Here is a 54,877-nt window from a genome sequence, read left to right as displayed (position 1 = left end):
TGCCGGTGGGCCGCGTGGTCGCGGACGCCCTGGGCATTCCGCTGGATATCGTGGTGGCCCGCAAGATGGGCGCTCCGGGCAATCCCGAGCTGGCCATCGGTGCGGTGGCCAGCGACGGCAGCGTATGGAGGAACCAGGGGCTGATCCAGCAGCTTGGCGTGGATGACGCCTACCTGGAGGAGGCCCGGCAGCGGGAGGCGGCCAACGCCCGGGAGAAGTTCGACCGCTACCGCGGGGACCACCCCGACCCAGAGCTGGCGGGCAAGACAGTACTGATCGTGGACGACGGCGTGGCTACCGGGGCCACCACCGTGGCCTGCATCCGTCTGGCCTACAGCCAGGGCGCCCGGCGCGTGGTGCTGGCCATCCCGGTGGCGCCTCCGGAGAGCATTCGGCGTCTGGAGCGGGAGGTGGACGTGGTGATCGCGGCGGAGACGCCGGAGTGGTTCATGGCCGTGGGGCAGTTCTACTCCGAATTCGGCCAAGTGTCGGACGAGGAGGCGATGCAGTATCTGACCCCCGGCAAGCGCTAGCCCGGGGGTCCCGGAATTCCGGTATCAGGCGGCCGGGTATACCCGCTCGCTCCACCAATCCCCCGTGGAATCGCAGATCTGGCATTCCACGGAAGGTTGGCGGGTATGCTTGACCAGCCGGCTTACCGCCTGGAATAGCCAATGGGTGTAGGCGGGATTGTTGTCCAGATAGCCCACCCCCAGATGGATTCGCCGTCCCTCGGTAACCACTTCGCTGGGGCGCTGCGAGCGGTCCAGGCGTCGGCTGAGGTCGGTGAGGGTTTCCTGGACTTCCGGATGATGGATATCCGCCACCTCCAGGTCGGCGTACAGCTGCAGATCTCTAGCCATGGCCATGCCTCCTCTGGGCAGTTTCGGGCCAACCCTTCTTTCCTTATAACGCCGCTTTTTGGGCTTTTTCAAACCAAAAATGCTGGCAGGGAGGCAGTTGCGGCCCTCCTTTTGGAGGAATGGATGAGGGGCCCATGAGGTGGTGCCTTGCAAATCTGCCGTCTGGCGGGTTGCATGGGAAAGATCCGCAAGCACGATCGCCAGGTGGCAGTCATGAGCGACCACGAAGCCCCTCGAATCCGCATCGGCACCTCCGGCTGGCAGTACGACCACTGGCGGGGGCCCTTCTATCCCCAGGATCTGCCCAAGAACGCCTTCCTCGAATACTACGCGGAGCGGTTCGCCGCCACGGAGATCAACAGCTTCTTCTACGGCCTTCCGAAGGAGGAAACCGTCCGCAAATGGCGGGAGGGCGTGCCCGATGGATTCCGGTTCGCCGTGAAGGCCAGCCGCTACATTACCCATATGAAGAAGCTCAAGGACCCCGGTCCCAGCCTGGAGCGGTTCTGGGAGCGGGCCGAGGCCCTGGGGAGCCGGCTGGGCCCGGTGCTGTTCCAGCTTCCGCCCAATTGGAAGGTCAACGCGGACCGGCTTCGGCAGTTCCTGGAGGCCTTGCCCAGAGGGCCCGAATACACCTTCGAGCTCCGCGATCCCAGCTGGTTCGATGCGCGGGTGTACGAGCTGCTCCAGGAGCACGGCGCGGCCTTCTGCATCTACGAGCTTGGTGAGACGGCCAGCCCCCTGCAAGTGACCGCTGACTTTGTCTACGTTCGTCTGCACGGGCCCGAGGAGGAATACGCCGGGAGCTACGGGGATGAGGCCCTGCAAGCGTGGGGCCAGCGGCTCCGGGAATGGCAGGATCAGGGGAAAGCCGCTTATGTGTTCTTCGACAACGATGAAGCGGGACACGCGGCCCGCAATGCCCTGCGGCTCCGTGAGATGCTGAGCGGGGGCACATGAACGGGGGTTGGCCATGGCGGGTGAAATCGTCCAGATTCCACTGAACGGCACGAGCCTCGACGGCGAGCTGGTGATCCCGGACAGGGCCGAGGGGCTGGTGATCTTCGTCCACGGCAGTGGAAGCAGCCGCTTGTCCCCGCGCAATAACTACGTGGCCCGGGTCCTGCAGGAAGCGGGTATGGCCACCTTCCTGTTCGACCTGCTCACCGCCAGCGAGGACCAGGTCTACGCCAACCGTTTCGACATTCCGCTCCTGAGCCAGCGCCTGATCACGGTGGTGCACTGGGTGCGGGGCAAGAACGGGGTCCGGGATCTTCCCCTGGGACTGTTCGGCGCCAGCACCGGGGCCGCGGCGGCGCTCCGGGCCACCGCGGAGCTCGGCGAGACCGTCGACACGGTGGTCTCCCGCGGCGGCCGCCCGGATCTGGCCGGAGAGCCCCTCGCTCGCGTGCGGGCCCCGGTCCTCCTGATCGTGGGGGGGCTGGATCAGGTGGTTATCGATCTCAATCAGGAGGCCGCCAAGGAGCTCGCCGGGGAAAGCCATCTTGAAATCGTCCCCGGCGCGACCCATCTGTTCGAGGAGGAGGGTAAACTGGAACGGGTCGCGGAGCTGGCTTCCCGGTGGCTCAAGACCCATCTGGCCGCCTCCTTCTGACCCCCGGTACCGGGTCGCCCCCGAGTCCTATTCCCACCCAGGAAAGCGGAAAACATTATGGCGCAGTCCAATCAGGAAGGCGGCACCCCCGAGGACGGTACCCGGGGCCCGTTTCCGCCGCGGGAGCAGTGGCGTTACTGGATCTGGTTCCTGGTGCTCGGCCTGCTGTTCGGCTATTTCCTCTGGATGGGCGGGCAGGGCGGCAACCAGGTGGAGCTCTCCTATACCCAGTTCAAGCAGGAAGTGCGTGCCGGGACGGTGGCCGAGGTCACCGTGCGTGGGCAGCGGATCGACGGCCGCTTCAAGAGCGAGGCCAGTCCCGTCACCGATCCGGCCAAGCAGGCCCCCAATCAGCCGACCCGGTTCACCACCGCCAAGCCGCCCTTCGACGATCCCAACCTCATGGATGTGCTGGAGCAGAACGGGGTCAAGGTCACCGCCGTACCCCAGGGCGACTCGCTGCTCGGACCGCTGCTCATCGGCCTACTGCCCCTGCTCCTTATCATCGGGCTGATCTGGTTCGCCAGCCGGCGCATGCAGAGCCAGCTCGGCGGCATGGGCCAGCAGATCAGCGGCTTCACCAAATCGCAGGCGAAGCGCTACGAGAAGACCGCCAGCAGCGTCACCTTCGAGGACGTGGCCGGCTCCGATAACGCCAAGCGGGACCTCCAGGAGCTGGTGGACTACCTGAAGGAGCCCGAGCAGTTCCGCAGGCTGGGCGCCGAGATCCCCCACGGGGTGCTGCTCATGGGACCGCCCGGCACCGGCAAGACCTTGATGGCCAAGGCGGTGGCCGGGGAGGCCGGTGTGCCCTTCTACTCCATTTCCGGCTCCCAGTTCGTGGAGATGTTCGTGGGCGTGGGTGCTTCCCGGGTGCGCGACATGTTCAACGACGCCAAGAAGGAAGCCCCCGCCATCATCTTCATCGACGAGATCGACGCCGTGGGCCGCCAGCGGGGCGCCGGCCTCGGCGGCGGCCACGACGAACGGGAGCAGACCCTCAACCAGATCCTCGCCGAGATGGACGGCTTCGAGTCCGATGAATCGGTGGTGGTCATGGCCGCCACCAACCGCCCGGACGTGCTGGACTCCGCGCTGCTGCGGCCGGGCCGCTTCGACCGCAAGGTGACCCTGGAGCGGCCGCCCAAGCCGGCCCGCGAGGCCATTCTCAGGGTCCACACCCGGGACGTGCCGCTGGGCGCCGACGTGGATCTGGGCACCATCGCCGCCCGCACCGTGGGCTTTTCCGGGGCCGATCTGGAGAACCTGGTGAACGAGGCCGCGCTGTTCGCCGCCCGCGCCCGCAAGGATCAGGTGGACAGCGAGGACTTCGACAAGGCCCGGGACAAGATCCTGTTCGGCAGCGAGCGGGAGGATCTGCTGCAGGAGGACGAGAAGCGGCGCATCGCCTACCACGAGTCGGGACATACCCTGGTGGCGCGCCTGCTCAGGGAGACGGATCCGCTCAAGAAGGTGACCATTATCCCCCGGGGACAGGCCCTGGGCGCCACCGAGCAGGTTCCGGAGGAGGACCGTTACAACTACACCGTGGGCTATCTGCGGGCGCGGCTGGCGGTCATGCTGGGCGGCCGGGTGGCCGAGAAGGTGCGCTTCAACGATTTCTCCACGGGCGCCCACGACGACCTCAAGCAGACGACCCGACTGGCGCGCCAGATGGTGACCCAGTGGGGCATGAGCGACAAGGTGGGGCCCGTGGCCTTCCGGGAAGGGGAGGAGCACGTCTTCCTGGGCCGGGAGATGGGCCAGGCCAAGGACTACAGCGAGTACACGGCCCGGATCATCGACCAGGAGGTACACGACCTGATCGCCGCCCAGGAAAAGCGCGCCGAGGAGCTGCTTGCCGGCAATCGCGACCGCCTGGACGCGCTGGCGGAGGCCCTGCTGGAGCGGGAGACCCTCGATGCCGCGGAGATTGACGAGCTCCTCGGCATGGCGCCGGATAGCCGTGGCGAGGAGGAGGCGATCCCCGAGAGCGAGGCCCGGAGCCCTTCACGCTCCTCCGCCTATAGCTGGCGGGAGGACGGCGACGGGTCGTGAGCCCGCCCCAGGGCCCGCCGGCTGGCACGCGGCGCGGGGCCGGGCTTCAGAGCAGGAGCACCGCGGCCATCCCCCCCGCGAGTACCACGCCGAAAGCGGCCGCCACCGGACCGGCCATGCCGCGCCCGGCGATGCCCACCACCAGCCCGCCCTTGACCACCGTGTTGACCATGGCCGCCAGGGTGATGGCGCGGGCGGCGACATGCGTCGACAGCTCTCCCTGGGCCATGCGGCTCAGGGAGAGGGTGATGGCGTCCACGTCGGTCAGCCCCGACACCCCCGCCAGCAGGTAGACCCCTGCATCCCCCAGCCAGGCGCGGGCTCCCTCCGCCAGCAGCATGATGGTGGCCAAGAGGAAGCCGAACTGGAGGGCGGGACCGATCTCGAAGGGGTTCTGCAGCGCTACCTCGCCCGGCGTGTCGCCGTTCCCCGCCTTCCACCACAGGAGACCTGCGGCGAGGAAGCCCAGCGCCGTCATGGTGGCCATTACCGGGCCCAGCACCGGCAGCACGTCGCTATTCACCACCGCGGCCTCCAGGGCGATGCGGGGGAACATGGTGGCCGCGGAGAGGGCGACGCCCGCCGCCAGCAGTCGGCGGAGGTCCGGTTGCCGCCGCCCCAGCCGGGAGAAGCTGAGCGTGGTGGCGGTGGAGGAGGCGAGCCCGCCGGCCAGGCCCGTCAGCGGCACCCCGCGGTTCGGACCCATGAGCTTGACCGCGAAGTAGCCCACGAAGGAAATCCCGGCGATCAGGACCACCATCCACCACAGGGCGTAGGGGTTGAGCGCCCCCCAGGGGCCCAGGCCGCGGTTGGGCAGCACGGGCAGGATCACCACGGAGATCAGCAGGAGCTTGAGGGCGGCGAACAGCTCCGGCTCGGTGAGCCGGCGCAGCCAGTCGTGGAGGACCGGCTTGAGGCCCAGCAGGAAGGCGGTGATGACGGCTCCCGCGGCGGCCACCGCCATGGAGCCGGAAACCGTCAAGGCGCCGAAGGCGAAGGTGAGCAAGAGCGCCACCACGGTGGTGATGCCGTGGTCGGGCTGGTCGCCGCCGCGCACCATCTGCAGGTGGGCGAGGATCACCACCACGGCCAGGGCCGCGAAGCCCACCCCGAGGACCGCCGGCCCGAAGTCCCGGGCCAGCAGGGCCCACACGCCGCCCATGAGGCCCGTCAGGCCGAAGGTGCGCAGGCCGGCCAGGCGGGCCCCCTCGGAGCGCTCGCGGAGCTGCCAGCCCCGCTCCAGTCCGATGAGCAGGCCCAGGGCCAGCGCCAGTCCCAGGCGCTGGAACAGGTGGAGCAGCTCCAAGGCGCGCCGGCGTTAGCCGCGCTCGGACAGGGGCACGAAGGTGCGCGCCTCGGGTCCGGTGTAGAGCTGCCGAGGCCGGGTAATGCGCCGGGAGGGGTCCTCGATCTGCTCTTTCCAGTGGGCGATCCAGCCCGGCAGCCGGCCGAGCGAGAACATCACCGTGAAGAAGTTGGTGGGAATGCCCATGGCCCGGTAGATCAGGCCGCTGTAGAAATCCACGTTCGGATACAGCTTGCGGTCGGTGAAGTAGCTGTCCGAGAGGGCGGTCTCCTCGAGCTTCAGGGCGATCTCCAGCAGGGGATCGTGGATGCCGAGCTTGTCGAACACCCGGTAGGCGGCGTCCTTGATGATGCGGGCCCGGGGATCGTAGTTCTTGTAGACCCGATGGCCAAAGCCCATGAGGCGGAAGGATGAATTCTTGTCCTTGGCTAGCTCGATGTACTTGCGGACGTCGCCGCCGTCGGCGTGGATCTCCTCCAGCATCTCCACCACGGCCTGATTGGCGCCGCCGTGGAGCACGCCCCACAGGGCGTTGATGCCCGCGGAGATGGAGGCGAACAGGTTGGTCTGGGCGCTGCCCACCGTGCGCACGGTGTGCGTGGAGCAGTTCTGCTCGTGGTCGGCGTGCAGGATCAGCAGCTGGTTCAGCACCTGCACCAGGTCCTCGTCCACCTCGTAGGGCTCGGTGGGTAGGGCGAACATCATGTGCAGCAGGTTCGCGCAGTAGGACAGGTTGTTCTGGGGATAGACGAAGGGCTCCCCGTGCAGCTTCTTGTAGGCGAAGGCGGCGATGGTGCGCAGCTTGGAGAGCAGGCGGACGATGGTGCGCTCCCGCTCCACCGGATTGAGCGAATCCTGCGCCTCGGGATAGAAAGTGGACAGCGAGTTGACCATGGCCGAAAGGATCGCCATGGGATGGGCGGTCATGGGGTAGCCGTCGTAGAACCGCTTCATGTCTTCGTGAAGCAGCGAATGCTCCGACAGGGCCCGGGAGAAGGAGTCGTGCTGCTCCTTGGTGGGCAGCTCGCCGTAGATCAGGAGGTAGGAGGTCTCCACGAAGGAGGCCCCCTCGGCGAGGTCCTCGATGGAGTAGCCCCGGTAGCGCAGGATGCCCTGCTCCCCGTCCAGGTAGGTGACCGCGCTGGCCGTGGCTGCCGTGTTGGCCAGGGCCGGGTCGTAGGTGACCAGTCCGGTCTCGCCGCGGACGCGGGTAATATCGACGCCCCGTTCCGCTTCCGTACCCTCCAGCATATCCAAGGGGGTGCCCGCGCCCTGGTGACGGAGCTCCGCCGTGCCGGACAGGCGCCGTAAGGTGTGGGCATCATCCGTCATTACACGCTCCTTCTGGACAGCTATCGAGGCCCCGGAGCGGATTCTCTCCCTCCGGCAGGCCGAAAAAGGTAATTGTACGCGCCTCGGCCAACCCCGCCCACCGGGCCATCCGGCAATGCCACCCGCTTTCCGATGACCCGCGCCGCCCTCCGGGCCGACCGCCTCCGGGAAAGCCCGGCTTCGGGTTGCAGGCGGCGGAAAGGACTGCTTCACTTGGGGGCATGTCCATGAGCCCCGAATACGTGAAAGTCCGCGCCCTGGCCCAGTACCTTCCGGGCCAGTCGTCCCCCGAAGGCAGCCACTACGTGTTCGCCTATACCATCCGCATCCACAACGCCGGCCATCAGCCCGTCCGGCTGCTCGCCCGCCACTGGTACGTGGAATACGGGGAGGGACAGGTCACCGAGGTGGAAGGCGAGGGCGTGGTGGGGGAACAGCCCCTGATCGAGCCCGGCGAGGCCTATGAATACACCTCGGGCACTCCTTTGCCCACCCCCTCCGCCTCCATGCACGGCTCCTACCACATGGTGGTGCCCGATACCGGCGAGGAGATCGACGTCCCCGTCCCCCGCTTCCCCCTGGAGGCGTTCCCCACCGCCCACTAGCGGATCGCCCGGCCCCGGAAGAGTCGGGAATGTAACCAATTTCCGAGGCGGGACACCAGGCTTACAACCAACCGCGTACCCAATAATAGGCCAGCCCCAGATACTCATGCGCGGCGTTGCTGCTTATCTTCAGGTGGCCCGCGGAAGGCAGGAAATCCAGCCAGTGATAGGGCTCGCCGAGCCCCTCGTGGTAGTCGGTGGGGGCCGGTATGGGGTGCAGGTTCCCGGCGGCGAAGGTGGCCATGGCCCGGGGCATGTGCCAGGCGGTGGTGACCAGCACCACCCGATCACGGTCGCCGAGCAGGGTATCCAGGTGCGTGACGTGCTCGCGGGTGTTCCGGGAGGCGGTCTCTTGGTGCAGGCGTCCCGGGGCGATGCCGTAGTCCCCGGAGAGCGTTTGCGCCATGAGCCGGCCGGTGGGCACGCCGCGTCCCAGGGGAAGGCCGCCCGTGGTGTACACCGGGAGGTCGGACGCCCGCGCCAAGTGGGCGGCGAAGCGGGTGCGCTGCAGGGTGGAATCGCCGGGTGCGCCGCTGCCGTACTCCGGACTGTCGGCGATTTGTCCGCCGCCCAGTACCACGATGGCCTCGGCCTCCGCCGGAACGGTCTGCAAGGCCGGGTAGCGGGACTCCAACGGCGCGAGCAGTAGCTCCGCACCCGGCCGGATGCTCAGGAGATAGGTGGCCGTCAGGACCACCGCCCCGAGCCCCCAGGCCACCCTCGGAAAACGCCGCGCCGCCACCAGGGCGACAAGCCCGCCCAGGATGAGGATGCCCGGCGGCATGGCCAGGTAGCCGATCGCCTTGGCAATGTGCAGCAGCATCGCATACCCTTGATTCGTCGGGAACGCCGCATGGGGTGTTCCGTGTCAGAGGAGACAGGGATGAGCTCCCAGGAAGCCGAGAACAATCCGTCCTATGGGCCGCCGGGCCAGGGCGCTCCGCAGAGCCGGGTCGAGTGGGTGCTCGAGGAGACCCTGCGCAGCCGGCGCTTCCTCGCCGCCATGGTGGTGGGCCCCGAGGGCTGGGCCGTGGCGAACCGCGGGTTCGACCATCCGGACCGGATCACCGCCCTGGCCCCGGATTCTATCCAGCTTCTGGACCGGCTGAAAGGCGCTTTCCCGCTGGAGCGCAGCCAGGCAAGCCGCCAGCCCGGCGAGGCGGTATCCTTCGCCGGCTTCGGTGAGGCCGCCTCGGAGGAGGCCGCCGAAACGGCGCCGGAATACGTGGCGGTGAGTCTGGGCCAGGAGCGCAAGCTCCTGTTCAGGCCCCTGGAAGTGCAGGGCAAGGCCATGACCCTGGTCCTGCTCACGCAGGCCCTGTCCGGGAATACGGACGCGGTTCTGGAGGGGATCGGCCGCGCCGTCACCACCTGCCTGGTCACCGACTGGACGCGTCTCACGGAGTCCTGAGCCGGCTGCACGCACGCCTGTCCCGGCCGCATTTCGAGGAGAAGCCATGACGGACGGATGGCGAGCGGCATGTCCCAATTGCGAGCGGATGCCGGACCGGATCGACGGTCCGGGGCGGCTGCTGCTCTGGAGTCCGCTCGGGCACACCCGGGGAAAGCTGCTCCGGCTGCTCGGGGAGGCGGGCTTGGCCTGGGAAGAGCGCGACGAGCTCGGCGCCCTGATGGTGGGCCTGGAGGCCGGGGCGCCCCCGCAGCTGGCGGGCCGGCTGCGGCCGGGGCTGAGCGGCGTGGAGCTCGACCATGTCCGGGCGCTCTATCTCCCGGGAGAGACGGAGCCGGGACCGGGCGATTACGGCCGGGTGGCCCCGCTGGGACAGTGGCTGGCCGCCGCCGAGGCGGGCTGGCTGGTGGACATGATGGCCGAAAAGCGCCTCACCAGCCATTTCCAGCCCATCGTGGAAGCCCGGGACCCGAGCCGGATCTTCGCCTTCGAGGCCCTGCTGCGCGGCCTGCAGCCGGACGGCGGAGTGGTGGGAGGCGGTCCGATCGTCGGGCTGGCGGCCGAGGCGGATCTGCTCTTCCAGCTCGATCTGGCGGCCCGGCGCAGCGCTGTCGCCGCCTTCGCTGGCCAGGGGTCCGGGGAGCGGCGGGTGTTCATCAACTTCACCCCCACCTCCATCTATGATCCCGCCTATTGCCTGCAGACCACCTTCCGGGCGGTGGAGGAAGCCGGCCTCCGTCCCGATCAGGTGGTGTTCGAGGTGACCGAATCGGAGCGCGTGGGTGACATGGCCACCCTGACCGATGTCCTGGGCTATTACCGGGAGGCCGGTTTCGGCGTGGCGCTGGACGACCTCGGCTCCGGTTACGCCTCGCTCAATCTCCTGCACGTGCTCCAGCCGGATTTCGTCAAGCTCGACATGGAGCTGATCCGGGATGTGGACCGGCAGCCCCACAAGGCCGCCCTGGCCGGGAAGCTGCTGGAGGCCACCGCCGCCATGGGGATCCGGAGCGTGGCCGAGGGCGTGGAGACCCCGGGAGAATGCCAGTGGGTGCGGGAGCACGGCGCCGACCTGATACAGGGCTTCCTGATCGGACGCCCCGGACCTGAGCTGGCGAAATCCGGCTGGACGGCGTGATCGCTTCGCCGTAGCCCCCTCTTCTCCCCGGGAGCGGTATCCTGGAAATACAAAGGGCCCCGGCCGGAAGCCGGGGCCCTTCTGCGCTGGGCCGGCTGCCGGGCCTTCCGCTAGCCGGCCATGGTACGCAGCACGTAGGGCAGGATGCCGCCGTGCTTGAAGTAGGCCAGCTCGTTGGGGGTATCCAGGCGCGGCTGAACCATGAAGCGCTTCTCGGTGCCGTCCGGCCCGTGCACGAAGACGATTAGGTCCTCCTCGGGATCCTCGATGTCGTACATGCCTACGATGTCGAAGGTCTCCGCCCCGGTGAGCTCCAGCTCCTCGGCGTTGTCGCCGTGCTGGAACTCCAGCGGCAGGATGCCCATGCCAATCAGATTGGAGCGGTGGATGCGCTCGAAGCTCTCGGCGATCACCGCCTGAACGCCGAGTAGGGCGGGGCCCTTGGCGGCCCAGTCCCGGGAGCTGCCGGTTCCGTACTCGCGACCGGCCATGACGATGAGCGGGGTCCCCTCGGCCCGATAGCGCATGGCGGCGTCGTAGATGGGCATCAGCTCGCCGCTGGGGACATGGGTGGTCCAGCCGCCCTCGCGTCCCTGGGCCAGCTTGTTGCGCAGGCGCACATTGGCGAACGTGCCCCGCATCATTACCTCATGGTTGCCTCGGCGCGCCCCGTAGGAGTTGAAGTCCGCGGGGGAAACGCCGTGCTCCATGAGGTACTGCCCCGCCGGACTCTCCGGATCGATGGCGCCCGCCGGGGAGATATGGTCGGTGGTCACCGAATCGCCCAGGTTGGCGAGGCAGCGGGCACCGTAGATGTCGGTGGGCGCGCCCACGTCCTTCTCTAGGTCGGCGAAGAAGGGCGGATTCTGGATGTAGGTGGAATCGGCGTCCCAGGCGAACCGGTCCCCGGTGGGCGCGTCCAGCTCCTTCCAGTGGTCGTCGCCCTCGAAGATGTGGGCGTAGGCACGCCGGTAATCCTCGGGGTCCAGGGCGCTCCGCAGCAGGCTGTCCACCTCGGACAGCGACGGCCACAGGTCCTTGAGGTAGACGGGACTGCCGTCGCTAGCGTGGCCGAGGGGCTCGCTGTAGGGGTCGAAATCCATGGTCCCGGCCAGGGCGTAGGCCACCACCAGCGGCGGGCTTGCCAGGTAGTTGGCCTTCACCTTGGCGTGGATCCGGCCCTCGAAGTTGCGGTTGCCGGAAAGCACCGAAGCGGCCACCAGGTCGCCCTCGTTGATGGCGGCCTCCACGGCCTCGGGCAGGGGCCCGCTGTTGCCGATGCAGGTGGTGCAGCCGTAGCCCACCAGATTGAAGCGCAGCTCCTCCAGGTAGGAAAGCAGGCCGGCGGATTCCAGGTAGTCGGTCACCACCCGCGAGCCGGGCGCGAGGCTGGTCTTCACCCAGGGCTTGGTGGTCAGGCCCTTCTCCACGGCGTTCTTGGCGATGAGTCCCGCCGCCAGCATCACCGAGGGGTTGGAGGTGTTGGTGCAGGAGGTGATGGCGGCGATCACCACCGAGCCGTGCCCCAGCTCCGCGCGCCCGGTGTCCAGGTCGGCTGCGGCCTTGGCGTCCGCATCCTTGCCGAAGGTCTCGCGCAGGGCGCTCCCGAAGCTCTCCTTGGCCTCGGAGAGCGCGACGCGGTCCTGTGGCCGCTTGGGGCCGGCCAGGCTCGGCACCACGCTGGACAGGTCCACCTCCACGGTGGCGTTGAAGATGGGCTCGGGCTGCTCCGGCGTCCAGAACAGGCCCTGGGCCTTGAGGTAGGCCTCGGTGCGGGCGACCTGCTCCTCGGAGCGGCCGCTGGCGCGCATGTAATCCAGGGTCCCCTCGTCCACCGGGAAGAAGCCCATGGTGGCGCCGTATTCCGGGGCCATGTTGGCGATGGTGGCGCGATCCGCCAGGGGCAGCTCGCCGATGGCGGGGCCGTAGAACTCCACGAACTTGCCCACCACGCCGTGGGAGCGCAGCAGCTCGGTGATGGTCAGCACCAGGTCCGTTGCGGTGGCGCCCTCGGGCAGCTTGCCGGTGAGGCGCACGCCCACCACCTCGGGGATGAGCATGGACACCGGCTGGCCGAGCATGGCCGCCTCGGCCTCGATGCCGCCCACGCCCCAGCCGAGCACGCCCAGGCCATTGATCATGGTGGTATGGGAGTCGGTGCCCACCAGGGTATCCGGATAGGCCAGGGCCTGGCCGCCGTCCTCGTCGGCGAACACCACGCGGGCCAGGTACTCCAGGTTCACCTGGTGGACGATGCCGGACTCGGCGGGGACCACCTGGAAGTTGTCCAGGGCGTTCTGCCCCCAGCGCAGGAAGGCGTACCGTTCGCGGTTGCGCTCGTACTCCTTCTCGGTATTCGCCTCCCAGGCGCCCTGCGTGCCGAACTGGTCCACCTGCACCGAGTGGTCGATAACCAGCTCCGCCGGCACCAGCGGGTTGATGCGGCCCGGATCGCCGCCCAGCTCGCCCATGGCGTCCCGCATGGCCGCCAGGTCCACAACGGCCGGCACGCCGGTGAAGTCCTGCAACAGCACCCGGGCCGGGGAGAAGCCCACCTCGCTCGATCCGGCGGTTTCGGGCGTCCAATGCACCAGCGGCTCCACCTCGCTCGCACGCACGCGCTCGCCGTCCTCGTTGCGCAGCAGATTCTCCAGCAGTACCCGCAGGCTCACCGGCATGCGGGAGACGTCGGCGTTCAGGCGGTTGAGGTTGAAGTAGGCATATTCGGTACCGTTCACCGGCAGGGTGTCGCGGGTCCCGAAGCTGTCCAGGCTGGCCATGGGCGTGCTCCTGAGAAGTCCGTTAACGGTTGGAATCTATTCGTCGAGATGGTTGGTTGGCAGTGTGTAGGAGCGGCTGTCCCGGCCGCGACCCAATGAGCCCCGGACGACGACAGAGCGCAGCCTTCCGCCTGTGCGGCGGAAGGCTGCGCATCGCGGCCAGGAGGCCGCTCCTACATCGCCTTGTTATCCGCTTTTGCCGTTCTTGGCGATCCTTGGCGTACTTGGCGGTTTGGTGCCGCCATCTCGGCGGTCAGGTGATGATCCGGCTCGGCCCGGATCCGGCCAGATCGTTCATGATTCCGGAAAGCCGCTGGGCCGTACCGGCGGGATCCGGCAGCGGGGCGCCCTGGGCCAGCCGCGCCTGGTCCAGCAGGAGCCACCCCCACTCGCCCAGCCGCTTGTCGGCGGGGTCCGTGCCGTGGATCTCCTTCATCTTCTGCACCAGGGCGTGCTCCGGGTTGAGCTCCAGGATGGGCTGACTCTCCGGCACCGGCTGGTTGGCCGCCTTGAGCAGGCGCTCCATGTGCTCACCCAGGGCGTTCTCCCCGGCCACGATGCAGCTGGGGCTGTCGGTGAGCCGGTGGGACAGGCGGACATCCGAAACGGCCTCGCCGAGGCGGTCCTTGAGGGTGCCTACCAGGCTGCCGTAGTCCGCCTCGGTGGCCTCCTCTTCCTGCTTCTCCTCCTCGCTTTCCAGCTCGCCCAGATCCAGATCGCCGTGGGCCACGCTGGTAAGCGGGGTGCCGTCGAACTCGTTGAGGTGCATGACCACCCACTCGTCCACCGGGTCGGTGAGCAGCAGCACCTCCACGCCCTTTTTCTTGAAGACCTCCAGCTGCGGGCTGTTCTTCAGGGTCTCCAGATCGTCGCCGGTGAGGTAGTAGATGGCCTTCTGCTCGTCGCGCATGGCGGCCTTGTAGTCGGCCAGGCTCACCCACTCGTCGGGCCGTCTGGAGGTGCGGAAGCGTAGCAGGCCCGCCAGCTCCTCCTGGTTGGACGGGTCCTCGGGAATGCCCTCCTTGAGCACGGCGCCGAAGTTGTCCCAGAACTTGCGGTAGCGGTCCGGCTCGTTGTCCGCCATGTCCGCCAGGCGCTTCAGCACCCGCCGGACCACGCCCTTGCGGATGCGCGCCACCTGCTGGTCCGACTGCAGCATCTCCCGGGAGACGTTCAGAGGCAGGTCCGGGGCGTCCACCACCCCACGCAGGAAGCGCAGGTAGGTGGGCAGCAGCTCGCGGGCCTGATCGGTGATGAACACCCGCCGGACGTAGAGCCGCACGCCGTGGCGGGCCTCCGGCTGCCACAGGTCCAGCGGCGGCTGGGAGGGGAAATAGAGCAGGGCGGTGTACTCGGTGGTGCCCTCGGCGTGGAAATGCAGCCAGGTCAGGGGGTCGGTATCGCCGTGGGCAACGTGGGCATAGAAGCTGCGGTACTCCTCCTCGGAGATCTCGGATCTGGGCCGCGCCCACAGCGCCGAGGCCTCGTTGAGGGTCTCCGGCTTCTCGCCGGCCTCCAGCACCACCGGGTAGGGGATATGGTCGGAGTAGGTCTTCACCACCCGGCGCAGCTCCCCCTCCTCCAGGAACTCCCTGGCGTCCTCTTTGAGATGGAGGGTGATGGCGGTGCCCAGCTCCGGGCGCTCAAGGGTTTCGACCGTGTATCGGCCGGTGCCCTCGGATTCCCAGCGCACGCCCAGCGACGGATCCACGCCGGCGCGGCGGGTGGTCACCTCCACGCGGTCGGCCACCATGAAGGCCGCGTAGAAGCCCACGCCGAACTGGCCAATGAGCTCCACGTCCTGGTCCTCGTCGCCGGTAAGCTGATCCACGAAGGCCCGCGAGCCGGAATGCGCGATGGTGCCGAGATTCTCCACCACCTCGTCCCGGTCCATGCCGATGCCGTTATCGATGATGGTCAGGGTGCCGGCCTCGGAATCGGGGATCAGACGGATCCGTCCTTCCTTCTGTCCCTCGAACAGCTCCTCGTTCTTCAGCCCCTCGAAGCGGAGCTTGTCGATGGCGTCCGAGGCATTGGAGATCAGCTCCCGCAGGAAGATCTCCCGGTGGGAATACAGGGCGTGAACCATGAGGTGCAGCAGCTGCTGCACTTCGGTTTCGAAGCTGCGGGTTTCCTGTTGCGGATTTTCCGCCGTCACGGTGCTCCCTCGTTTATCCCAAAGATTGAACGGAAACGTGTCCCCCCTATCTGGGGGTAAGCCCCCCATTTTAAAAGAGACCGGCGAAGAGTGCATGCTCGTGGTGCTTCGGTACGGAAATCCGCGTGCCGGCTGCCCGGGCCGTGCCGGACGCCGCTCCTGCACCGAGGATTCAGCGCAAGAGGCTGCGCGGGCACGCGAAGAACGGGCCCGGAAGCTAGGCGGATTCGGGGGAGGCTACCGGATGGGAGGCTTCGAGCTCCGGGACTTCGGCGGGGCTTTCGCTGTCGGCGGTCACCTTCCAGCGGGCTACCGCCTGTACGGGGAGGTGATCGGAGAGCAGCTCGGGCAGAGGGCCGTACTCTTCCAGGACGATCTCGGGCGAGGCGAGGATGTGGTCCACGGCGACGCGGGGGCGCCAGCTGGGCAAGGTGCCGTGGACGGGTCGTGTGGAAAGCCGCAGACCGGCGCGCTCGCAGAGCAGCTTCAGCTCCTTGGAGCGGGGCTTGGCGTTGAAGTCGCCCATGACCACCGAGGGGCCCACGGCGTTCACTAGCTTGGCGAGGTAGGCAACCTGCCGCATGCGGGTGCGCTGGCGCAGGGCGAGGTGGGTGATGAACACGGAGAGCGGACGACCGTCCAGATTGAATCGCGTCTCCAGCACCCCACGCCCGTCCATGGCCCCCGGGAGCCGGTGCTCGTGGACAGCCTGTACGGGAATCCGGCTGAGCAGGGAATTGGTGTGCTGGGCGAAGCGGCCGAAATCCCGGGTGATCATGCTCTGGCAGCTATTGAATCCGGCGCTGGCCGCCAGGTAGCGCGCCTGGTCCACGAAGGCGGTGCGGAAGCTGCCGCCGTCCGCCTCCTGGAGACCGACGATGTCGAAGGGGGCGAGCACTTCGGCGATGCGGTCCAGGTTGTGCAGGCTCTGCCCATGGGGCATGACGTATTTCCAGCCGTGGCTGACGTAGTGCCGGTATCGGCGGGAGCCGATCGCAACCTGGATATTATAGGTAAGCAGGCGGAGGGCCGTTTGGCTCATGGAACCCGTCGCTGACAGAAGGATTGGAAGAGGGCTGGGCCCCTTGCATCAAGCTGCCCGGGAACACGACACGAGTAAGCGTACGAGCCTGCAAGGGGACCGTCAATCAATGGAGATATCACTTTTGGGCTAGCTTTTGCTCTGCCTGCTCGATGGCCTCGTCGAGGTTGTGTCCATAGTAGGCCGTGCCGCCTTTCAGACCTACCAGCGGCTCCACGAGACGGCTGCCGTCCGGCCCGTAAATGGCGATGGTGGGCGTGAGCTTCTTGTCCCGGCGGGCTGCGAACCGGCTGTGGGTGGTCGCCTCCCCCCGGAAGTCCCGGAGCGACGCTTCGCTACGGGTATTCACCTGGCGCAGGGTGATTCGGCGGATATAGTCGTCGTTGTTCAGGATGGGCCGGAGGAACTGCTCGCGCACCGTCTCGCAGTATTGGCATTCCTCCTGGTAGAAGAAGATCACCACGGTTTTGCCGTCGGTATGGGCCTCGTCCGCGGTGGCGGCCAGGTCGGAGGCGGGGGGGATGTCTCCCGCGGCGGCGGTGGTGCTGAAAAGGAGAAGGAACAACAAGGGAATCAGACGAGACATACCGGCTTCCTTTTCCGGGCCAGAGCTTGTAACCCTAAGTCAGAGGTGCGGGGGGTGCAACGTTGCCTTGTTCAGACCGCCGGAGGGCGCGAGGGTTTCCGGGGCGGCGGTTTGATTTCGCCCCCCATTTTGCCCAAGATAACGGATTGCCCTGAAAACCCGCATTCCGGCGGCCGGCCGCGCCGGTAGAGGTAGCCCGAGGAGGTCAAGTGAGCGGGGAGCGGATTCGAATCGGTACACGCGGCAGCAAGCTGGCCCTCTGGCAGGCCAATCACGTCAAGGGCCTCCTCGAGACCGCCCATGCCGGCCTCGAGGTCGAGCTGGTGACCATCACCACCACCGGCGACCGCGTCCAGGACCGCTCCCTGCTGGACATGGGCGGCAAGGGCGCCTTCGTGAAGGAGATCGAGGAGGCCCTCCTGGACGGCTCCATCGATATCGCCGTGCATTCCATGAAGGACGTCCCCGTGGAGCTGCCCGAGGGGCTGCACCTGCCGGTGGTCTGCAAGCGCGAGGACCCCCGGGATGCCTTTATCTCCCTGCATTATTCCCATCCGGGCGAGATGCCCGCCGGGACCCGCGTGGGCAGCTCCAGCCTGCGACGCAAGTGCCAGCTCATGAGCCGTTTCCCCGAGCTGGAGGTGGCCGAGATCCGCGGCAACGTGGACACCCGCCTGCGCAAGCTGGAGGAGGGGCAGTACGACGCCATCGTTCTCGCCGCCGCCGGCCTGCGCCGGCTGGGCTGGTCGGACCGCATCACCACCCTGCTGGATCCCGCCGACAGCCTGCCCGCCATGGGGCAGGGCACCATCGGTATCGAATGTCGGGAGGGAGACCAGGAGACCCTGGACCGCATTCGCGCCATCGAGGACGCCGAGACCGCCGTGCGTACCCGCGCCGAGTGGGCCCTGAACCGGCGCATGCAGGGCGGCTGCGAGGTGCCCATGGGCGGCTATGCCGAGCTGGACGGGGAGCGCCTCCGGGTACGCGGCCTGGTGGGCGAGCCCGACGGCTCGCGGCTCGTTGAGGACGCGGTGGAGGGGCCGGCGGGGGAGGCCGAACGGCTGGGCCGGGATCTCGCCGACCGGCTCCTCGGCCGAGGGGCCGATGCCATCCTGGAACGGGCCCGGGGCCGTGTCTGACGCCGCCTGGTCCGGATGCCGGATCCTGGTGACGCGGCCCGCCCACCAGGCCGGTGACCTGCTGGCGGCCATCCGGGACCGGGGCGGCGAGCCGCTGGCCTTCCCCACCATCGAGATCGGCCCCCCCGGCGACCGGTCGGTGTGGGACCGGGTCTCGCCGGATCTCGAGGGCTTCCACTGGCTGTTCTTCGCCAGCGCCAACGCCGTGTGGGGCTTCGCCCGGCTGCTCGGCGAGGCCGGCCTCCCCTGGCCGGCGACCCCCGGCTACGCCGCCATCGGGCGCAAGACGGCCGGTGTGCTCCAACGGCACGTGGACGCCGCCATCCTGACCCCGGAGGATTTCCGCTCCGAGTCCTTCCTCGCCATGGCGGAAATGGCCCCTGCGCGGATCTCCGGCGCGCGGGTGCTGATAGTGCGCGGCGAGGAGGGCCGCGAGCTGCTGCCGACCACGCTGGAAGAGCGCGGCGCCCGGGTGGAACGGCTGCCCGCCTACACCCGGAAATGTCCGGAAACGGATCCCGCCCCGGTGGCGGCGGCCCTCGCAGAGGGCCGGCTGGATGCGGCCGTTTTCACCAGCCCCGAAACCTTCACCAATCTCTTGGCCATGCTCGACGAGGCAGCCCGCAGGCGCTTGGCCGCCCTTCCGCTGGTGGTCATCAGCCCGGTAACGGCCAGTGCGATCCGGGAGCGGGGGCTCCCGGAGCCCGTGGTCGCCCCCGAAGCCTCCGACGAGGGCCTGCTGCGCGCCCTCGAAGAGCGGGTCTGCAAGCCCCGTCCCGAGCAATAGGGAGAACCGACCGTCATGCGCTATCGTCCCCGGCGCCTCCGGCGCAATCAGGCCATCCGGGCCATGGTGCGGGAGAACCACCTGCGCCCCGAGGACCTCATCCAGCCCTTTTTCGTCAAGGAAGGAGAGACCGGCGCCCGAGCCGTTCCCTCCATGCCGGGGGTGCTCCAGCTCCCGCTGGAGCGGATCGTGGAGGAAGGGCGCCGGGCCCGGGATGCCGGGCTCGGCGGGGTGATCCTGTTCGGCATTCCGGCGGAAAAGGACGCCGAGGGCACCCAGGCCTGGCACGCGGAAGGGGTCATCCAGCAGGCGGTGGCGCGGCTCAAGGAGGCGGTTCCGGACCTCTACGTGATCGTTGACGCCTGCTTCTGCGAGTACACGGACCACGGCCACTGCGGCATCCTGCGCGAGGACGGGGTGGTGGACAACGACCTGACCCTCGACAACCTGCGCCGGGCGGTGGTTAGTTATGCGGAGGCGGGTGCCGACATGGTGGCACCGTCCGGCATGATGGACGGCATGGTGGACGCCATCCGCGCCGCCCTGGACGGGAACGGCTACCATGAGCTGCCGGTGATGGCCTACACGGCCAAGTATTCCAGCGCCTATTACGGCCCCTTCCGGGATGCCGCCGAGAGCGCACCGTCCAAAGGCGACCGGCGGGGCTACCAGATGGATCCCGCCAATGGCCGGGAGGCCCTGCGGGAGCTGGAGCTGGACGAGGCCGAAGGCGCGGACGTCGTCATGGTGAAGCCGGGACTGGCGTTCATGGACGTGGTCCTGCGCCTGCGTCAGTCCACCGAGCTGCCGGTGGCGGTATATAATGTTTCCGGGGAATACAGCATGATCAAGGCGGCAGCCGAGCGGGGCTGGATCGACGAGCGCGCGGTGGTGCTGGAGACGCTCACCGGGTTCAAACGGGCGGGCGCCGATCTGATCCTTACCTATCACGCCCTGGATGCGGCAGGGTGGCTCCGGGAGGAGGCCTGACGGCCGGCTCTCCAGCGACGGGACGAACCAAGAGGTATCCATGGCGGACAGCAACGAGCAACCGGGGTCGGATGCGACGTCCGGGCCCGAGCGGATGGGGGAGTCCCTCCAGGACAACGAGCGCCCGGAATCCGAGGGCGCAGCGTCCACCGGGGAACAGGGAGAGGAGCAAGGCGAAGCCGGCGGAGACAATGGCGGACAGCGGCCCCCGTCCAACGACAAGGGCGGCGGACGCGGCGGGCTTTTGCTGGGCGGCCTGGCGCTGTTCGTGGCCCTGGGAGCCGGCGGTGCCGGCGCCTATTTCTATCTGCAGCTGGACCGGCGCGTGGAGGATTTCGCCACCACCCTGGCCAATCGCGAGCAGCAGCAGGAACGGCTCCGGCAGGAGCTCTCCCAGGACCTGGACCAGATGGTCCGCGAGCTGCGGAGCACCCTGGAGCAGAACAGCCAGGCGCAGAGCCAGCTCACCCAGCGGCAGGAAGAGCTGCGCAACCGCATCGAGCAGATGACCCAGAGCCTGCAGACCCTGCGCGGCGCCACCCAGGACCTCCAGGCGCAGCTGGAGGGCGGGCCCACCTATTGGCGCCTGGAGCGCATCGAGACTTTGCTGGTCAGCGCCGAGCGCATCGCCCAGCTGGAGGAAGATCCGGAAGCCGCCTACGCGGCGCTGAAAAGCGCCGACCAGGCCCTTCGGGACCTGAACGCCCCCGGTTGGATGGAGGTGCGGCGGTCCATCCAGTCGTCCATGACCAAGCTGGAGCAGGCCAATAATCCGGATCTGGCCGGCATCGCCTTCAAGCTGTCCAGCCTGGCGGAAAGCGCCATGGATCTGCCCGTCAAGGGAGTCAGCCCGCCGCCCCTCGGCGATCAGGAGCAGCAGGCGGCCCGGGAGGAGCAGGCGGAGCCCCGGGGCTGGTGGGGGCAGTTCGTGGCCGGCCTGAATGCCTTCTGGCAGGACGTCAAGAGCCTGGTGCGGCTGCGGCGCTCCGGCAAGGAGATGGAGCCCCTGTTGCCGCCGGACAAGGCCACTTTCCTACGCCACAATCTGGTCCTGAATCTGCAGACCGCCCGGCTCGCGGCCCTGCAACAGCGCGATGAGCTATACCACCGGTCCCTCCGGGAATCCCGGGATTGGGTACAGCGCTTCTTCGATACGGACAGCAGTGCCGTACAGGCTTTTCTGTCCTCGCTGAAGTCCCTGGGCGACCGGAATATCACCCAGGATCTCCCGCCCGTTGATGCGCCCCTCACTACCTTCCGCCAGGTCCGCAAGGAGCGGAGCGAATAATGCGGGCCCTTATCAAGATCCTTATCGTGCTCGGAGTCGCCGCCGCGGTGGTGACCCTGGTGGGGGAAGGGCCCGGATACGTGCTGATCCAGGTGGGCGATTACACCCTGGAGACCACCGCCGCCTTCGTGGGCGTGGTGCTGGCCCTGTTTCTGGCCTTCGGCTGGGAGATATGGGGCTTTCTGAGCGCCACCTGGCATGCCCCCTCCCGGCTGCGGGAGGCCCGCAAGCAGCGGCGTCGCCGGCGGAGCCTGACCTTCCTGGAGGAGGGTACGCTGGCCCTGGAACGGGGGCAGGCCGAGCGGGCGCGCAAGCTGCTGGCTCGGGGAGGCCGGCAGGCGGAGGCACCGGCGGCCTTCTACGTGGGGGCGGCCCGCGCCGCGCATCAGGCGGGGGAGGATGCCGCCGCCGAGGAATTCCTGGCCAAGGCCCAGAATGACGCTCTAAGCGACGATCCGGCCGCCACCCTGCTGCGCGCGGAGATCGAGATGGATGCCGGCCGGGCCGAGCATGCCCTGGCGCTGCTATCCAGTCTGGAGGAGCAGGAGCCCGAGAACCGGCAGCTCCTGCGCCGGTTGCTGGTGCTCTATCGCCAGGTGGAGGACTGGGAGGCTTTGATGCGGCTGGTGCCCAGGGCCCGGAAAGCCGGGATCCTGTCGGAGGGCGATGCCGCGGAGGAGCTGCAGGAGGCCCGGGCCAGACGTCTGGAGCAGGCCCGCCTCGCCGGTAACGGGGTGACAGTGGAGCGCCTCTGGAAGGAGGCGAGCCGGGAGGAGCGGGCGGATTCGCGGCTGATGGGGCCGTGGATCCGATACCTGCTGAGCGAGGATCGCGGCCAGGAAGCGGAGCGTGCTCTGGAGCAGGGCCTCAAGCGGCACTGGCGGGGCGAGCTGGTGGACCTCTATCTGGCGCTGCCCCAGGCACCCGGGGCGGCGCAGGAGCTGCTCCAGCGCCTGGAGCGCTGGCTCTCGGACCATCCGCGGGACCCGCACCTGCTCACCGTGCTCGCCCAGCTCGCCATCGCCGCCCGCCTGTGGGGCAAGGCGGATCAGTATCTGGAGGAGGCCTCGTCCCAGGAGGACCTGCCGGCGGAGATCCTGCTGCGTCTGGCGCATCTCTATCAGGAGCGGGAGAAACCGGACCAGGCCCTGGCTTGCTGCCGCCGGAGCCTGACCGCGCTGGAGGGACGAATCCCGGTGCTACCGGCGCCGGAGCCGGGCATGAACGGCGGTAACGGCAAGGCCTGAGCGGCAGGGAGCCGGCCCGGCGTCGAGCCGGCGGGCTCCGCTGGCTATTCCGTGGAGTAGGTGAAGGCGTCGGAGAAGAGCCGGTCCTTGTCCACGCCCAGCTGCTTCAGGGTCTCGCTGGCGGCGTCCACCATGGGCGGCGGTCCGGCAAGGTAGCCCTCGTGCCCGGAGAGATCCCCGTAGTACCGCGGCAGCACGTCGTGGATGTAGCCCGTGTCGCCGGTCCAGTGGGTGTCCTCCTCGGTGGGATCGGAGAGGGCGGGCGTCCACCGGAAATTGGCATGCTCCTGCTGCCACTGGTCGAGGAGCTCGGTGAGATAGAGGTCGCGCTGGGCGCGGACGCCGAAGAACAGGTGGAAGTCGCGCTCCACGCCCTCCTCGAAGGCGGTCTCCAGAATGGCCTTGATGGGGCCGAGTCCGGTACCGCCGGCCACCAGGATCGCCGGCCGGTCGCTGTCGCGCAGATAGAAATCGCCCAGCGGCCCCTCGAAGTTCCAGATCTCCTTGGGCTTGAGGTGCTCGAAGACGTGCTCGGTGAACTCGCCGCCGGGGACGTAGCGGATGTGCACGGTCAGGAGCTCGTCGTGCAGGGGCGTGTTGGCGATGGAGAAGGCCCGTCGCCGACCGTCCTTCAGGATGACCTCGATGTACTGGCCCGCCAGGTACTGCAGCCGCTCCGCGGAGGGCAGCTTGAGGCTGACCTCCATGATGTCGTGGGTCAGCTTGCGGGCTTCGTGGACCCGGCACGGCAGTCGCCGGACCTCGGCCTTCCGGGCGTCGTCGATCTCGTAGGCCTCGATCACTAGATCGGATTGCGGCTGCGCCTGACAGAACAGGGCCGATCCCTGGGCGCGCTCTTCCTCGCTCATGGCGGTGGGCTTGTACTGGCCGTAGTCCACCTGTCCCGAGACCAGCTTCCCCTTGCAGTCCCCGCAGGCTCCGTTGCGGCACCCGTAGGGGAGGTTGACGCCGTGGTGCATGGCCGCATCCAGGATGCTCTGTCCCGGCTCGACCTCGAACTGTTTGCCGCTGGGCTCCAGCTTGACCGTATACGCCATGAGAACGGTTTGCCTTTTCGGTGAATGGTTTTCTATTACGCGCTCGGATTGAAAGAATCGGATGGCTGAAATGGTACCGCATGCACAGAGGGCCCAAAAGCGCCACCCCGCGGTGGCCATAGCGGGCTGCGGCTACGTCGGAGCCCGTCTAGCGGCGGTTCTGGCCGCCGCGGGCCATCGGGTGTTCGCCGGACGGCGTACCTCGGTGGTGGAATGGCCCGAGGGGGTGGAGCCTTTCCATCTCGATCTGGACACCGCCTCGGGCGGGAAATTCCCGGTGCCGGCGTCCGCCATGGTGTGCGCCTTCCCGCCCGGCCGCGGGGGCCTGCGTGACTACCGCATGGCCCGGCTTCTGGCCCGCCTGGCCCACCACCCGCCGGACCGCCTCGTCTATCTGAGCACCACCGGGGTCTACGGCAATCGGGGCGGGATCCTGACCCCCGAGACCACCCCCTTGGCTCCCGGTACGGACCGTGCCCGCCGACGACAGGATGCCGAGCGGCAGGTGCGGGCCTTCGGCGCCCGCCATGCCACCAGTGTCCAGATCCTCCGGGTCTCCGGCATCTACGGCCCCGGACGCCTCCCGGTGGAGCGGATCCGGGCCGGGGAAGGTTTGCGGGTGGACTGGCCGGAGCCCCGCTTTACCAACGCCATCCACGTGGACGATCTGGTGCGCCTGGTGCTGGCCGCCCTGCGCCAGGGGCGTCCCAACCGGGCCTATAACGCCTGTGACGGCGTGGACCGTCGCCAGGGGGCCCTGCTGGAGGCGGTGGCCGCCGTGCTCGGCGTCCCCCTCCCGCCGCCCGTCAGCCCCGAGACGGCCTACCGGGAGCTCTCCGCCATGCGCCTTTCCTTCCTGGAGGAATCCCGCCGCTGCAGCATCCGCCGGGCCGGCGGGGAGCTGGGCTGGGAGCCCGTCCACACGGATCTGGAAGCCGCTGTTCGGTGCAGCCTGCGGGAAGAGGGAAGGCTGTAGAGCCGCAGCCCCGGGAACGGGGAAACGGCCAGGGCCCCGAGGAGCCAAGAAGGCGGCCAATCGCGCACGCTTTCTCCGACATGGCCCGTTCCCCTTGGCATCCTTGGCGTTTCCGTTTTCTGGTAGGGTGGATCACCCTGTCTCTACCTCTTGAACGCGGGAGCCCATGTCGGATCATCCTTCCCAGCACCAGCGGCCGGAGCGCGCCATCCGCAGCTATGTCCTGCGCAAGGGGCGCCTGACCAAGGGCCAGCAGCGCGCCCTGGAGGAGCTGCTCCCCCGGTTCGCCGTTCCGGAAGCGCCGCGTGTCGCTGACTGGCCGGCGCTGTTCGGCCGCGAGGCCCCGGTGGCCCTGGAGATCGGCATCGGCGGTGGCGAGGCGCTGGTGGGCATGGCCGGTAGGCACCCCAACTGGAACTGGGTGGGGCTCGACGTCTATCCGCCGGGCGTGGGCAAGCTCCTGCTCTCCCTGGAGGCGGAAGGGCTGGACAACGTCCGCGTGGGCCTCGTGGATGCGGTGGATTTCCTCGCCGACCAGGTGCCCGACGGAAGCCTAGCGGCCTGCTATATCTTCTTCCCCGACCCCTGGTCCAAGGAGCGCCACAAGAAGCGACGCCTGATCCAGGCGCCTTTCCTGGACCTACTGGCGGAGCGTCTGGCCCCCGGCGCGGACCTCTTCCTGGCCACCGACTGGGCGGATTACGCCCAATGGATGGTGGAGGTCATGGAGGCGCACCCCCGCTACGCGAACATCCACGGGCCAGGCGCCTTTGCCCCGCGCTGCCCGGACCGCCCGCCCACCAAGTTCGAGGAGCGCGGCGAACAGCGCGGCCACGAGGTCTACGACCTGCACTATCGGCGCCTCTGAGCCCCCCTTGCCGGAAGGGCGGGCCCGCCGTCCGGCCTATTCCGTCAGCGGCCGCCAGACCCCGCCCGGTAGCTCCGTTCCCCCCAGCCGTTCCACCTTGTCCGGCTCCATGAAATAGGCGTGAACGCGCCCCAGCGGCGCCCCCTGCGGCGTGAAGCCGGGCACTTGCCGGCGGTTGTAGTTGTTGCGCGCAGGGGGGCGCCCGGGGGAGAAGCCCTCCAGGTCGTCCACCAGGGCGAGCAGCGGCTCGGTCAGGTGCAGGATATAGCCGTGCACCCAGCCCGATCCGGTAACGGCGGCGGGAAACCCCAGGGAAAGATCGAAAAGCCGCCCCTCGATCTTGCCGGCCCGCCACCTTCCCACGCGGCCCTGTAAGAGGCGCCGCCAGTTGGCGTGGCCGGGCTTCAGGGTGCCGTAGACGAAGACGCGCATTCCAGTGCTCCTGGCCCAGGGGGATACTGTACAAGCTGCCATAGCACGGACCGGGAGGGGCTGCTGGTTATTCCAGAAACAGCCCGATGAGGTCATTGAGGAAGGTCCGACCTCGCTCCGTGGGCGCCAGGTGGGCCGGGTCGGGATGGAGCAGGCCGAGGCGCTCCGCCTCGGCGCGGGGAGCCGCCAGATGGTCGGCGGGCAGACCGGTGCGCTCCGGGAACAGCCGCGTTGGGACGCCATCGTTGAGCCGAAGGACGTTCAGGGCGAATTCCCCGGGCAGGTCGGCGGCTTCCGGCTGGTGGCGCTCCACGGCGGGGTCGCCGTCCGCCGCAGCACGCATGTAGGCCTCCGGTCCGGCGAAATTGCGGGTACGCAGGATGCCGTCGCCGGTGGTGAGCTTGCCGTGGGCCCCGGCGCCCAGGCCCAGGTAATCGCCGAACTCCCAGTAGTTGCGGTTGTGCCGGCAGGCCCGGCCCGGCAGGGCGTGATTGGAGGTCTCGTAGTGCCGGAAGCCGGCCTCCGCCAGCCGGTCTCGCAGGGCGATCTCGGTGTCGGCCACCGTATCGTCCTCGGGCAGTGCGGGTGGCCGGGCGGAGAAGACCGTGTTGGGCTCGATGGTGAGCTGGTAGAGCGCGATGTGCTCGGGCGCCAGGGCCAGTAAGCCCGCCAGGTCGGCCACGGCACCCTCGGGGGTTTGCCCGGGAAGGCCGAACATGAGATCGAGGTTGAGGTTGTCGAAGCCGGCCTCGCGGGCCGCGGCCACCGCCCGGCGGGCCTCGTCGGCGGAATGGACGCGCCCCAGGCGTTTCAGGGAGTCGTCATCCAGGGATTGCACGCCAACGCTCAGCCGGTTGATACCGGCGGCGCGGAAGGCCGCGAAGCGATCCGCCTCGCTGGCGCCCGGGTTGGCCTCCAGGGTGATCTCGCAGTCGTCGGCGAGGCCCACGAAGCGCTCCAGCTCCTCCAGGATCGCGGCGTAGAAGCCGCCCCCGAAGAGGGAGGGGGTGCCGCCGCCGAAGAACACGCTCCCCGCCCGCCGGGTCCCGGCCAAGGGGGCGCGGCGGCGCAGCTCGGTCCGCAGCGCCTCCAGGTAGGCGGATTCGGGGAGGGCCCCTTCCCGGGCATGCGAGTTGAAGTCGCAGTAGGGGCACTTCTTCAGGCAGAAGGGGACGTGCACGTAGATGCCCAGCGGCACGTCCGCGGGGCGCGGCGGGGTCAACCGCGCCCCTCCTCCGTGAGGCGTTCGCGCAGGGCTTGCATGGCCCGGCCGCGGTGGGAAAGGCGGGATTTTTCCTCGGGATCCAGCTGAGCGGCGGTCACCCCGCGCTCCGGCACGAGGAAGACCGGGTCGTAGCCGAAGCCCCCGGCTCCGGCGGGCTCCCGGGTGATGCGGCCCGGCCAGCGCCCCTCGGCGATCAGTGGGCAGGGGTCCTCGGCGCCGTGCAGCAGCACCAGGGTGCAGTAGAAGAAGGCGTTCCGCGCTTCCTCCGGGGTATCACCGAGGGTGGTCAGCAGCATGTCCAGATTGTCGGCGTCGGAAGCGCCGGCCCCGGCGTAGCGGCTGGAGTAGATGCCGGGGGCGCCGTCCAGCGCCGCCACCGCCAGCCCCGAGTCGTCGGCCAGGGCAGGCAGGCCGGTCTCCCTTGCCGCGTGCCGGGCCTTGAGGAGGGCGTTCTCGACGAAGGTCAGGCCGGTCTCCTCCGGGCCCTCCACTCCGAAATCGCCCTGCGGACGAGCCCGCCAGCCCAGGGGCGCCAGCAGCTCGTTGAGCTCGCCCAGCTTGCCGGCGTTCCCCGTGGCGACAACCACTTCTTGCATCGTTGCTCCCATGGTTCCGTATATCCTAGCCGGAGCCGTCCGGTGCCGGCTCCCCGGCCACCTGCGTCCCGGCGGGCTTGTACTTCCAGGCGGGCCGGAACAGGTAGAGCCGCCCGTCGTCCTTCATGCGCCCGGCAAGCCATTCTCCTGGGACACCCTGCCCGGTGAAAAGGTCCGCCCGCACGGCCCCGTTAATCGCCCCGCCGGTGTCCTGGGCGAAGGTCAAACGGCGATAGGGCCGCTGCTCGTCGCTGTGGTCGGGGGCCGGCAGCTTAGTGGTCATCCATACGGGGGATCCGAGGGGAATGTGGTCCGGGTCCACGGCCAAAGAGCGGCGCGGCGTCAGCGGCACGCCGAGAGAGCCCAGCGGGCCGCCGAGGTTCGTTTCGCGCAGGGCGAAGAAGACGTAGCTGGGGTTCTCGTTCAACAGGGGGCGGACCCGGCCCGGATGGCTGTGGAGCCACGACCGGATGGCGGGCAGGGAGACCTCTTCGCTGGTGAGGTCGCCGCGGTCGATCAGGACCTTGCCAATGGAGACGTAACGGCGCCCGTTCTGGTCCGCGTAGCCCACCTTGACCACCTCGCCGTCGGGTAGCCGGATTCGGCCGGAGCCCTGGATGTGCAGGAAGAACCGGTCGATGCGGTTGTCCACCCAGAGCAGCTCGTTACCGGACAGGGGTTGGGCGTCGCTCTCGATCCGGGCGCGGTCGTAGTAGGGCACCACCTCCTGATTCCCGTTGAGGCGGCCGCGGACCCGCTCGCCGGCGAGCCGCACGAAGCGGGCGCCCAGGTTGATGTGCAGCAGATCCTCGGGGGGCTCGTAGAGCGGGTACCGGTAGCGCTCGGTGGGCTCGAAGCTGCCGTTCAGCAGGGGCACGTAGTAGCCGGTGATCAGGCCCCGGTCGTCGTCTCCGCCCCCCACCATGCGGTGCGGCGTGAAGCGCGTGCGCATGAAGAAGCGCGCCTGGGCGTCACTGGGGTTCGGATAGAGCTCCGCCTCGTCGCAGATGGCCCGCCAGTCGGGCGTGCTGCCGAGGCGCTCGCAGGTGGCGAGCAGGGCGGGCCAGGCTTCGGCCTGGCTGCCCGCCTTCCAGCCCGGGACCTTCGACCAGGGCACCATGGGGCCGACACCCGGCTCGCGGGGCTTTTCCTTGGGGGGCTCCAGTGTGGCGCAGGCCGCCATGAGGAGCAGGAGCGCGAAAACTGCCACGGGCCGGGCAGCCGCCTGCCCGATGGAAAAAGGGCTCAACCGACCGGTTCCTCCTCCAGAGCGGCACGCTGGGCATCGAAGAGCCGGCGTGCGCCCTGTTCCGCTAGGGTACGCATGGCGTCCATCTGCTCCTGGCTGAAGGGCGTGGCCTCGCCGGTGCCCTGCACCTCCACGAAGCGGCCGTCCTCCACCAGGACGAAATTCATGTCCACGTCCGCCGAGGAATCCTCGTCGTAGTCCAGGTCCAGGACCGCCTCGCCGTCCACGATACCGGCGGACACCGAGGCCACCTGGTGGCGCACCGGGTCTCGGGAGAGGGTGCCGTCGGCGAGCAGGGTGTCCACGGCGTCGCGCAGCGCCAGGAAGCCCCCGGTGATAGCCGCGGTCCGCGTGCCGCCGTCGGCCTGCAGCACGTCGCAATCCACGACGATCTGGCGCTTGCCCAGGGTGCGCAGGTCCACCGCTGCGCGCAGGGAGCGGGCGATCAGGCGCTGTATCTCGTGGGTTCGGCCGCCCACCTGGCCGCGCAGGGACTCCCGCGGACTCCGCTGGTGGGTGGCGCGGGGCAGCATGGCGTACTCGGCATGGACCCAGCCGCTCTTTCCCTGAACCAGCCAGGGAGGGACCCGGTCCATAACACTGGCATTGCAGAGCACCCGGGTATCGCCGAAGCTTACCAGCACCGAGCCCTCGGCGTGCTTGATGTATCGCCGCTCGAAGCGCACGTTGCGCATGGCGTCGGCGGGGCGTCCACTGGAGCGCATTGGGCAATCCGTTTCCGTCGGGCCTGTCCGCGGCCGGCGCCCATGCTAGCAAGTAGCGGGCGAACAGGTCGTGTCTTCGTCCAGAGCGCTATAGCAGGTAGTATAGGGCCCGCGCCCGCCGTGGCAACCGCGAATCTGGCTGTCGTTCATCAGAGGTTCCTCCATGATCCGAAGCATGACCGCCTTCGCCCGCAGCGAAGCGGACCTGGGATCCCAGCAGGCCGTCTGGGAGCTGCGTACCGTCAATCACCGCTATCTTGAGGTGAATCCGCGCCTGCCCGACGGCTACAGGGCCCTGGAGACGCCGGTCCGCGAGCGGGCCCGCGGGGTCCTGCAGCGGGGCAAGCTGGACGCTACCCTGCGGCTGACCGAGAACGGCGGCGGAGGCGGGCGGCTGCGCCTCGATCAGGAGCTGGCCCGCTCCCTGGCGGACCTGGGCCGGGAGGCGGAACGCGAGCTGGGCACCACCGGGGAGCTTTCCACCGCGGAGATCATGAAATGGCCCGGCGTGGTGGTCACCGCCACCCTGGATGCCGATGAGGCGCAGCGGCGCCTCCGGGAGGCCCTGGATAGCGCCCTGGAGGGGCTGGTGGAGGCCCGCGCCCGCGAGGGCCAGGCCCTTTCCGATGCCTTGCACGAGCGGCTTGACGGCGTGGATGCGGGCCTTGCCCGGATCGAGGAGCGTCTGCCGCAGGTCCGGGAAGCCTTCCGGAGCCGGCTGGAAGAACGCCTCGGCGAGCTTCGCGAGCGGGTGGATCCCGACCGGCTGGAGCAAGAGGTGGTCATGCAGGTGCAGCGGGCGGACGTGGACGAGGAGCTGGACCGGCTGGCCACCCATACCGCGGAGGTCCGCCGGGTCCTGGAGGAGGGCGGCGCCGTGGGCCGGCGGCTGGATTTCCTCATGCAGGAGATGAACCGCGAGGCCAATACCATTGGCTCCAAGTCGCCCGATGCCGCCATCAGCCAGACCGTGGTGGATCTCAAGGTTCTGGTGGAGCAGCTGCGCGAGCAGGCGCAGAACATCGAGTAAGCGCCAAGGAGAGACCGCAATGCCCGCACACTCCGCCGATCTACCCCGCCAGCCGGGACTGCTGATCATCCTTTCCGCCCCCTCCGGGGCCGGCAAGACCTCCCTGTACCGGGCCCTGCTGGAGCGCCTCGACCACGTGGTGGCCTCGGTAAGCCATACCACTCGGCCGCCCCGCCCGGGGGAGCAGGACGGGGTGGACTACCATTTCGTGGACGAGGCCGGATTCGAGCGGCTCGTGGAGGAAGGCGCCTTTCTGGAGCACGCCCGGGTCTTCGACCGCTCTTACGGCACCAGCCGGGCGGCGGTGGAGGCGGAGCGCGCCGAGGGCAATGACGTGGTGCTCGAGATCGACTGGCAGGGTGCCCGGCAGATCCGCGAGCGCGTATCCGACGCGGTGAGTGTGTTCATCCTGCCGCCCTCCCGGCAAACCCTGCGCCAGCGCCTGGAAGGGCGGGGCCAGGACGACGTGACGGTCATCGAGCGCCGCATGCGCGATGCGGAGGCGGAGATCAGCCACTACGACGAGTACGATTACGTGATCGTCAACGACGTGTTCGAGGAGGCGCTGGAGCGCCTCGTGGCCGTGGTGCTGGGCGAGCGCTGCCGGCTGGAGCACCGGCGCGAGGTATTGGGCGTGTTCGCCGACCGGCTCATGGGGAAAATTGACGAAACCTCAGGGTAACGGTAGGCTAAAAGGTTTCCCGTCAGGTTCTTCCGCGACCATTTCCGGAAGAGGGCAAGGAGCTCATGGCGCGTATAACCGTTGAAGACTGTCTGGACCAGATTCCCAATCGCAACCGTTTCCATCTCTCGCTGATCGCCGGCCGGCGGGCACGGCAGCTGAGTCACGGCGCCACGCCGCTCGTCCAGTCCGAGGAGGACGACGCTACCGTGCTGGCCCTGCGCGAGATCGCCTCCGGCCAGATCAACATGGAGTTTTTGGACCGCATTGACCAGGAGATGGAAGGGGTGCACCTGCCGGACGGCGGCGAGGCCATGCGCGGCGAGTCCTCCGTGGCCGAGGCCGCCGAGGCGCTGAGCTCCGGCATGGCCACCGGTACCCAGCAGGAAGCCCCCGCCCCGGGCGCCGACGAGGCCGGCGTGGTCGAGGAAGACCACCCGGAAACGGCCCCCGAGGAGCCCGAGCTCTCCGCGGGAGACGGCGAAGGAGCGCCGGAGGGTGAATCGGGCGAGGCAGACGAGTCTTCCGGCGAGGAGGGCTCCTGACCTTCCCCGCCCCCGGCGGTCCGAACCGCCGGGGGCCTCTCCCACCGAACCCAGCGGTACCTGCCCGCCGTGCTTCGCATTAACGAGCTCATCGAGGCCGCCCAGGCCTACCTGCCCGCGGAAGACGTCGATCTCATCCATCGCGCCTATCTGTTGGCTGCCGCCGTTCACGAGGGGCAGCAGCGCGCCTCCGGCGAGCCGTATATCACCCATCCCATAGAGGTGGCCCGCATCCTGGCGGGCTTCCACATGGACGCCTGCTGCCTGGCCGCGGCTCTGCTCCACGACGCCGTGGAGGATACCCCCGCCACCTTCGAGCAGATCCAGCGCCAGTTCGGGGAAGAGGTGGCCATGCTGGTGGACGGCGTCACCAAGCTGGGGCAGGTCCACTTCGAGACCCGGGAGGAGGCCCAGGCGGAGAATTTCCGCAAGATGCTCCTGGCCATGTCCCAGGATCTGCGGGTCATCATCATCAAGCTGGCGGACCGCCTGCACAACATGCGGACGCTCGGCTACCTCTCCGAGAACAAATGCCGCCGGGTGAGCCGCGAGACCCTGGACATCTTTGCGCCCATCGCCAGCCGGTTGGGCCTGAACCGCATCAAGAACGAGCTCGAGGACCTCTCCTTCAAGTACCTCAATCCGGTCCGCTACCGGGTGCTGTCCGAGCAGGTGCGCAAGGAGCGCGGCAATCGGGCCCACATCACCGACCGCATCGAGGTGGCCATCTCCAACGACCTCCAGGAGGCCGGGCTCGACGCCGACGTGATTGGCCGGGAAAAGCACCTGTACAGCATCTACCGCAAGATGCAGGTGAAGGGCCTTTCCTTTGAGGAAGTCCAGGACATCTACGCCTTCCGCATCCTGGTGGAGGATGTGCCCACCTGCTACCAGGTGCTGGGCCGGGTGCATAACCTGTTCAAGCCCATCCCGGGCCGGTTCAAGGACTACATTGCCATTCCCAAGGCCAACGGCTACCAGTCCCTGCACACGGTGGTGGTCAACCCCTTCGGTGGGGTCATGGAGTTCCAGATCCGCACCCGGGAGATGCACGAGGTGGCCGAGGCGGGGGTGGCCGCCCACTGGCAGTACAAGGAGAAGGGTGTCGCGCCGCCCGACCGGCGCAGGCTGGAGCAGAGCTACGCCTGGCTCCAGCAGCTCCTCCAGATCCAGCAGGAGGCCGGCGACTCGGCGGAGTTCCTGGAGCACGTCAAGGTGGACCTCTTTCCCGACGAGGTCTACGTGTTCTCGCCCAAGGGCGAGATCATGCGCCTGCCGCGCTGGGCCACGCCGGTGGACTTCGCCTATGCCGTGCATACCGAGATCGGTCACCAGTGCGTAGGCGCCCGGGTCAACGGCCGCATCAGCAGCCTGCGCACCCCGCTGCGCAACGGTGACCGGGTGGAGATTCTCACCGACCCCGACCACCAGCCCAACAGCTCCTGGCTGCACTTCGTGGTGACCGGCAAGGCCCGCTCCGCGGTACGGCATTTCCTGAAGACCCAGCAGCGGGAGAAGTCCGTGGCCCTGGGCCGCGCCATGCTGGAGCGCACCATGGAGGGCGTGGGCGTGCCCTTCTCGGAGGTTCCGGACAATGCCCTCCGCGAGACCGCCGAGCACTTCCACCTGAGCGCCCAGGAGGCGCTCTTCGAGGCCATCGGTCGGGGCACGGTGCTGGCACCCGCCGTGGTCCAGCACTTGTTCCCCGGCTACCTGGACCGCGAGGTCCGGGCCGCCAGCCGCGTGGGCGGGGAGGAGGCGGAAACCCTGGAATGGGGCAATAGCAACGTGCTGGTGCGGGGCATGGAGGGCATCGTCGCCAACCTGGCCCGGTGCTGCTACCCTATCCCCCGAGACACCATCGTCGGCTTTATCTCCGTGGGCCGCGGCGTCATGGTGCATCGCAAGGACTGTCCCAACCTCCACGAGCTCGCCCACCATCCCGAGAAATGGGTGGAAGTGGAGTGGGCCCCGGAGACCCGGGGCGTGTTCACGGTGGCCATTCAGGCCGTGGTGCAGAACACCAAGGGCGTTCTGGCCAGCCTTGCGTCAGCCATCGCCGAGGACGGGGCCAATATCGACAACGTTCTGGTGGAGGACCGGGACGGCGTGCACAAGACCATATCCCTCACCCTGGAAGTGGAGGGGCGGGACCATCTGGCGCATCTCATGCGAATCATGCGGGGATTGAGCGCCGTTGAGCGAATCGTGCGCAAAAAGGGCTGAGCGAGGAAGAGAGTATGTACTTTCGCGAGAACTATCACACCGATGCCGCGCCGCAGGCCATTGGCCCGTACTCTCAGGCCGTGCGGGCGGGCGACCTGGTCTTCATCTCCGGGCAGATTCCGCTTGATCCCATGACCATGGAGCTGGTGGACGGGGATTTCCGGCGGCAGGTCGAGCAAGTGCTCACCAATATCGAGGCGGTGGTGAGCGCGGCCGGAGGCACGCTCTGCGAGGTGGTGAAGGTGACCGTCTTCATGACCGACCTTTCCAAGTTCGAGGTGGTCAACGAAGTGCTCGACGAGTATTTCCTCGAGCCGTATCCGGCCCGCGCCGCCGTGGGTGTGGCCGCTCTGCCCAAAGGTGCCGAGGTGGAGATGGAGGCCATCATGCACGTCTCGGCGGAAGGGGAATAAGCCGGCCGCCCGCAAAAACGCCGATCCCGAGGGATCGGCGTTTTCGGTATGCGGCCCTTTCCGGGACGTGGCGGATCAGGCAGGCTTCTTGATCCGACCGCTCCGGATGCATTCGGTGCAGACATGCAGGCGCTTGATGCCGCCTTCCACGACAGCACGAACCTTGTGCAGGTTGGGAAGGTAGCGTCGCCGGGTCTTGTTGTGGGCATGGCTGACGTTATTGCCCGTGCCCGGCCCCTTCCCGCAGATCTCACAACGCTTCGCCATGGTGGCTCCCCACTTGCTTAAGCCATAAAATAAAAAAGTTTAGCATATTTTGCCTTTTGCGCCACGGGGTGGGCAGAATTTGTCTATGACCGCCGGCTATCCTTCCAGTGAACGTGCCCGCCCGGTTCGGGCGAGGCGTCGGTCATGACCGAACAGCGCCCCGGCCGCTCCCTGACGGAGCTCTCCGGTCTGGGGCCGCGCATGGCGGAGCGCCTGGAGCGGCTCGGCATCACCACCCAGCATTCCCTGCTCTTCCATTTGCCGTACCGCTATCAGGACCGGACGCGGGTCGTCGCCATGGGGAGCCTGGCCCCCGAGCAGGAGGCCGGTTGTCAGGGCGTGGTGCGTGCCGCCGAGGTGGTGGGGCGCCGCAGGCCCATGTTCGTGGTGCGCATCGAGGACGGCTCGGGGTTCTTGACCCTGCGCTTCTTCCAGGTGCGGGATTATTTGAAGCGGACCCTGCAGCCGGGCCGGGGGGTATGGGCCTTCGGTACTGTCCGGCGCGGGAGTGTCGGGCTGGAGATGGTCCACCCGGAGATCGAGGCGAGCGGCGAGGCCCCGCCCGATCCGCCCAGTCACCTCACGCCCGTCTATCCCCTGACCGAGGGCCTGACCCAGGGACGGCTGCGCTCCTGGATCGCCCAGGCCCTGACGCGGAATCGCTCCCGGCTGCCCGAGCACCTGCCCGAGACCCTACGGGCGGAGCATGGCTGGCCCGCCCTTCCGGACGCGCTGGAGGCCGTCCATCGGCCTGACGCCGAGGCGGACGTGGAGGCGCTCCTGGCTTTCCGCACGCCCGCCCAGGAGCGGCTCGTCTTCGAGGAGCTGCTGGCCCACCATCTGGCGCTCCGCAAGGTGGGGCAGCAGCGCAGACAGGCGCGGGCGCCGGCCCTGACGGGCACCGGCAGCCTCACCGAGGGCCTGCGGGAGGCCCTGCCCTTCGAGCTTACCGGGGCCCAGCGGCGTGCATGGGACGAGGTGCGGGCCGATCTGGCCGGGGACCGGCCCATGCAGCGCCTTATACAGGGCGATGTGGGCTCGGGGAAGACCGTAGTGGCCGCCCTGGCCATCCTGCAGGCGGTGGAGTCCGGCTACCAGGCCGCCCTCATGGCGCCCACCGAGATCCTGGCCGAGCAGCACGGCGCCACGCTCAAGGAATGGCTGGAGCCCATGGGGCTTACGGTGCACTGGCTGGCGGGCAGTCTGCCCGAGCGCGAGCGCCGCGCCGAGGCCGACGCCATCGCCAACGGCGCGGCGCGGGTGGTGGTGGGCACCCACGCGCTCTTCCAGAAGGAGGTGCGCTTCGCGGAGCTCGGCCTGGTGGTGATCGACGAGCAGCACCGCTTCGGGGTCCATCAGCGCATGGCCCTCAAGGAGAAGGGCCGTGATCCCCACCTTCTGATCATGACCGCCACGCCCATTCCCCGCACCCTGGCCATGACGGCCTTCGCGGATCTGGAGGGCAGCGTCATCGACGAGCTTCCCCCGGGCCGGCAGCCCGTGGATACGGTGGGCATCTCCGATGCCCGGCGCGACGAGGTGGAGGCCCGGATCCGGGATGCTGTGGCCGGGGGCCAGCAGGCCTACTGGGTATGCCCGCTGGTGGACGAGAGCGAGATGCTGCAGCTGGAGGCGGCCACCGCCACCCACGAGCGGCTGCAGGCGGCCTTCCCCGAGCTGGAGGTGGGCCTGATCCACGGCCGCATGTCGCCGGAGGAGAAGGAGGCCGCCATGACCGCCTTCAAGGACGGGGGGACCCACCTGCTGGTGGCCACTCCGGTGATCGAGGTGGGCGTGGATGTGCCCAACGCCACCCTCATGGTCATCGAGCATGCCGAGCGCATGGGGCTGGCCCAGCTCCATCAGCTCCGCGGCCGGGTGGGGCGGGGCAGCCGCAAGTCGGCCTGCGTTCTGCTGTATCACCCTCCGCTCGGGGACAAGGCGAAGCGGCGCATCGCCGCCATGCGGGAGACCAATGACGGCTTCCGCATCGCCCAGGTGGACCTGGAACTGCGTGGTCCCGGGGAAGTCCTAGGGACAAGGCAGACGGGCCTCGAGCAGATGCGCATCGCCGACCTGGGTCGGGATCGCGCCCTGGTGCCCGCCCTGCCGCGGGCGGCCGACACCCTGCTGAGCGACGACCCCGATGCTGCCGACGCCCTGATCCGGCGCTGGGTGGGGGAACGGGCGGTATACGGCGAGGTGGGGTAGGTCAGTGGTTGACACTGCCGCGAAATCGCCTAAATTTCCGGGCGAGCTATGTAGAACTCCGACAATTGAGCACGCTTCGAAGCACGGTCATGGATCAGCAGCAACGTCGCTGGCTTCACCCCTGGCGGGAAGTCAAAAGTGAGACCTATTATCCGAGCCCAGGCCTGATCCGGCTGCGGGGGCGGCATCACCTGCGCACGCCCCGGCGGGCCCTGGATGCGCGGGAGGCGGCGGCGCTGCTGCGGGAAACCCAAGAGGTCCACGACCGATTCCAGGCGGAGCTCGACCGTTGCGTGGACCAGCTGCTCGACAGCCTGTTCGGTCCCGAATCGCCCTCCGACGAAAACGGCTCCTCGTAGCGCCGGGCCGGCGTCTCGCCGGTCCGGGAACCTCGTCCCTCCCAATGCGCATAGCCCGCGAGGGCCCGTCGGTCGGGAGTGCCTGTGCGCTCTGCGGTGCTGCCCTTTTCCCCGGCATGCCCGGAGTCTGATACCCTGCTCAATCGGTCGGGCTTTTTCGGAACCGGATGCCCACGCGACGAAGGACGGTGAGCCAACCATGGAAGTGCGCGTACAGCGAGAAGAATTCGACGTCGGCGCCGAGCTGGCGGCCCATCGCCCGGTAGGGGCGGGCGCCGGCGCGGAGGTGCACTTCGTCGGCAATGTGCGCGACCTGAACGACGGGGATGAAGTCCGGGTCATGGAGCTGGAGCACTATCCCGGAATGACGGAGCGGGAGCTGGAGCGTGTTGCCGGGGAGGCCGGGGAGCGCTGGGAGGTATTGGACAGCCTGGTGATCCACCGGTACGGGGTCCTGCATCCCGGTGACCGGATTGTGCTGGTCTCCGTCTGGTCCCCGCACCGGGGGGATGCCTTCGACGCCTGCCGCTACATAATCGACGCTCTGAAGACCACGGCGCCGTTCTGGAAAAAGGAAACCCTGCCGGACGGGGGACACCGCTGGGTGGCCCCCGGCCAGGAGACGGGGGAGCCGGTCTCCTAGGTGCCGACCCCCGCCCCGGCCTAGAAGCTGTAGAGCAGGGACGTGGTGGTGAAGACGTCCGTGCGCTCCGTGCCTTCGGGCGGCTGGCTGTCGTGCTGCACGAGCACGCTGGTCTTGAAGGCCAGGTTGGAATTGATCCGGAAGCTCACCCCCGTTTCGCTGCTGAACAGGTACTCGTCCTCGTCCTTGACGGACTGGGTCCACGTGAACTGTTCCTGCAGGGTGGAGTTTTCGGCGAACTCCCACTTGACCAGGGTCCGGGCGCGGACGTTGAAGCTGTTCTCGTAGGTCTCGTCCACCAGCCACTGCTGGCGCAGGGCGGGGCCGATGTCCGCCTGCCAGTCCAGGTCGTCCCGGTCGACGAAGAACATCCGGCCGACACCCAGGGATTCTATGAGCTGAAGCTCGTAGCCGCCGAACCGGTCGTGCAGGGCGTCGAGCAGGCCGAAGGTGTAGATCTCGGGGCGGAACTTGTAATCGAACTGGCTGAGGCCGTGGAGTCGTTGGGTGGTGGGGTTGCCCTGCTCCTTGGAGTACCGGCCGTCGGCCTGAAGGTGGAGCTTGGTCTTCTCGGACTCCCGGTCTCCGGAGACGCTTCCCGTGTAGGTGGAGGTTTCGGAGTTCCCGGAGGCGGTCGAAATGCCCAGCTCCGCCTCCGAGTCCCAGAGCTGTTCCGATTCCACGCCGCCCTCCGGAGGAGCGGCATTGGCGGTTGTGGCCAGCATGGCTATAGGCAAAAAGAGGCCGCTGCGTGGATGCAGTCGCACGCTCGAGTCTCCTGCTTGCTTTTGTCATGTGCGGATTGTCCGCCGCGCTGCCCGAACGGGCGTGTAAAATCCATTTGACACTCTAGCGGAGCCACCGGATTGAGTACATTCCAACCGGACACGGTCGTTATCGGGGGCGGCATCATCGGAATGACCACGGCCCTGTCCCTGTCCGATCAGGGCCAGTCCGTGACCGTCGTCGATCCGGGGCGGCGTCAGGGTATCAGCTCCTGGGCAGGGGGTGGGATCCTCTCTCCCCTCTATCCGTGGCGGCACGACGATGCGGTGAATGGCCTTGCCCGGCGCAGCCAGCAGCTCTATCCGGATCTCTGCCGGCGGATCCGCGACCGCACGGGCGTGGACCCGGAGCTGCGCAGCTTCGGCATGCTGTACGCCGATCTCCCCAGCCAGCCGCCCCTCGACCGGGAGCGGGCGCGGGATTGGGCGCAGACCCAGGGCGTGGAGCTCCAGGAGCTGGAAGGGGATGCGCTTACCGGTTTCGAGCCGGCGCTGAGCCCGGTGGCGGAGCACGGCCTGCGTCTGCCGGAGATCAGCTGGGTCCGCAACCCCCGGTTGATGCGTGGCCTGAACCGGCTTGCCCGGGAAGCGGGGGTGGAGCTTATGGACGGGGCAACCGTTTTACGCTTGCGTGCCGGGAATAACGGGGTCGTCGAGGGCGTGGAAACCGACGCCGGGACCGTGGAGGCCGAACGGGTGGTGGTAGCCGCCGGACCCTGGAGCGGCCAGCTGCTCGCCCAGGTGGGGGTGGCGCTGCCCGTGCGGCCGGTGAAGGGCTCCATGCTCCTGCTGCAGGGAACGCGCTCCCTGCTCGGCGAGGTGGTGATGACCGGTAGTCACTACCTGATTCCCCGGGCCGATGGCCGCCTTCTGGTGGGCTCCACCACCGAAGAGGCCGGATTCGATTCCCGGACGGGGCTGGGCTCGGTGCGTGCGCTCTCCCAGGCCGCGGTGGAAATGGTCCCGGAGACCGCCAATCTGGAGCTGGAGACCTTCTGGTCCGGGCTTCGCCCGGGCAGTCCGGACGATCGTCCCTTCATCGGGGCGGTGCCCGGCTGCCGGGGTCTGTACGTGAGCACGGGGCATTACCGCAACGGCGTCGTGCATGCGCCCGCCTCCGCGGAGCTGCTCGCCGCACAGATCGCGGGAGCGGAGCCGGCGGTGGACCCGTCGCCCTTCGCCCCCGACCGGGAGCTTCCGCACGACGCTTCGTAGCGTCCGTTCCGGGGTCGTGAACCCCCCGGAAAAGAGCCGGGATGGCCGCATTTTGCGGGGGTATCCTTGTCAAACCCTCGTAGGCGGGTCAAAGTTAGTGTCAGTATATGGTCAATTCCGGATACATTCTGTATAGTTAAGGCTGTTTTTTGGTCAGGTAAGGCCCAATGCACTTCCACTCCAAAAACGACATCGCCCAGGCCCTCCGGGACCACCGTATCCAGCCGACGAGTCAGCGGGTGGAGATCGCCCATGTCCTCTTCGAGGAAGGTGCCGAGCCCGGAGTGGATCATCATATGAGCGCCGACGAGGTGCTGGAGCGGGTCAACGCCGATTACCACCGCGTCTCCAAGGCGACGGTATACAACACCCTGCGGCTGTTCGAGGAGACCGGACTGGTCCGGGCCGTGGTGGTTTCCTCCAACAAGGTGTTCTTCGACGCCAATACCGAGCCGCACCATCACCTGTACGACGAGGCGACTGGTACCCTGCGCGACATTCCGGCCGAGGATATCGATACCCAGCAGCTCTTCAAGAAGCTGCCCGACGGAGTATCCGGCAACGACCTGGACATCGTGGTCCGGGTGCGCGGTCAGGAGCAGGACGCCGAGACCCCCTAAGCGGACGCGGTGCCATTGGATTGCCGCGGGTCCCGGGGTGGGGGTAGAATTTCCCATCTGATTCCAGGCCGTGCCGCCGTAGCTCAGCTGGTAGAGCAATCGATTCGTAATCGATAGGTCGGGTGTTCGACTCACCCCGGCGGCACCATCTCCAGGGCTCCCGCATCGTGCGGGAGCTTTTTTTCGCCCCGTGCCCGCTCCCCCCGAATTGCGCCCCTTCGGCCCGGCTCCGGCACGTTCGCGCCCGGGCTGGTGTCGGACACGGCGGATTTGTATAGACTCGGAACAACATGCCGTTCACAGCGGAAGGAGGCGAATCATGGGCTCCGGATTCCAGTACTGGGCCTGGCCGAGGCGGCTGGTACTCGGCGCGACCGTGGGAGGCGGCATACTGACCACTCCGGCGCCGGTTTGCGCAGAAGCGGATCCTTTCCGGGTCCGGGCGCTGCCCGCCGGTTACATGCTGGCCGCCGACCGTTTCGTGCCCAGCGTCAGCGACGAGAAGAAGGACCAGGAAGGGGCGCTGTGCGCCGGGGAGATGGGCTCGGATCGGGACAAGTACATCGAAGAGGGCCGGTGCGCTTATACGGATCCCGATGAGGTCGCGCCGGAGGAAAAGGAAGAGCGGGAGGGCAAGGGGCAGAAGCCGACGGGGTGAGCCGCCGACCCTGGACGGCGACCGGTTCCCCGGGGCGTCGCGGCGCCGGGATTCGAGCCCGATCGGCGCGTTTGTTAGGATATGCGGGCTTCGCTTCCGGTATCCGTTGTCGACGCCGTCCTGAACGCCCGTTACCGAACACTTGGAAAGAGGAGCTGTTCTGTTATGAGCCAGGAGGACTACACCGCGGCTGTTGAGACGGCGCGTGCCTATTACAACAGCGAGGACGCGGACACCTTTTATTTCACCATCTGGGGCGGGGAAGACCTCCACATCGGCATGTACGAGTCCGAGGACGAGCCCATCTTCGATGCCAGCGTCCGGACCGTTCACCACATGGCCGACCTGGTGAAGCGCCCCATCGACGAGCGCACCCGCGTCTGCGACATCGGCGGCGGCTACGGCGGAACGGCCCGCCACCTGGTCAAGCGCTTCGGTTGCCACGTGGACGTGCTCAACCTCTCCGAGGTGGAGAACGAGCGCGACCGGCAGATGAACAAGGAGCAGGGGGTCGACCACCTCATCGACGTCTATGATGGCAGCTTCGACGGCACCCCCTTCGACGCGTCCTCCTTCGATCTGGTGTGGTGCCAGGACTCCATCCTGCACGCCGATGACCGCGCCGCGGTGCTGAAGGAGGTGGACCGCATCCTCAAGCCGGGCGGCGAGTTCATCTTCACCGACCCCATGCAGACCGACAACGTCCCCGAGGGCGTGCTGGACCCGATCCTCGCCCGTATCCACCTGCCCAGCCTGGGCTCGGTGAGCTTCTACAGGGAGACGGCCAAGCAGCTCGGCTGGGAGGACCTGGGCTTCGACGACCACACGCCCCAGCTACCGCGCCATTACGGCCGGGTGCTCGAGGAACTGGAGTCCCGGGAGCACGAGCTGCAGGGCAAGGTCAGCGACGAGTACATCAGCAACATGAAGACCGGTCTCCGCCACTGGGTGGACGGCGGTAACAGTGGCTACCTCGCCTGGGGGGCGCTGCATTTCCGCAAGCCCGAGGCCTGAGCGCCTTCCGGGCCCGGAGCGGCTCGGTGTTACGCGGAGCCCGATAAAGAGCCCGCCGGGATTCCCGGCGGGCTCTTTTGCGTGCAGCGTACGGTCCGGCTCAGTGGATACGGACCAGGCCCGCCTCCACCTTGTCGCGGGCCTCGTCGCCGGCCAGCATCTCCACCAGCTTGAGCCCGAAGTCCATGGAGGTACCGGGGCCGCGGGAGGTGACCACGGAGCCATCCACGACCACCGGGTCCTCGACGTAGTCCACGTCGCCAATGTTCACCTGGTTCATGAACTTGGGATTGCTGGTGGCCTGACGACCCTCCAGGTGGCCGTAGGCGGCCAGGATGGACGGGGCGGCGCAGATGGCGGTGGTGAACTTGCCGCTCTGCTGATACCGCTCGATCAGCTTCTGTATGCGCCCGTCCCGTTTTAGGTGATCCACTCCGGGCATGCCGCCCGGCAGGGTAATCATGTCGAAGTCCCGATCCATGACGTCATCCAGGGCGGCGTCGGGCACGATTCGGGTCTCGCGGGATCCTGTAACGGGCTCGGGACCTTCGAGGCCCGCGAGCACCACCTCGATGCCACCCCGGCGCAGAACGTCTACGATGGTGACGGCCTCCAGCTCCTCGAATCCTTCCGCCAGAGGCATCAGGACGCTAGCCATTGCTCTTGTCTCCTATTGCTCGGGCCCTTCCGGCCCCGGCCTCAGAGCCGGTTGCGGCCCTTCATCAACCCGATATAGGAAAAAATGCTGCCATTGTCGCCCCGGGCAGACAACAAATCCCCGCACTATAGGGATCAACCCGGGGAAATGCCTGGAAGGTCGAGGATGATCCTGTAAGTGGTTGCCTACTGTGTAAATGGTGCAGCCGGAACGCCGGGCGTAGATCCCCGCCCCACTTCGATACTGCAGGTAGGCATGGCCCTTTTGCTAGAGGTGAATGATCTCGACCTCAGGGTGGCCAGGATGTGAAGCATGCAGGTCTCCCTCCGCTGTGTCGTGGATGGCTGGCTGTTCGCCTCAAGGCTGCGACCGAGGTCGTGTCCGCAAATGGGGAATCCGGATGCGTCTGTCACGGTCCAAGCCTTTCAGGAACCGCCTGAACGCTTGCAACGGCAGGCCGGGCACGCCCGGCCGCGAGCCACGAAAGGAGGCGAGGTATGGCCCTGGCCACTGGCTCCGTTCGGAAAAACGGCAAGATGCTTCTGGAGGATGTGCGGCTGTGGATCAACAGCCGCGAAGACGCCTCCGGCAACCAAACCTATTGGGGATACATGAACCCGGCCTGGGAGGCCCCCATCGGCCGGCTGGATCCAGACGGCGAGGCGGAGCCCCGCTACGAGCTGGACCTGGGCGAAGCCGGGGTGGTTTCTATCCGGGTGCAGGACCATCGCGAAGAGGCCTTCGTCCAGGTCAACCAGAACGGTTACCGCACCCTCCGCTTCGAAAGCGCGCGCTAGCCCGCGCCCTGCGCTTCCATCCGAAGCCGGCGGACATCCGCTGTCCGTTCGGCCGCTTCCCAGGGGCCGGCGGGAGGACACTCCCCCGGCCCCGTTTCGGCCCGTTCCTGGCGGGAACGGTCGGGGGGAGCTGATACACTGGCCCCATGACAGCGCCCGCACGCAACTCCGAGCCGTTCCGCCGATTCCCGCCCGGGGACCGCTCATGAACCGCGGAAGGAACAGTCCCGATGCTTCGGCCGTGCTGGGCTGGCGCGAATGGGTGGCCCTGCCCGAGCTGGGGCTGGGACAGGTCAAGGCCAAGGTGGACACGGGGGCTCGCACCTCCGCCCTGCACGCCTTTTTCGTGGAGCCCTATATCGAGCGGGGCGTCCGGATGGTACGGTTCGGGGTCCACCCGGCCCAGGGAGACCGCACCGCGGTGATCGCCAGCGCCCCCGCGACGGATCGCCGCTGGGTTCGGGATTCCGGCGGCCACCGCGAACGCCGCTATGTGATCGAGACACCCATCGTTCTGGGCGGCGCCACCTGGCGGGTGGAGATGACCCTCACCAATCGGGATACCATGAAATTCCGGATGCTGCTGGGGCGGACGGCCCTTCAGGGGCGGTACTCGGTGGACCCCGGCCGCTCCTACCTTGGCGGTCGTCCGGCCGCGGTGCCGGGGCACCAAAAGGGCAAGGCATGAAGCTGGCCATTCTGTCGCGCAACCGCCGCCTCTATTCCACGCGCCGCCTCGCCGAGGCCGCGGTTCATCGGGGCCACGAGGTCCACATCATCGACCCCCTGCGCTGCACCATCGACATCGCCTCGCAGCGCCCCGGCATCCAGTTCAAGAAGCAGGCCCTGACCGGGTTCGACGCCGTGGTGCCGCGTATCGGCGCCTCCATCACCTTCTATGGGCTGGCGGTGGTGCGGCAGTTCGAGATGATGGGCGTCTATCCCCTCAACGAGTCCGTGGCCATCGGCCGCTCCCGCGACAAGCTGCGCTCCCTGCAGCTCCTCGCCCGGTCGGGCGTGGGGCTGCCACTCACCGGCTTCGCCCACTCGGTGGACGACACCGAGGCCCTGGTGGAGATGGTGGGCGGGGCCCCGCTGGTGGTGAAGCTCCTGGAGGGCACCCAGGGCCGCGGGGTGGTGCTCGCCGAGACCCAGAAGGCCGCGGAGAGCGTGATCGACGCCTTTCGCGAGCTGGACGCCAACTTCCTGGTCCAGGAGTTCATCCGCGAGGCGGCGGGGGCGGACATGCGCTGCTTCGTCATCGGTGACAAGGTGGTGGCGTCCATGAAGCGCCAGGCCAAGGAGGGCGAGTTCCGCTCCAACCTCCATCGGGGCGGCGCCGCCACCCTCACCAAGCTCACCCCCGAGGAGCGCTCCACCGCCCTGCGGGCGGCTAAGACCATGGGGCTGAACGTGGCGGGGGTGGACATCCTGCGCTCCAACCATGGCCCCGTGGTCATGGAGGTAAATTCCTCCCCCGGGCTGGAGGGGATCGAGACGGCCACCCGGAAGGACGTGGCCAATACCCTGGTGCAGTTCATCGAGAAGAACGCCAAGCCCAACCACACCCGCACGCGAGGCAAGGGGTAATGCCCGACCCCTTCACCATCCACGGCCAGGTCATCCGGCCCGGGAGCCGGACCACCGTGGATCTGCCCGTGGCCCAGCTCCATACCCACACCCCGGTGAACATGCCCATCCACGTGGTGCGCGGCCGGCGTGACGGCCCCCGGGTGTTCGTGAGCGCCGCCATCCACGGCGACGAGCTCAACGGCGTGGAGATCATCCGCCGCCTGCTCCGGCACCGGGCCCTCAAGCGCATGCGCGGCACGCTGGTGGCGGTGCCCATCGTCAACGTCCACGGGGTGCTCCACCACTCCCGATATCTCCCTGACCGCCGCGACCTCAACCGCTCCTTCCCGGGGTCCGAGCGGGGCTCGCTGGCCGCGCGGCTGGCACACCTGTTCATGAGCGAGGTGGTGGACAACTGCACCTACGGCATCGACTTGCACACCGGCGCCATCCATCGCGGCAATCTGCCGCAGATCCGCGCCGATCTGGACGACCCCGAGGCCGCCCGGTTGGCCAAGCTGTTCGGCGTGCCCGTCATTCTTAATTCCAGCCTGCGGGACGGCTCGCTACGCCAGTCCGCCAGCGACCGCAACGTGCCCGTCCTGCTCTACGAGGCCGGAGAGGCCCTGCGCTTCGACGAGTTCTCTATCCGCGTCGGCGTGCGCGGCGTGCTCAACGTGCTCCGGGCGCTGGGCATGCTGCGTCCTAGCCGTCGCAAGCGTCCGCTGCCGGAGCCCTACGTGGCCCGCTCCAGCACCTGGGTGCGGGCGCCGCAGAGCGGCTTCCTGCGCACCACCACCGAGCTCGGCGCCCTGGTGAAGAAAGGGGACCGGCTGGGCGTGGTCTCCGACCCCTTCGGCGAGCAGGAAGAGGCCGTGACCGCTCTGGGCGACGGCATCGTGGTGGGGCGGACGCACCTCCCCCTGGTCAACGAGGGGGACGGCCTGTTCCACATCGCCCGCTTCGAGGCCGCCGACGAGGTGGCCGCGGAGCTGGAGGCCTTCCAGTCCGGCGAGGAGGCCTTCACTGGCGGCGAGCAGGGGGAAGAGCCCGGCTGACGGATCGGCCTTTCCCGGCTGTCCCCGGTCCATCGGCGGACAGCCCCGGAAACGAGTAAGGATCGGCATATGCAAGGCGCCCTGTCGCATCGCCTCCTGGCGCTCCTGAACCGCTGGGTGGGGGTGCGGGAGACGGAGGTCCGGGCCCTGGTCTGGGCCTTTCTCTACTTCTTCAGCCTTCTCGCGGGCTACTACGTCCTGCGGCCCATTCGGGACGAGATGGGTATCCAGGGCGGTGTGGAGAACCTGCCCTGGATGTTCACCGCCACCTTCGTGGCCATGCTGGCGGCCATCCCCCTGTACGGCGCGGCTTCCGCCCGCTTCCCCCGCCGCCGCCTGATCCCCGGCGTGTACCTCTTCTTCCTGGTCAACCTCCTGCTGTTCTACGGCGCCTTCCGGGTGGTGGAGGACCCGGCCTGGGTGGCGCGGGTGTTCTTCGTCTGGGTGAGCGTCTTCAACCTGTTCGTGGTCTCGGTGTTCTGGACCTTCATGGCGGATCTGTTCAGCAACGAGCAGGGCCGCCGGCTGTTCGGCGCCGTGGCCGCCGGCGGCAGCGCGGGGGCCATCGCCGGGCCGGCGCTCACCACCGGTCTGGTGCAGCTAGTGGGGATCGCGGAGCTGCTGCTGGTGTCCGCGACGCTGCTGACGTTCACCTTGCTGTGCATCAGCCGGCTGCTCGCCCAGGCGGCGCGGCTGCGCGGATCCGGTGCCGGCGAGCCGGCGTCCCCGGGTTCCGGCGACGAAGGGGCCGCGACTCGGGGGCTCGGTGGCGGCGCTTGGAGCGGTATCCGGCTCCTGGCGCGTAGCCCCTACCTGCTCGGCATCGCCGGCTACATCCTGCTGTACACGGCCACCTCCACTTTCCTGTACTTCGAGCAGGCCCATATCGTGGAGGACAGCTTAGCCCAGGCCGCCGACCGCACCGCGCTGTTTGCCGCCATGGACCTGGCGGTCAACATCCTGACGCTCGGCGTGCAGCTATTCGTCACCGGCCGGGTGGTGAGCCGGCTGGGCGTGGGCGTGGCGCTGGGACTGCTCCCGGCCCTGGTGGCCCTAGGCTTCGGGGTGCTGGCTCTCGCCCCGGTGCTTGGGGTGCTGGTGGTGTTCCAGGTGCTGCGGCGGGCGGCGAGCTACGCCCTGGCCCGGCCGGCCCGGGAGGTGCTGTTCACGGTGGTGGGTCGGGAGGAACGGTACAAAGCGAAGAACGTAATCGATACAGTGGTTTATAGGGGGGGCGATGCGGCCACCGGCTGGGTGTTCGCCGGACTCACCGGCCTCGGCCTGGGGCTGGCGGCCATGGCCGCGGTGGCTGTTCCCCTGGCGGTGGGATGGCTGGCCCTCGGCGTGGGCCTGGGCCGGCGTCAGGAGGCCCTGAGCCGCGGAACCGATGCGGCGGCACAACAAGGAGACCGAGGATGAGGCACACCCTTTCCGGCATAACCCGGCGCACGGCGCTGAAGCTGATGGCCGCCGCGGGCGGATTGGCCCTGTCGGGCGGGGCGCCGGCGGTCCGCGCCGAGAAGTCCCTGCGGACCCGGGAGATCCCCGCCAGCGGCGAGTCCATCCCGGTGGTGGGGCTGGGCACGGCGCGCACCTTCGATGTCGGGCCGGGGGAGGCGGAGCGGGCTCCCCTGTACCGGGTTCTGGAGGAATTCTTCGCGGCGGGCGGGCGGGTCATCGACACCTCGCCCATGTACGGCACTGCGGAGACCGTGGTGGGCGATCTGCTGACGGAGATGAAGCATCCGGAGGTCTTCTACGCCACCAAGGTCTGGACCCGGGGCGAGCGGTCCGGGATCAGGCAGATGGAGCGCTCCGCGGAGCGCATGCGCACGGAGGTCATCGACCTCATGCAGGTGCACAACCTGGTGGACTGGCGGACCCACCTGGAGACCCTGGAGCGCTGGAAGGCGGAGGGCCGGATCCGCTACCTGGGCATCACCCACTACGTGAATTCCGCCTTCGACGAGCTGGCCCGGATCATGAAGCAGCGGGACCTGGATTTCGTCCAGCTCCCCTATAACCTGGCCAACCGGGAGGCGGCGGACCGGCTCCTGCCGCTGGCGGCGGACCGCGGGATCGCCGTGCTGGTGAACGAGCCCTTCGAGACCGGCGCCCTGTTCGGCCAGGTGGGCGACATGGAAGTGCCGCCCTGGGCCCGGGAATTCGGCGCCGAGACCTGGGCGCAGTTCTTCCTCAAGTTCATCCTCGCCCGGCCGGAGGTCACCTGCGTCATCCCGGCCACCAGCGACCCGCAGCACATGGCCGACGACATGCGGGCGGGGATGGGCGCGCTCCCCGACGCGCAGCAGCAGGAGCGCATGGTCAAGCTCTGGGAGTCGCTCTAGCCGGGCCTCCGTGGCGCTTCCGCCCGCGAAGCCAGCGCCACGTGAGGACCACGCCGGTGGCCGACAGGAGCGTGCCGCCGCCCATCAGGAGCAGGACCAGGGGATACCAGACGCCCTCGCGCCGCATCCCCGTGGTGAAGTCCCAGCTGTGCAGGCCGTTGTAGAGCCACCGGTCCCGGCGGCTGGCGGCGCTCTCCCGGAGCGCCACCACGCCGCGCCGGGGATCGAGGTACAGCCAGGTGCGGGCCGGGTCCGCGAAGCGCACCCGCAGCACCGGCCAGCTGCGCGCCCGCCGTCCCAAGCGGTGCCGCCGATCCCGGTAATAGTAGCCGTCCGGTTCGTCGAGCCAGACCGCATCGCGGATGGCCGGAATCCCCCGGCGATCCCGGAACGGGCCGAGCAGGGCTTCCCGGCCGAAGGCGCGGAACGGTTCCGGATCGGGGACGTCCGCCGCCACCAGGGCCGATTGGCCGGTTTCCCTGTGCGCCAGGAAGTAGGGCTGTCCGTCCACCTGGACCAGGGACAGCGCGCGCACGGGGCCGGATTCCCGCCCCAGGGCCGCTAGCGCCCCGTCCGGGGAGCGCCGGAAGGCCGCCGGCCGCAGCGGCCCCCCGGCCAGGACGCCTTCGGCGTCGAAGCGCGTCCCGGTGCCGGGCGGCCATCCCAAGGGGTCCAGGGAGAGCATGCCGCTCACCGACCAGCCAAGGACGAGGGCGCCCGCGAGCAGGCCGGACCAGTGGTGCCACGCCCGCATCCCCCGGTACGGGGAAGTGCCGCGCCGGTCCCCGGGGCGCCGCAGCACCAGCAGGCCCGGAATCAGCCCGCCCAGCACCATGACGCTGCCCAGACCCGCCAGGCCGATCACCAGCCAGCGCCAAAGCTCCGGGTGGCGCCGCAGGCTGGTGGGGTAGAGCCAGTGGGTGACGGGGCCGGCATAGGCCCAAAGCCGCTCGGAAGCGGTCACGGACTGGACCACCTGGCCGGTGCGGCTGGAGACGTAGACCCGGGTATCCGCGGCGTCCCCCAGGGCATACCGGTATAGAGGGCGGTGCGGCGCGTACTGGCCGCCGAAGGTCCACTGGTCCGGCTCGGTGAGGCGCCCGGTGAGGCGGACCGGGGCCTCCCCGTCGGCCCAGGAGCGGGCCGCCCGCGCCGCCCGATCCGTGTCCACCCGGCCGACGGGCGTGCCCGTATCGGCATAGTAGGCATGCCATCGGCCAGCCGCGAGGACGTGATAGGCCGGCCGGTCCCGGAAGGTGCTCAGGCGCACGGCTTCCGGAGGGGCGTCCATCCCGGCCCGCGACCACACCGTGGCCGGGGAGAGCAGTCCCGCCCCGGAGGGCAGGGCCGGAAGCCGGGCACGGCGTTCCGGGGCGGCCAGGTCCGGATAGGAAACGAACATCATCACCACACCGGAGGCGAACCAGGCCAGGAGGAGCAGGCTCAGGACCAGCCCCAGGTAGCGGTGCACGGGAAGAAGGCCGCGCAGCCACCAGCTCCGTCGCGTGAAACGGGACATGGGCATGGCCGTTCCCCGCTAGAAGCTGTAGGTGTAGGTGGCCTGGAGATTGCGCGGCGTACCGAGATACCTGTACGCGTAGTCATCGCCGCTGGCGGCTCGGACCCCGCTCCCCAGCTGGGAGGCGTACCGGCGATCGAGGAGGTTCTCCAGCCGCAGACCCAGCCGGTGGCGCCTGGCGGCGTCCAGGTGGCGGTAGGCGGAGAGGTCGAAGACCCAGTAGCGGCCGTAGGTTTCGCGGCTGCCGGCCACGGTGTTGGCCACCTTGCCCACGTAGAGGGCCGTGAGTTGGCCGCCGGTCACCCCGCCGGGGGTGTCGTAGCCCAGCAGAGCCTTGAGGAAGCTGCGGGGGATCTCGTCGATCTGCTCCGAGCTGCCGCGCTCGGTGGCCTCGGTGTAGGTGGCCGCCACCTGGCCCCGCCAGCGGCGCCCCAGCCGCAGTCCCAGCTTGCCCTCGGCCCCCTTGCTGATCACCCGGTTATCGGCGTTGACGAAGGTATCCCCCTCCACCTGGACCAGGTCCTTGATGCGGCGGTAGAAGCCGGATGCCTCCCAGGTTAGGGAATTCCCGCCGCCCAGCCGGTGGCTGCCGCCGAATCCGCCGTTCACGCTGAAGCTCTCCTCGGCGTCCAGGTCCGGGTTGCCGGCCGCGCAGCAGGGGTCGTCCACGAACTGTTCGTAGGCCGTGGGCAGACGAAAGGCCGTTCCCGTGGAGGCCCGGAAATGGGTGCCGCCCGGCAGCGGGCGCCGGCCGCTCAGGTTCCACACCGTTTTCTCGCCGCCCTTCTCGGCGTCGTGATAGCGCACCCCGAGGGCCAGGTCGGTGCGGGGCGCGAAGGAGAGGTGGGGCCGGTATTGGCCGTAGACCGCCGCCACGGCCTCGCGCTCCTGGTCGATGCGCAGGACGTAGTCCTCGCCGTAGTACTCGTGGTAATCGGCGCCGAGGACCCAGGTGGAGCCGTCCGCCTGGAAGAAGCGCGCTGTTGCGCGGGCGCCGTACTCCTCGAAGCCCCACTCCTCGTCCTTGTAGAGGGTCTGCTTGTTGCCGCTGCCGTCCAGGCCCACCCGCGTGAAATCGGTCCACCACTCGTGCCAGTAGGCCTGGGCCTCCAGGGCGAAGCGCCGACCCCACTGCCGGTCCCAGTTGACGTAGGCCAGATGCTCCGTCCGGTCGTTGCTGGCGTGGTGCTGATTGTAGGGCCGCGCGTAGTCCAGGTCGGCCTCGTTGCGCTGGAGGAAGAGCTGGACATTGCCGGCGGCTCCCAGGTCGTGCCGGGATTTCAGGCCTGCGGTAAGGCGGTCGTATCCGCGGTCGTCCTTGCGGGCATTGGGCTCGTAGGCGCCGTCCGGGAAGGGCTGGAATCCCTTGCTCCCGTCCCGGCGGGCAAAGGCCAGCACCTGGTGGTTCTCGCTGCCGCCGGCGCCCCAGGCGCTCAGGGCGCCCTCCTTCAGGGTGCCGGCGGAAGCGCTTACCTGGCCGGAAGCTCGGGATCGCGGGTCGCGGGTGATCACGTTCACTACCCCGGCCACCGCCTGGGTGCCGTAGAAGAGGCTCTCGGCGCCCTTGATCACCTCGATGCGCTTCACCATGTGGGTGCTCAGGGTGTCCAGGGGTGTGGTGGAGCCGTACAGGCGGTTGTTGACCCGGACCCCGTCCACCAGCCACAGGATGTCCTTGGCCCGGGAGCCCTGGAGGGAAACATTGACGTAGTCCGCCCGCCCGCTCCGGGGTGCCACGTACAGGCCGGGAGCGAACATCTGGAGGGCCTGGCCGAGATCGTCCACGTTGGCCCGGTCCAGGTCCGCCCGGCTGATCACCTCCACGGCGTGGCCGTGCTCCTCCAGCTCGAACATGAGACTCGGGCGGGCGGCCTCTACCGATATGGCATCCAGGCTGGCGGATTCCGATCCCTGCGCCGATGCCGCTGCGGGGACGAGGGCTGTGATGGCCAGGAAAAGGGGGGCAGCAGCCCGCTGCTTCGGGAATACGGGGTGCATAGGTCTCCAATCCCTTGGTCGAAAGGGGAAAATTGGAGCCTGCGTGAAAGCTCAGGGGGCGAAGGGGCCACCCGGGGGCTGCGAAGGGTGGGCGCACGGCAACGAGTCGCCCCCCAAGCCCTAGACGCGAAGGCTCGGGTTGTCGAGCGCCGGGTGGCGCTCCCCTTCGGCAGGTCTTCGGACTGAGGGGCGGGCCGAATCATTCGGCTGGCCTTGGACCGCGGCTTCCCATCCCCTACCGCTCGGCCCGGAGGGCGGACCGAGGGAGGAGGGACAGTGCCTGGGCGCTTGCGCCCGGGCGGTCCTCGTTCCCCAACACCGCTGCGCGTCAGTCCCGGATTCGCACCGGGTTCCCTTTTCACGGACAGCCCTTGCGGACTGTCCGAACCGAGAGGTCGGCAAGATTATCGGACCAGGGCCGGGGAGGCAACCGGAGCAAATCCCTCGTAGGGGCAAGGCGGTGTCGGAAGGGGCGGGGACGACTCGCCCGGCGCGGACGGGGAAGTCCCGCCGGGATGGGCACTCACGGGCGGCCGGGGATATCCATGCGCAGGATGCGGTCGTCGGACTGGCGGGGCCGTCCCCGGCCGTCCCGGTTGCTGGTGAGCACGTAGAGGGCGCCGTCCGGACCCTCCACGGCGGCGCGCAGGCGGCCGAAGCGGCTGGCGCCGTCCTCGGCCCGGAACCAGCGCTCGATGCGCTCGATCCGGTAGTCCCCGTCACGGCGCAGACGGAGATGGAGCAGCGCCTCGCTGCCCAGGGTGGCCACGAACAGGTCGCCCTTGTGGAAGGTCATTCCGGCCGGAGGCGTGGTGTTCTCGGGCCAGGCGGTAATGGGGTTGATGAAGGGCGTCTCCTCGGGGGCGCCCACCACCTCCGGCCAGCCGTAGTTGCCGCCCTTGCGGAGCACGTTGAGCTCGTCATGGGCCTGCAGGCCCATTTCCCCGGAGGGGCCGTGCTCCGAGGCGAGCAGGGCGCCGGTGCGCGGATCCCAGGCCAGGCCCTGCGGGTTGCGGTGGCCCAGGGAGTAGACCGGAGAGCCGGGAATGGGGTTGTCCGGCGGGATCTTCCCCTCGGGGGTCACCCGCAGGATCTTGCCGGCCAGCGAGCTCCGCTGCTGTGCCAGCTGGCGCTCGAAGGTCTCCCCGGCGGTTACATAGAGCATGCCGTCCGGGCCGAAGGCGATGCGGCCGCCGTCGTGGAAGCGCCCGCCGGGAATGCCGTCCAGGATCACCCGGTCGAGCTCGCCGTGGTCGCCGCGGTGGCGGAGGCGCACCACCCGGTTGGTGAGTCCGCTGGGGCCCTCGTAGGTGTGCATGAGGTAGACGTAGGGGCGCCCGGGAAAATCGGGATGGAGGGCGATGCCCATGAGGCCGGCTTCCCCGGCGGAGTACACCTCCAGCTCCGCGTAGGGCGCCTCCTGGAGGGTGCCGCCGCGGATCAGCCGGACCCGGCCGGGGCGCTCGGTGACCAGGGCGTCCCCCTGGCCGCCTGGAAGGAAGGCCAGGCTCCAGGGCACCTCCAGGTTGGCTACCCAGGTGGATACCCGGACATCCTCCGGCTCGGGCACGTAGACATCGTCCACCGACTGCGGCTCGGGGCCCACCTCCACGGCGCACCCGTGGGTGGAGAAGCCGAGAAGCAGCACGAGGGCGGCGAGCAGATAGGGAAGGGCCCGCCGCCGTAGAAGGGGCTGGTATACCGGTTCCATGGGGCGCCCTTTCTTTTGGATGCCTCATGGCCAGTCTGTACCCTCCGACCCGTCAGGGGGAACCGGGGTTACGGGTAACAGGCGCTCTGGGGCCGGGGGCGCTTCCGGGTCACCTCCAGATCGCGCAGCTTCCCGTCATGCAGGCTGTAGATCCAACCGTGCACCTCCAGGGGCTGGCCGCGCTCCCAGGCTTCCCGCACCACCTGCGTGCGGCAGACGTTGGCTACCTGGTGCTGCACGTTGATCTCGCAGAGGCGATCCACCCGGGCTTCAAAATCCAAGGGATCCAGCTCTTCGCGGTGCTGGTCCGCCACGTCCCGGATCATCTCCAGCCAGCCGGTAATGAAGCCCGACCCCTTGCCTTCGAGAGCAGCGCGTATACCGCCGCAGCCGTAGTGGCCGGTGACGATCACGTGGCGCACCTTGAGGACCTCCACCGCGTACTGGAGTACGGAGAGGTAATTGAAGTCGTTATGGGGGGCAAGGTTGGCCACGTTGCGGTGGACGAAGATTTCACCGGGCTTGCGGTCGACGATCTGGTTGGCCGGGACGCGGCTGTCCGCGCAGCCGATCCAGAAGTATGCCGGAGACTGCTGACGGGCCAGCTCAGAGAAGAAGTCCGGATGCTCGGCTTGCACGCCCTCCGCCCAGCGGTGGTTGTGCTCGAGCAGGTTGCGGATGTCACCCATGGGATAGGCCCACTTTGCAGGGATGTCGTGAAATATGAGGGTACCGGCCAGCCCCCGGCCGTCCATGACGCCCGTCAAACGGGGTCGCCTATGCGCCCCCTGAAGAGGCGTTGCGTGAGGGCGGCGGGGCACTTCAGGAGCCGGAAAGGTTATCATTTTGTGGAGAATATGCGGCTGCCGGTTTCGTTACCCTCACCCGGTCACCCTGGTTATAATCCCCAAGGCCCGGCAGGGCTGGGCAGGAAAGTACCCCCTATGCGATTCGGGAGAGCGCAATGCAACCGTTGGTAGGCCTCATCATGGGCTCGGCCTCCGATTGGGAAACGCTGCAGCACACGGCGGAGACGCTGGAGGCGCTCGGCGTTCCCCACGAGGTGCGGGT

Annotated in this window: 53 protein-coding genes, 1 tRNA gene, 1 pseudogene and 1 riboswitch (2 of these 56 only partly in view); of the genes and pseudogenes, 34 read left to right on the top strand and 21 right to left on the bottom strand. The window is 68.5% G+C overall.

What is annotated here, in order from left to right:
• Positions 1–533 carry the 3' portion of a phosphoribosyltransferase gene (locus ACERLL_RS06695; RefSeq protein ID WP_373655299.1) on the top strand. Its footprint begins 100 nt before the window's first position, so only the last 533 of its 633 coding nucleotides appear in the window; the start codon falls outside the window, past its left edge; it ends in the stop codon at positions 531–533.
• Positions 534–557: 24 nt separating this feature from the next.
• Here ACERLL_RS06695 and ACERLL_RS06690 read toward each other — a convergent pair whose 3' ends face one another.
• Positions 558–863, bottom strand: coding sequence for a hypothetical protein (locus tag ACERLL_RS06690; RefSeq protein ID WP_373655298.1), 306 nt, complete (start codon positions 861–863; stop codon positions 558–560).
• 213 nt (positions 864–1,076) lie between these two features.
• Here ACERLL_RS06690 and ACERLL_RS06685 point away from each other — a divergent pair, with 213 nt between their 5' ends.
• The 3 genes from ACERLL_RS06685 to ftsH are packed head-to-tail and all read left to right on the top strand — an operon-like array spanning position 1,077 to position 4,536.
• On the top strand, positions 1,077–1,823 hold the full coding sequence (locus ACERLL_RS06685) for a DUF72 domain-containing protein (protein WP_373655297.1): 747 nt from the start codon (positions 1,077–1,079) through the stop codon (positions 1,821–1,823).
• A 13-nt stretch (positions 1,824–1,836) separates the two neighbouring features.
• Positions 1,837–2,478: a dienelactone hydrolase family protein gene (locus ACERLL_RS06680; RefSeq protein ID WP_373655296.1), complete on the top strand. Its 642-nt coding sequence runs from the start codon at positions 1,837–1,839 to the stop codon at positions 2,476–2,478.
• Positions 2,479–2,535: 57 nt separating this feature from the next.
• Entirely contained in the window at positions 2,536–4,536 is a 2,001-nt protein-coding gene (gene ftsH, locus ACERLL_RS06675; RefSeq protein WP_373655295.1) for an ATP-dependent zinc metalloprotease FtsH, read from the top strand.
• 46 nt (positions 4,537–4,582) lie between these two features.
• On the opposite strand, the gene ACERLL_RS06670 is transcribed toward ftsH, so the two are convergent.
• Complete coding sequence (locus ACERLL_RS06670) at positions 4,583–5,842, bottom strand: MgtC/SapB family protein (RefSeq protein ID WP_373655294.1); 1,260 nt, start codon at positions 5,840–5,842, stop codon at positions 4,583–4,585.
• Positions 5,843–5,854: 12 nt separating this feature from the next.
• On the bottom strand, positions 5,855–7,174 hold the full coding sequence (locus ACERLL_RS06665; protein ID WP_373655293.1) for a citrate synthase: 1,320 nt from the start codon (positions 7,172–7,174) through the stop codon (positions 5,855–5,857).
• Between the two features lie 227 nt (positions 7,175–7,401).
• Between ACERLL_RS06665 and apaG the strand changes: the two genes are divergently transcribed.
• Positions 7,402–7,779 (top strand): Co2+/Mg2+ efflux protein ApaG, encoded by a 378-nt coding sequence (apaG, locus tag ACERLL_RS06660; RefSeq protein ID WP_373655292.1) that lies wholly within the window; start codon positions 7,402–7,404, stop codon positions 7,777–7,779.
• Positions 7,780–7,840: 61 nt separating this feature from the next.
• On the opposite strand, the gene ACERLL_RS06655 is transcribed toward apaG, so the two are convergent.
• A complete protein-coding gene (locus ACERLL_RS06655; protein WP_373655291.1) occupies positions 7,841–8,602 on the bottom strand; it encodes a YdcF family protein in 762 nt (253 codons plus the stop codon).
• A 60-nt stretch (positions 8,603–8,662) separates the two neighbouring features.
• On the opposite strand from ACERLL_RS06655, the gene ACERLL_RS06650 reads away from it, so the two are divergent.
• Together ACERLL_RS06650 and ACERLL_RS06645 are read left to right on the top strand one after the other, a co-directional pair.
• Positions 8,663–9,190, top strand: coding sequence for a hypothetical protein (locus ACERLL_RS06650; protein WP_373655290.1), 528 nt, complete (start codon positions 8,663–8,665; stop codon positions 9,188–9,190).
• A gap of 46 nt (positions 9,191–9,236) precedes the next feature.
• Positions 9,237–10,328, top strand: a complete 1,092-nt coding sequence (locus tag ACERLL_RS06645) for an EAL domain-containing protein (protein ID WP_373655289.1) — start codon at positions 9,237–9,239, stop codon at positions 10,326–10,328.
• A gap of 110 nt (positions 10,329–10,438) precedes the next feature.
• On the opposite strand, the gene acnA is transcribed toward ACERLL_RS06645, so the two are convergent.
• The 4 genes from acnA to ACERLL_RS06625 form a co-directional block, all read right to left on the bottom strand.
• Positions 10,439–13,108 carry an aconitate hydratase AcnA gene (gene acnA, locus ACERLL_RS06640; protein ID WP_373655288.1) on the bottom strand — a complete coding sequence of 890 codons (2,670 nt, stop codon included), beginning with the start codon at positions 13,106–13,108 and terminating at the stop codon, positions 10,439–10,441.
• A 253-nt stretch (positions 13,109–13,361) separates the two neighbouring features.
• Positions 13,362–15,266, bottom strand: a complete 1,905-nt coding sequence (htpG, locus tag ACERLL_RS06635) for a molecular chaperone HtpG (RefSeq protein ID WP_373655287.1) — start codon at positions 15,264–15,266, stop codon at positions 13,362–13,364.
• Positions 15,267–15,483: 217 nt separating this feature from the next.
• A complete protein-coding gene (locus ACERLL_RS06630) occupies positions 15,484–16,308 on the bottom strand; it encodes an endonuclease/exonuclease/phosphatase family protein (RefSeq protein WP_373655286.1) in 825 nt (274 codons plus the stop codon).
• 118 nt (positions 16,309–16,426) lie between these two features.
• A complete protein-coding gene (locus ACERLL_RS06625) occupies positions 16,427–16,894 on the bottom strand; it encodes a thioredoxin family protein (RefSeq protein WP_373655285.1) in 468 nt (155 codons plus the stop codon).
• 209 nt (positions 16,895–17,103) lie between these two features.
• Between ACERLL_RS06625 and hemC the strand changes: the two genes are divergently transcribed.
• Genes hemC through ACERLL_RS06600 form a run of 5 tightly spaced genes read left to right on the top strand, consistent with a single transcriptional unit; the run spans position 17,104 to position 22,348 of the window.
• Positions 17,104–18,036 (top strand): hydroxymethylbilane synthase, encoded by a 933-nt coding sequence (hemC, locus tag ACERLL_RS06620; RefSeq protein WP_373655284.1) that lies wholly within the window; start codon positions 17,104–17,106, stop codon positions 18,034–18,036.
• A complete protein-coding gene (locus tag ACERLL_RS06615; RefSeq protein WP_373655283.1) occupies positions 18,029–18,823 on the top strand; it encodes a uroporphyrinogen-III synthase in 795 nt (264 codons plus the stop codon). The genes hemC and ACERLL_RS06615 overlap by 8 nt, the downstream gene beginning before the upstream one ends.
• Positions 18,824–18,838: 15 nt before the next feature.
• A complete protein-coding gene (gene hemB, locus ACERLL_RS06610; protein ID WP_373655282.1) occupies positions 18,839–19,813 on the top strand; it encodes a porphobilinogen synthase in 975 nt (324 codons plus the stop codon).
• 40 nt (positions 19,814–19,853) lie between these two features.
• Entirely contained in the window at positions 19,854–21,101 is a 1,248-nt protein-coding gene (locus ACERLL_RS06605; protein WP_373655281.1) for a uroporphyrinogen-III C-methyltransferase, read from the top strand.
• A complete protein-coding gene (locus ACERLL_RS06600; protein WP_373655280.1) occupies positions 21,101–22,348 on the top strand; it encodes a heme biosynthesis HemY N-terminal domain-containing protein in 1,248 nt (415 codons plus the stop codon). The genes ACERLL_RS06605 and ACERLL_RS06600 overlap by 1 nt, the downstream gene beginning before the upstream one ends.
• A gap of 44 nt (positions 22,349–22,392) precedes the next feature.
• Here the strand turns inward: ACERLL_RS06600 and ACERLL_RS06595 are convergent, their stop codons facing one another.
• Positions 22,393–23,406 (bottom strand): CDP-6-deoxy-delta-3,4-glucoseen reductase, encoded by a 1,014-nt coding sequence (locus tag ACERLL_RS06595; protein ID WP_373655279.1) that lies wholly within the window; start codon positions 23,404–23,406, stop codon positions 22,393–22,395.
• A gap of 70 nt (positions 23,407–23,476) precedes the next feature.
• On the opposite strand from ACERLL_RS06595, the gene ACERLL_RS06590 reads away from it, so the two are divergent.
• Positions 23,477–24,382: an NAD-dependent epimerase/dehydratase family protein gene (locus ACERLL_RS06590; protein ID WP_373655278.1), complete on the top strand. Its 906-nt coding sequence runs from the start codon at positions 23,477–23,479 to the stop codon at positions 24,380–24,382.
• Between the two features lie 166 nt (positions 24,383–24,548).
• Positions 24,549–25,250, top strand: coding sequence for a tRNA (guanosine(46)-N7)-methyltransferase TrmB (trmB, locus tag ACERLL_RS06585; protein ID WP_373655277.1), 702 nt, complete (start codon positions 24,549–24,551; stop codon positions 25,248–25,250).
• Between the two features lie 36 nt (positions 25,251–25,286).
• On the opposite strand, the gene ACERLL_RS06580 is transcribed toward trmB, so the two are convergent.
• From ACERLL_RS06580 to rph, 5 genes are all read right to left on the bottom strand, one after another.
• The gene (locus ACERLL_RS06580) at positions 25,287–25,682 is read right to left on the bottom strand and encodes a gamma-glutamylcyclotransferase family protein (RefSeq protein ID WP_373655276.1); all 396 of its coding nucleotides are present in this window, start codon (positions 25,680–25,682) and stop codon (positions 25,287–25,289) included.
• Between the two features lie 67 nt (positions 25,683–25,749).
• Positions 25,750–26,904, bottom strand: coding sequence for a radical SAM family heme chaperone HemW (gene hemW, locus ACERLL_RS06575; protein WP_373655275.1), 1,155 nt, complete (start codon positions 26,902–26,904; stop codon positions 25,750–25,752).
• Entirely contained in the window at positions 26,901–27,503 is a 603-nt protein-coding gene (gene rdgB / locus ACERLL_RS06570) for an RdgB/HAM1 family non-canonical purine NTP pyrophosphatase (RefSeq protein ID WP_373655515.1), read from the bottom strand. The genes hemW and rdgB overlap by 4 nt, the downstream gene beginning before the upstream one ends.
• A 25-nt stretch (positions 27,504–27,528) precedes the next feature.
• Positions 27,529–28,713, bottom strand: coding sequence for a murein transglycosylase A (gene mltA / locus ACERLL_RS06565; protein ID WP_373655274.1), 1,185 nt, complete (start codon positions 28,711–28,713; stop codon positions 27,529–27,531).
• A gap of 35 nt (positions 28,714–28,748) precedes the next feature.
• Complete coding sequence (rph, locus tag ACERLL_RS06560; RefSeq protein ID WP_373655273.1) at positions 28,749–29,477, bottom strand: ribonuclease PH; 729 nt, start codon at positions 29,475–29,477, stop codon at positions 28,749–28,751.
• A 163-nt stretch (positions 29,478–29,640) separates the two neighbouring features.
• Here rph and ACERLL_RS06555 point away from each other — a divergent pair, with 163 nt between their 5' ends.
• From ACERLL_RS06555 to ACERLL_RS06535, 5 genes and pseudogenes are all read left to right on the top strand, one after another.
• Positions 29,641–30,507, top strand: a complete 867-nt coding sequence (locus tag ACERLL_RS06555; RefSeq protein WP_373655272.1) for a YicC/YloC family endoribonuclease — start codon at positions 29,641–29,643, stop codon at positions 30,505–30,507.
• Between the two features lie 19 nt (positions 30,508–30,526).
• A complete protein-coding gene (gene gmk / locus ACERLL_RS06550; protein ID WP_373655271.1) occupies positions 30,527–31,189 on the top strand; it encodes a guanylate kinase in 663 nt (220 codons plus the stop codon).
• A 65-nt stretch (positions 31,190–31,254) separates the two neighbouring features.
• A pseudogene (gene rpoZ, locus ACERLL_RS06545) lies at positions 31,255–31,458 on the top strand (DNA-directed RNA polymerase subunit omega); the annotation flags it as partial.
• 345 nt (positions 31,459–31,803) lie between these two features.
• The gene (locus tag ACERLL_RS06540) at positions 31,804–33,960 is read left to right on the top strand and encodes a RelA/SpoT family protein (RefSeq protein ID WP_373655270.1); all 2,157 of its coding nucleotides are present in this window, start codon (positions 31,804–31,806) and stop codon (positions 33,958–33,960) included.
• 14 nt (positions 33,961–33,974) lie between these two features.
• On the top strand, positions 33,975–34,373 hold the full coding sequence (locus tag ACERLL_RS06535) for a RidA family protein (RefSeq protein ID WP_373655269.1): 399 nt from the start codon (positions 33,975–33,977) through the stop codon (positions 34,371–34,373).
• 75 nt (positions 34,374–34,448) lie between these two features.
• Here ACERLL_RS06535 and rpmB read toward each other — a convergent pair whose 3' ends face one another.
• A complete protein-coding gene (gene rpmB, locus ACERLL_RS06530) occupies positions 34,449–34,640 on the bottom strand; it encodes a 50S ribosomal protein L28 (RefSeq protein WP_373655268.1) in 192 nt (63 codons plus the stop codon).
• A 144-nt stretch (positions 34,641–34,784) separates the two neighbouring features.
• On the opposite strand from rpmB, the gene recG reads away from it, so the two are divergent.
• From recG to ACERLL_RS06515, 3 genes are all read left to right on the top strand, one after another.
• Entirely contained in the window at positions 34,785–36,851 is a 2,067-nt protein-coding gene (gene recG, locus ACERLL_RS06525) for an ATP-dependent DNA helicase RecG (RefSeq protein WP_373655267.1), read from the top strand.
• An 89-nt stretch (positions 36,852–36,940) separates the two neighbouring features.
• Positions 36,941–37,210: a hypothetical protein gene (locus tag ACERLL_RS06520; RefSeq protein WP_373655266.1), complete on the top strand. Its 270-nt coding sequence runs from the start codon at positions 36,941–36,943 to the stop codon at positions 37,208–37,210.
• 199 nt (positions 37,211–37,409) lie between these two features.
• Positions 37,410–37,853 (top strand): molybdenum cofactor biosynthesis protein MoaE, encoded by a 444-nt coding sequence (locus tag ACERLL_RS06515; RefSeq protein ID WP_373655265.1) that lies wholly within the window; start codon positions 37,410–37,412, stop codon positions 37,851–37,853.
• 20 nt (positions 37,854–37,873) lie between these two features.
• Here the strand turns inward: ACERLL_RS06515 and ACERLL_RS06510 are convergent, their stop codons facing one another.
• A complete protein-coding gene (locus ACERLL_RS06510; protein ID WP_373655264.1) occupies positions 37,874–38,620 on the bottom strand; it encodes a DUF481 domain-containing protein in 747 nt (248 codons plus the stop codon).
• Positions 38,621–38,719: 99 nt separating this feature from the next.
• On the opposite strand from ACERLL_RS06510, the gene thiO reads away from it, so the two are divergent.
• From thiO to ACERLL_RS06485, 5 genes are all read left to right on the top strand, one after another.
• Entirely contained in the window at positions 38,720–39,853 is a 1,134-nt protein-coding gene (gene thiO, locus ACERLL_RS06505) for a glycine oxidase ThiO (protein ID WP_373655263.1), read from the top strand.
• A gap of 167 nt (positions 39,854–40,020) precedes the next feature.
• Positions 40,021–40,473 (top strand): Fur family transcriptional regulator, encoded by a 453-nt coding sequence (locus ACERLL_RS06500; RefSeq protein WP_373655262.1) that lies wholly within the window; start codon positions 40,021–40,023, stop codon positions 40,471–40,473.
• Between the two features lie 72 nt (positions 40,474–40,545).
• A tRNA-Thr gene (locus ACERLL_RS06495) sits at positions 40,546–40,621 on the top strand.
• A 171-nt stretch (positions 40,622–40,792) separates the two neighbouring features.
• Positions 40,793–41,131: a hypothetical protein gene (locus ACERLL_RS06490; protein WP_373655261.1), complete on the top strand. Its 339-nt coding sequence runs from the start codon at positions 40,793–40,795 to the stop codon at positions 41,129–41,131.
• A 165-nt stretch (positions 41,132–41,296) separates the two neighbouring features.
• Positions 41,297–42,145, top strand: coding sequence for an SAM-dependent methyltransferase (locus tag ACERLL_RS06485; RefSeq protein ID WP_373655260.1), 849 nt, complete (start codon positions 41,297–41,299; stop codon positions 42,143–42,145).
• Between the two features lie 100 nt (positions 42,146–42,245).
• Here ACERLL_RS06485 and ACERLL_RS06480 read toward each other — a convergent pair whose 3' ends face one another.
• On the bottom strand, positions 42,246–42,803 hold the full coding sequence (locus ACERLL_RS06480) for a DJ-1 family glyoxalase III (RefSeq protein WP_373655259.1): 558 nt from the start codon (positions 42,801–42,803) through the stop codon (positions 42,246–42,248).
• 497 nt (positions 42,804–43,300) lie between these two features.
• Between ACERLL_RS06480 and ACERLL_RS06475 the strand changes: the two genes are divergently transcribed.
• The 6 genes from ACERLL_RS06475 to ACERLL_RS06450 all read left to right on the top strand — a co-directional run bounded on the left by ACERLL_RS06475 (position 43,301) and on the right by ACERLL_RS06450 (position 48,578).
• Positions 43,301–43,600: a hypothetical protein gene (locus ACERLL_RS06475; RefSeq protein ID WP_373655258.1), complete on the top strand. Its 300-nt coding sequence runs from the start codon at positions 43,301–43,303 to the stop codon at positions 43,598–43,600.
• 205 nt (positions 43,601–43,805) lie between these two features.
• The gene (locus ACERLL_RS06470) at positions 43,806–44,288 is read left to right on the top strand and encodes an ATP-dependent zinc protease family protein (protein WP_373655257.1); all 483 of its coding nucleotides are present in this window, start codon (positions 43,806–43,808) and stop codon (positions 44,286–44,288) included.
• Positions 44,285–45,190: a 30S ribosomal protein S6--L-glutamate ligase gene (rimK, locus tag ACERLL_RS06465; protein ID WP_373655256.1), complete on the top strand. Its 906-nt coding sequence runs from the start codon at positions 44,285–44,287 to the stop codon at positions 45,188–45,190. The genes ACERLL_RS06470 and rimK overlap by 4 nt, the downstream gene beginning before the upstream one ends.
• Positions 45,190–46,230, top strand: coding sequence for a succinylglutamate desuccinylase/aspartoacylase family protein (locus tag ACERLL_RS06460; protein WP_373655255.1), 1,041 nt, complete (start codon positions 45,190–45,192; stop codon positions 46,228–46,230). The genes rimK and ACERLL_RS06460 overlap by 1 nt, the downstream gene beginning before the upstream one ends.
• Before the next feature lie 69 nt (positions 46,231–46,299).
• Positions 46,300–47,649: an NTP/NDP exchange transporter gene (locus ACERLL_RS06455; protein ID WP_373655254.1), complete on the top strand. Its 1,350-nt coding sequence runs from the start codon at positions 46,300–46,302 to the stop codon at positions 47,647–47,649.
• Positions 47,646–48,578, top strand: a complete 933-nt coding sequence (locus ACERLL_RS06450) for an aldo/keto reductase (protein WP_373655253.1) — start codon at positions 47,646–47,648, stop codon at positions 48,576–48,578. The genes ACERLL_RS06455 and ACERLL_RS06450 overlap by 4 nt, the downstream gene beginning before the upstream one ends.
• Here ACERLL_RS06450 and ACERLL_RS06445 read toward each other — a convergent pair.
• The 4 genes from ACERLL_RS06445 to ACERLL_RS06430 all read right to left on the bottom strand — a co-directional run bounded on the left by ACERLL_RS06445 (position 48,556) and on the right by ACERLL_RS06430 (position 54,573).
• Positions 48,556–50,103, bottom strand: coding sequence for a PepSY domain-containing protein (locus ACERLL_RS06445; protein WP_373655252.1), 1,548 nt, complete (start codon positions 50,101–50,103; stop codon positions 48,556–48,558). The two genes, ACERLL_RS06450 and ACERLL_RS06445, sit on opposite strands and share 23 nt — an antisense overlap.
• 12 nt (positions 50,104–50,115) lie before the next feature.
• Entirely contained in the window at positions 50,116–52,095 is a 1,980-nt protein-coding gene (locus tag ACERLL_RS06440; protein WP_373655251.1) for a TonB-dependent receptor plug domain-containing protein, read from the bottom strand.
• 151 nt (positions 52,096–52,246) lie between these two features.
• Positions 52,247–52,502, bottom strand: a riboswitch (cobalamin riboswitch).
• A 116-nt stretch (positions 52,503–52,618) separates the two neighbouring features.
• Positions 52,619–53,806 (bottom strand): PQQ-dependent sugar dehydrogenase, encoded by a 1,188-nt coding sequence (locus ACERLL_RS06435; protein WP_373655250.1) that lies wholly within the window; start codon positions 53,804–53,806, stop codon positions 52,619–52,621.
• Between the two features lie 68 nt (positions 53,807–53,874).
• Complete coding sequence (locus ACERLL_RS06430; protein ID WP_373655249.1) at positions 53,875–54,573, bottom strand: carbonic anhydrase; 699 nt, start codon at positions 54,571–54,573, stop codon at positions 53,875–53,877.
• 197 nt (positions 54,574–54,770) lie between these two features.
• On the opposite strand from ACERLL_RS06430, the gene purE reads away from it, so the two are divergent.
• Positions 54,771–54,877, top strand: the beginning of a protein-coding gene (gene purE / locus ACERLL_RS06425; RefSeq protein ID WP_373655248.1) for a 5-(carboxyamino)imidazole ribonucleotide mutase. It continues 388 nt past the right edge of the window; only the first 107 of its 495 coding nucleotides appear in the window; it begins with the start codon at positions 54,771–54,773; the stop codon falls past the right edge of the window.

The organism is Thiohalorhabdus sp. Cl-TMA, assembly GCF_041821045.1.
Lineage (GTDB): Bacteria > Pseudomonadota > Gammaproteobacteria > Thiohalorhabdales > Thiohalorhabdaceae > Thiohalorhabdus > Thiohalorhabdus methylotropha.
Note: the sequence above shows the minus strand (reverse complement) of the source record. Positions and strands in the feature narration are given on the sequence as shown.

Excerpts from the sequence above, each read along its gene's own strand:
- ACERLL_RS06470 (WP_373655257.1), top strand. The coding sequence starts at position 43,806 with ATGAACCGCGGAAGGAACAGTCCCGATGCTTCGGCCGTGCTGGGCTGG.
- ACERLL_RS06605 (WP_373655281.1), top strand. The coding sequence starts at position 19,854 with ATGGCGGACAGCAACGAGCAACCGGGGTCGGATGCGACGTCCGGGCCC.
- ACERLL_RS06460 (WP_373655255.1), top strand. The coding sequence starts at position 45,190 with ATGCCCGACCCCTTCACCATCCACGGCCAGGTCATCCGGCCCGGGAGC.
- gmk (WP_373655271.1), top strand. The coding sequence starts at position 30,527 with ATGCCCGCACACTCCGCCGATCTACCCCGCCAGCCGGGACTGCTGATC.
- ftsH (WP_373655295.1), top strand. The coding sequence starts at position 2,536 with ATGGCGCAGTCCAATCAGGAAGGCGGCACCCCCGAGGACGGTACCCGG.
- ACERLL_RS06580 (WP_373655276.1), bottom strand. The coding sequence starts at position 25,682 with ATGCGCGTCTTCGTCTACGGCACCCTGAAGCCCGGCCACGCCAACTGG.
- rpmB (WP_373655268.1), bottom strand. The coding sequence starts at position 34,640 with ATGGCGAAGCGTTGTGAGATCTGCGGGAAGGGGCCGGGCACGGGCAAT.
- recG (WP_373655267.1), top strand. The coding sequence starts at position 34,785 with ATGACCGAACAGCGCCCCGGCCGCTCCCTGACGGAGCTCTCCGGTCTG.
- ACERLL_RS06535 (WP_373655269.1), top strand. The coding sequence starts at position 33,975 with ATGTACTTTCGCGAGAACTATCACACCGATGCCGCGCCGCAGGCCATT.
- ACERLL_RS06490 (WP_373655261.1), top strand. The coding sequence starts at position 40,793 with ATGGGCTCCGGATTCCAGTACTGGGCCTGGCCGAGGCGGCTGGTACTC.
- ACERLL_RS06440 (WP_373655251.1), bottom strand. The coding sequence starts at position 52,095 with ATGCACCCCGTATTCCCGAAGCAGCGGGCTGCTGCCCCCCTTTTCCTG.
- ACERLL_RS06665 (WP_373655293.1), bottom strand. The coding sequence starts at position 7,174 with ATGACGGATGATGCCCACACCTTACGGCGCCTGTCCGGCACGGCGGAG.
- ACERLL_RS06445 (WP_373655252.1), bottom strand. The coding sequence starts at position 50,103 with ATGCCCATGTCCCGTTTCACGCGACGGAGCTGGTGGCTGCGCGGCCTT.
- apaG (WP_373655292.1), top strand. The coding sequence starts at position 7,402 with ATGAGCCCCGAATACGTGAAAGTCCGCGCCCTGGCCCAGTACCTTCCG.
- ACERLL_RS06590 (WP_373655278.1), top strand. The coding sequence starts at position 23,477 with ATGGTACCGCATGCACAGAGGGCCCAAAAGCGCCACCCCGCGGTGGCC.
- ACERLL_RS06595 (WP_373655279.1), bottom strand. The coding sequence starts at position 23,406 with ATGGCGTATACGGTCAAGCTGGAGCCCAGCGGCAAACAGTTCGAGGTC.
- ACERLL_RS06475 (WP_373655258.1), top strand. The coding sequence starts at position 43,301 with ATGGCCCTGGCCACTGGCTCCGTTCGGAAAAACGGCAAGATGCTTCTG.
- ACERLL_RS06520 (WP_373655266.1), top strand. The coding sequence starts at position 36,941 with ATGGATCAGCAGCAACGTCGCTGGCTTCACCCCTGGCGGGAAGTCAAA.
- ACERLL_RS06655 (WP_373655291.1), bottom strand. The coding sequence starts at position 8,602 with ATGCTGCTGCACATTGCCAAGGCGATCGGCTACCTGGCCATGCCGCCG.
- ACERLL_RS06455 (WP_373655254.1), top strand. The coding sequence starts at position 46,300 with ATGCAAGGCGCCCTGTCGCATCGCCTCCTGGCGCTCCTGAACCGCTGG.
- ACERLL_RS06435 (WP_373655250.1), bottom strand. The coding sequence starts at position 53,806 with ATGGAACCGGTATACCAGCCCCTTCTACGGCGGCGGGCCCTTCCCTAT.
- ACERLL_RS06555 (WP_373655272.1), top strand. The coding sequence starts at position 29,641 with ATGATCCGAAGCATGACCGCCTTCGCCCGCAGCGAAGCGGACCTGGGA.
- ACERLL_RS06645 (WP_373655289.1), top strand. The coding sequence starts at position 9,237 with ATGACGGACGGATGGCGAGCGGCATGTCCCAATTGCGAGCGGATGCCG.
- ACERLL_RS06485 (WP_373655260.1), top strand. The coding sequence starts at position 41,297 with ATGAGCCAGGAGGACTACACCGCGGCTGTTGAGACGGCGCGTGCCTAT.
- ACERLL_RS06600 (WP_373655280.1), top strand. The coding sequence starts at position 21,101 with ATGCGGGCCCTTATCAAGATCCTTATCGTGCTCGGAGTCGCCGCCGCG.
- ACERLL_RS06680 (WP_373655296.1), top strand. The coding sequence starts at position 1,837 with ATGGCGGGTGAAATCGTCCAGATTCCACTGAACGGCACGAGCCTCGAC.
- ACERLL_RS06685 (WP_373655297.1), top strand. The coding sequence starts at position 1,077 with ATGAGCGACCACGAAGCCCCTCGAATCCGCATCGGCACCTCCGGCTGG.
- ACERLL_RS06630 (WP_373655286.1), bottom strand. The coding sequence starts at position 16,308 with ATGAGCCAAACGGCCCTCCGCCTGCTTACCTATAATATCCAGGTTGCG.
- ACERLL_RS06650 (WP_373655290.1), top strand. The coding sequence starts at position 8,663 with ATGAGCTCCCAGGAAGCCGAGAACAATCCGTCCTATGGGCCGCCGGGC.
- ACERLL_RS06690 (WP_373655298.1), bottom strand. The coding sequence starts at position 863 with ATGGCTAGAGATCTGCAGCTGTACGCCGACCTGGAGGTGGCGGATATC.
- ACERLL_RS06480 (WP_373655259.1), bottom strand. The coding sequence starts at position 42,803 with ATGGCTAGCGTCCTGATGCCTCTGGCGGAAGGATTCGAGGAGCTGGAG.
- rph (WP_373655273.1), bottom strand. The coding sequence starts at position 29,477 with ATGCGCTCCAGTGGACGCCCCGCCGACGCCATGCGCAACGTGCGCTTC.
- rdgB (WP_373655515.1), bottom strand. The coding sequence starts at position 27,503 with ATGCAAGAAGTGGTTGTCGCCACGGGGAACGCCGGCAAGCTGGGCGAG.
- ACERLL_RS06500 (WP_373655262.1), top strand. The coding sequence starts at position 40,021 with ATGCACTTCCACTCCAAAAACGACATCGCCCAGGCCCTCCGGGACCAC.
- rimK (WP_373655256.1), top strand. The coding sequence starts at position 44,285 with ATGAAGCTGGCCATTCTGTCGCGCAACCGCCGCCTCTATTCCACGCGC.
- acnA (WP_373655288.1), bottom strand. The coding sequence starts at position 13,108 with ATGGCCAGCCTGGACAGCTTCGGGACCCGCGACACCCTGCCGGTGAAC.
- trmB (WP_373655277.1), top strand. The coding sequence starts at position 24,549 with ATGTCGGATCATCCTTCCCAGCACCAGCGGCCGGAGCGCGCCATCCGC.
- ACERLL_RS06625 (WP_373655285.1), bottom strand. The coding sequence starts at position 16,894 with ATGTCTCGTCTGATTCCCTTGTTGTTCCTTCTCCTTTTCAGCACCACC.
- hemB (WP_373655282.1), top strand. The coding sequence starts at position 18,839 with ATGCGCTATCGTCCCCGGCGCCTCCGGCGCAATCAGGCCATCCGGGCC.
- ACERLL_RS06515 (WP_373655265.1), top strand. The coding sequence starts at position 37,410 with ATGGAAGTGCGCGTACAGCGAGAAGAATTCGACGTCGGCGCCGAGCTG.
- ACERLL_RS06450 (WP_373655253.1), top strand. The coding sequence starts at position 47,646 with ATGAGGCACACCCTTTCCGGCATAACCCGGCGCACGGCGCTGAAGCTG.